The organism is Bradyrhizobium tropiciagri, assembly GCF_018130505.1.
Classification (GTDB): domain Bacteria; phylum Pseudomonadota; class Alphaproteobacteria; order Rhizobiales; family Xanthobacteraceae; genus Bradyrhizobium; species Bradyrhizobium tropiciagri_B.
In genome coordinates this window covers 57672-109046 of sequence record NZ_JAFCKH010000018.1, presented here as the reverse complement: position 1 = coordinate 109046, position 51375 = coordinate 57672, and the positions used below count along the sequence as shown (strand labels likewise).

At 63.2% G+C, this 51375-nt stretch carries 53 protein-coding genes (1 of these 53 cut by a window edge); 25 read left to right on the top strand and 28 right to left on the bottom strand.

Going from position 1 to position 51375, the window contains the following annotated elements:
* The 4 genes from JQ633_RS33915 to JQ633_RS33900 form a co-directional block, all read left to right on the top strand.
* A partial coding sequence (locus JQ633_RS33915; protein ID WP_211990171.1) for a chemotaxis protein CheW occupies positions 1-226 on the top strand: 226 nt, incomplete at its 5' end.
* 63 nt (positions 227-289) lie between these two features.
* Positions 290-655 carry a response regulator gene (locus tag JQ633_RS33910; RefSeq protein ID WP_211990170.1) on the top strand — a complete coding sequence of 122 codons (366 nt, stop codon included), beginning with the start codon at positions 290-292 and terminating at the stop codon, positions 653-655.
* A 153-nt stretch (positions 656-808) separates the two neighbouring features.
* Positions 809-1984, top strand: a complete 1176-nt coding sequence (locus tag JQ633_RS33905; RefSeq protein WP_211990169.1) for a protein-glutamate methylesterase/protein-glutamine glutaminase — start codon at positions 809-811, stop codon at positions 1982-1984.
* On the top strand, positions 1981-2853 hold the full coding sequence (locus JQ633_RS33900) for a CheR family methyltransferase (protein ID WP_211990168.1): 873 nt from the start codon (positions 1981-1983) through the stop codon (positions 2851-2853). The genes JQ633_RS33905 and JQ633_RS33900 overlap by 4 nt, the downstream gene beginning before the upstream one ends.
* A 163-nt stretch (positions 2854-3016) precedes the next feature.
* Here the strand turns inward: JQ633_RS33900 and JQ633_RS33895 are convergent, their stop codons facing one another.
* The 5 genes from JQ633_RS33895 to ctrA all read right to left on the bottom strand — a co-directional run bounded on the left by JQ633_RS33895 (position 3017) and on the right by ctrA (position 6237).
* Positions 3017-4174 (bottom strand): glutathionylspermidine synthase family protein, encoded by a 1158-nt coding sequence (locus JQ633_RS33895; protein WP_211990167.1) that lies wholly within the window; start codon positions 4172-4174, stop codon positions 3017-3019.
* Between the two features lie 38 nt (positions 4175-4212).
* Positions 4213-4449, bottom strand: a complete 237-nt coding sequence (locus JQ633_RS33890) for a hypothetical protein (RefSeq protein WP_211990166.1) — start codon at positions 4447-4449, stop codon at positions 4213-4215.
* 103 nt (positions 4450-4552) lie between these two features.
* Positions 4553-4966, bottom strand: coding sequence for a hypothetical protein (locus JQ633_RS33885; RefSeq protein WP_211990165.1), 414 nt, complete (start codon positions 4964-4966; stop codon positions 4553-4555).
* Position 4967: 1 nt separating this feature from the next.
* On the bottom strand, positions 4968-5372 hold the full coding sequence (locus tag JQ633_RS33880) for a DUF350 domain-containing protein (protein WP_211990164.1): 405 nt from the start codon (positions 5370-5372) through the stop codon (positions 4968-4970).
* Positions 5373-5535: 163 nt separating this feature from the next.
* On the bottom strand, positions 5536-6237 hold the full coding sequence (gene ctrA / locus JQ633_RS33875) for a response regulator transcription factor CtrA (RefSeq protein ID WP_016848562.1): 702 nt from the start codon (positions 6235-6237) through the stop codon (positions 5536-5538).
* 366 nt (positions 6238-6603) lie between these two features.
* Between ctrA and fliI the strand changes: the two genes are divergently transcribed.
* From fliI to JQ633_RS33855, 4 genes are all read left to right on the top strand, one after another.
* Positions 6604-7929 carry a flagellar protein export ATPase FliI gene (gene fliI, locus JQ633_RS33870; RefSeq protein ID WP_211990163.1) on the top strand — a complete coding sequence of 442 codons (1326 nt, stop codon included), beginning with the start codon at positions 6604-6606 and terminating at the stop codon, positions 7927-7929.
* A gap of 109 nt (positions 7930-8038) precedes the next feature.
* Entirely contained in the window at positions 8039-8458 is a 420-nt protein-coding gene (gene fliJ, locus JQ633_RS33865) for a flagellar export protein FliJ (protein ID WP_211990162.1), read from the top strand.
* A 199-nt stretch (positions 8459-8657) separates the two neighbouring features.
* Positions 8658-9203: a sigma-70 family RNA polymerase sigma factor gene (locus JQ633_RS33860; protein WP_211990161.1), complete on the top strand. Its 546-nt coding sequence runs from the start codon at positions 8658-8660 to the stop codon at positions 9201-9203.
* An 18-nt stretch (positions 9204-9221) separates the two neighbouring features.
* Positions 9222-10154: an anti-sigma factor gene (locus JQ633_RS33855; RefSeq protein WP_211990160.1), complete on the top strand. Its 933-nt coding sequence runs from the start codon at positions 9222-9224 to the stop codon at positions 10152-10154.
* 305 nt (positions 10155-10459) lie between these two features.
* On the opposite strand, the gene JQ633_RS33850 is transcribed toward JQ633_RS33855, so the two are convergent.
* Both JQ633_RS33850 and flhA read right to left on the bottom strand, forming a co-directional pair.
* Positions 10460-10660 (bottom strand): hypothetical protein, encoded by a 201-nt coding sequence (locus JQ633_RS33850; RefSeq protein WP_211990159.1) that lies wholly within the window; start codon positions 10658-10660, stop codon positions 10460-10462.
* A gap of 322 nt (positions 10661-10982) precedes the next feature.
* Complete coding sequence (gene flhA / locus JQ633_RS33845; protein WP_211990158.1) at positions 10983-13214, bottom strand: flagellar biosynthesis protein FlhA; 2232 nt, start codon at positions 13212-13214, stop codon at positions 10983-10985.
* A gap of 716 nt (positions 13215-13930) precedes the next feature.
* Between flhA and JQ633_RS33840 the strand changes: the two genes are divergently transcribed.
* Positions 13931-14362 (top strand): hypothetical protein, encoded by a 432-nt coding sequence (locus JQ633_RS33840; protein ID WP_211990157.1) that lies wholly within the window; start codon positions 13931-13933, stop codon positions 14360-14362.
* 108 nt (positions 14363-14470) lie between these two features.
* Positions 14471-15718 carry an MFS transporter gene (locus JQ633_RS33835; protein ID WP_211990179.1) on the top strand — a complete coding sequence of 416 codons (1248 nt, stop codon included), beginning with the start codon at positions 14471-14473 and terminating at the stop codon, positions 15716-15718.
* A 209-nt stretch (positions 15719-15927) separates the two neighbouring features.
* Here JQ633_RS33835 and JQ633_RS33830 read toward each other — a convergent pair whose 3' ends face one another.
* The 4 genes from JQ633_RS33830 to JQ633_RS33820 form a co-directional block, all read right to left on the bottom strand.
* Positions 15928-16332, bottom strand: coding sequence for a DUF4864 domain-containing protein (locus JQ633_RS33830; protein WP_211990156.1), 405 nt, complete (start codon positions 16330-16332; stop codon positions 15928-15930).
* 292 nt (positions 16333-16624) lie between these two features.
* Positions 16625-17275: a hypothetical protein gene (locus JQ633_RS33825; RefSeq protein WP_433995719.1), complete on the bottom strand. Its 651-nt coding sequence runs from the start codon at positions 17273-17275 to the stop codon at positions 16625-16627.
* A complete protein-coding gene (locus tag JQ633_RS35320) occupies positions 17251-18159 on the bottom strand; it encodes a hypothetical protein (protein ID WP_249159849.1) in 909 nt (302 codons plus the stop codon). Before JQ633_RS35320 ends, JQ633_RS33825 begins: the two co-directional genes overlap by 25 nt.
* Positions 18160-18225: 66 nt before the next feature.
* Positions 18226-18774: a cupin domain-containing protein gene (locus JQ633_RS33820; RefSeq protein WP_211990154.1), complete on the bottom strand. Its 549-nt coding sequence runs from the start codon at positions 18772-18774 to the stop codon at positions 18226-18228.
* A gap of 160 nt (positions 18775-18934) precedes the next feature.
* Here JQ633_RS33820 and JQ633_RS33815 point away from each other — a divergent pair, with 160 nt between their 5' ends.
* The 4 genes from JQ633_RS33815 to JQ633_RS33800 all read left to right on the top strand — a co-directional run bounded on the left by JQ633_RS33815 (position 18935) and on the right by JQ633_RS33800 (position 22564).
* Positions 18935-20263 (top strand): aspartate aminotransferase family protein, encoded by a 1329-nt coding sequence (locus JQ633_RS33815; protein ID WP_349631666.1) that lies wholly within the window; start codon positions 18935-18937, stop codon positions 20261-20263.
* A 106-nt stretch (positions 20264-20369) separates the two neighbouring features.
* Positions 20370-21635 carry a D-amino acid dehydrogenase gene (locus tag JQ633_RS33810; RefSeq protein WP_211990153.1) on the top strand — a complete coding sequence of 422 codons (1266 nt, stop codon included), beginning with the start codon at positions 20370-20372 and terminating at the stop codon, positions 21633-21635.
* Between the two features lie 279 nt (positions 21636-21914).
* Complete coding sequence (locus JQ633_RS33805; RefSeq protein ID WP_211990152.1) at positions 21915-22358, top strand: hypothetical protein; 444 nt, start codon at positions 21915-21917, stop codon at positions 22356-22358.
* Between the two features lie 20 nt (positions 22359-22378).
* Entirely contained in the window at positions 22379-22564 is a 186-nt protein-coding gene (locus JQ633_RS33800) for a hypothetical protein (protein ID WP_211990151.1), read from the top strand.
* Positions 22565-22766: 202 nt separating this feature from the next.
* Here JQ633_RS33800 and JQ633_RS33795 read toward each other — a convergent pair whose 3' ends face one another.
* Positions 22767-23405 carry a TetR/AcrR family transcriptional regulator gene (locus JQ633_RS33795; protein WP_211990150.1) on the bottom strand — a complete coding sequence of 213 codons (639 nt, stop codon included), beginning with the start codon at positions 23403-23405 and terminating at the stop codon, positions 22767-22769.
* Positions 23406-23559: 154 nt separating this feature from the next.
* On the opposite strand from JQ633_RS33795, the gene JQ633_RS33790 reads away from it, so the two are divergent.
* From JQ633_RS33790 to JQ633_RS33780, 3 genes are read left to right on the top strand one after another with little or no spacing between them, the layout of a single operon-like run.
* Positions 23560-24057: a (2Fe-2S)-binding protein gene (locus JQ633_RS33790; protein ID WP_211990149.1), complete on the top strand. Its 498-nt coding sequence runs from the start codon at positions 23560-23562 to the stop codon at positions 24055-24057.
* A complete protein-coding gene (locus tag JQ633_RS33785; protein ID WP_211990148.1) occupies positions 24054-25100 on the top strand; it encodes an FAD binding domain-containing protein in 1047 nt (348 codons plus the stop codon). Before JQ633_RS33790 ends, JQ633_RS33785 begins: the two co-directional genes overlap by 4 nt.
* A 3-nt stretch (positions 25101-25103) precedes the next feature.
* A complete protein-coding gene (locus tag JQ633_RS33780; RefSeq protein ID WP_211990147.1) occupies positions 25104-27374 on the top strand; it encodes a xanthine dehydrogenase family protein molybdopterin-binding subunit in 2271 nt (756 codons plus the stop codon).
* A gap of 345 nt (positions 27375-27719) precedes the next feature.
* Here JQ633_RS33780 and JQ633_RS33775 read toward each other — a convergent pair whose 3' ends face one another.
* Positions 27720-28574 (bottom strand): enoyl-CoA hydratase-related protein, encoded by an 855-nt coding sequence (locus JQ633_RS33775; RefSeq protein WP_211990146.1) that lies wholly within the window; start codon positions 28572-28574, stop codon positions 27720-27722.
* A gap of 43 nt (positions 28575-28617) precedes the next feature.
* Complete coding sequence (locus JQ633_RS33770; RefSeq protein WP_211990145.1) at positions 28618-30210, bottom strand: gamma-glutamyltransferase family protein; 1593 nt, start codon at positions 30208-30210, stop codon at positions 28618-28620.
* Positions 30211-30324: 114 nt separating this feature from the next.
* Between JQ633_RS33770 and JQ633_RS33765 the strand changes: the two genes are divergently transcribed.
* Positions 30325-31098 (top strand): enoyl-CoA hydratase-related protein, encoded by a 774-nt coding sequence (locus tag JQ633_RS33765; protein WP_211990144.1) that lies wholly within the window; start codon positions 30325-30327, stop codon positions 31096-31098.
* A gap of 18 nt (positions 31099-31116) precedes the next feature.
* Here the strand turns inward: JQ633_RS33765 and JQ633_RS33760 are convergent, their stop codons facing one another.
* Positions 31117-32130 (bottom strand): zinc-dependent alcohol dehydrogenase family protein, encoded by a 1014-nt coding sequence (locus JQ633_RS33760; RefSeq protein WP_211990143.1) that lies wholly within the window; start codon positions 32128-32130, stop codon positions 31117-31119.
* Between the two features lie 161 nt (positions 32131-32291).
* Here JQ633_RS33760 and JQ633_RS33755 point away from each other — a divergent pair, with 161 nt between their 5' ends.
* Positions 32292-33161, top strand: a complete 870-nt coding sequence (locus JQ633_RS33755) for a DUF2066 domain-containing protein (protein ID WP_211990142.1) — start codon at positions 32292-32294, stop codon at positions 33159-33161.
* A 147-nt stretch (positions 33162-33308) separates the two neighbouring features.
* On the opposite strand, the gene JQ633_RS33750 is transcribed toward JQ633_RS33755, so the two are convergent.
* A complete protein-coding gene (locus JQ633_RS33750) occupies positions 33309-34508 on the bottom strand; it encodes a site-specific integrase (protein ID WP_211990141.1) in 1200 nt (399 codons plus the stop codon).
* A gap of 1303 nt (positions 34509-35811) precedes the next feature.
* On the opposite strand from JQ633_RS33750, the gene JQ633_RS33745 reads away from it, so the two are divergent.
* The 3 genes from JQ633_RS33745 to JQ633_RS33735 all read left to right on the top strand — a co-directional run bounded on the left by JQ633_RS33745 (position 35812) and on the right by JQ633_RS33735 (position 39137).
* Positions 35812-36549 carry a hypothetical protein gene (locus JQ633_RS33745; protein WP_211990140.1) on the top strand — a complete coding sequence of 246 codons (738 nt, stop codon included), beginning with the start codon at positions 35812-35814 and terminating at the stop codon, positions 36547-36549.
* A gap of 309 nt (positions 36550-36858) precedes the next feature.
* The gene (locus JQ633_RS33740; protein ID WP_211990139.1) at positions 36859-37809 is read left to right on the top strand and encodes a hypothetical protein; all 951 of its coding nucleotides are present in this window, start codon (positions 36859-36861) and stop codon (positions 37807-37809) included.
* Positions 37810-38279: 470 nt separating this feature from the next.
* The gene (locus tag JQ633_RS33735) at positions 38280-39137 is read left to right on the top strand and encodes a DUF5131 family protein (protein WP_211990138.1); all 858 of its coding nucleotides are present in this window, start codon (positions 38280-38282) and stop codon (positions 39135-39137) included.
* Positions 39138-39434: 297 nt separating this feature from the next.
* Here the strand turns inward: JQ633_RS33735 and JQ633_RS33730 are convergent, their stop codons facing one another.
* From JQ633_RS33730 to JQ633_RS33720, 3 genes are all read right to left on the bottom strand, one after another.
* On the bottom strand, positions 39435-39776 hold the full coding sequence (locus tag JQ633_RS33730; protein ID WP_211990137.1) for a hypothetical protein: 342 nt from the start codon (positions 39774-39776) through the stop codon (positions 39435-39437).
* A gap of 26 nt (positions 39777-39802) precedes the next feature.
* Entirely contained in the window at positions 39803-40699 is an 897-nt protein-coding gene (locus tag JQ633_RS33725; protein ID WP_211990136.1) for a dienelactone hydrolase family protein, read from the bottom strand.
* Positions 40700-40824: 125 nt separating this feature from the next.
* Positions 40825-41457: a DUF4339 domain-containing protein gene (locus JQ633_RS33720; protein WP_283812849.1), complete on the bottom strand. Its 633-nt coding sequence runs from the start codon at positions 41455-41457 to the stop codon at positions 40825-40827.
* A 100-nt stretch (positions 41458-41557) separates the two neighbouring features.
* Between JQ633_RS33720 and JQ633_RS33715 the strand changes: the two genes are divergently transcribed.
* A complete protein-coding gene (locus JQ633_RS33715) occupies positions 41558-41794 on the top strand; it encodes a helix-turn-helix domain-containing protein (RefSeq protein ID WP_211990134.1) in 237 nt (78 codons plus the stop codon).
* Between the two features lie 21 nt (positions 41795-41815).
* Here JQ633_RS33715 and JQ633_RS33710 read toward each other — a convergent pair whose 3' ends face one another.
* The 4 genes from JQ633_RS33710 to JQ633_RS33695 form a co-directional block, all read right to left on the bottom strand.
* The gene (locus JQ633_RS33710; protein ID WP_211990133.1) at positions 41816-42151 is read right to left on the bottom strand and encodes a DUF3768 domain-containing protein; all 336 of its coding nucleotides are present in this window, start codon (positions 42149-42151) and stop codon (positions 41816-41818) included.
* A gap of 116 nt (positions 42152-42267) precedes the next feature.
* Positions 42268-42840 (bottom strand): hypothetical protein, encoded by a 573-nt coding sequence (locus tag JQ633_RS33705; RefSeq protein WP_211990132.1) that lies wholly within the window; start codon positions 42838-42840, stop codon positions 42268-42270.
* 221 nt (positions 42841-43061) lie between these two features.
* Complete coding sequence (locus JQ633_RS33700) at positions 43062-44087, bottom strand: hypothetical protein (protein WP_349631664.1); 1026 nt, start codon at positions 44085-44087, stop codon at positions 43062-43064.
* A gap of 56 nt (positions 44088-44143) precedes the next feature.
* Positions 44144-44719, bottom strand: a complete 576-nt coding sequence (locus tag JQ633_RS33695; RefSeq protein ID WP_211990131.1) for a tyrosine-type recombinase/integrase — start codon at positions 44717-44719, stop codon at positions 44144-44146.
* 342 nt (positions 44720-45061) lie between these two features.
* Here JQ633_RS33695 and JQ633_RS33690 point away from each other — a divergent pair, with 342 nt between their 5' ends.
* Both JQ633_RS33690 and JQ633_RS33685 read left to right on the top strand, forming a co-directional pair.
* The gene (locus tag JQ633_RS33690; RefSeq protein WP_211990130.1) at positions 45062-47038 is read left to right on the top strand and encodes an ATP-dependent helicase; all 1977 of its coding nucleotides are present in this window, start codon (positions 45062-45064) and stop codon (positions 47036-47038) included.
* A 405-nt stretch (positions 47039-47443) separates the two neighbouring features.
* Positions 47444-47821 carry a hypothetical protein gene (locus tag JQ633_RS33685; RefSeq protein WP_211990129.1) on the top strand — a complete coding sequence of 126 codons (378 nt, stop codon included), beginning with the start codon at positions 47444-47446 and terminating at the stop codon, positions 47819-47821.
* A gap of 563 nt (positions 47822-48384) precedes the next feature.
* Here the strand turns inward: JQ633_RS33685 and JQ633_RS33680 are convergent.
* The 5 genes from JQ633_RS33680 to JQ633_RS33660 form a co-directional block, all read right to left on the bottom strand.
* Positions 48385-49071, bottom strand: a complete 687-nt coding sequence (locus JQ633_RS33680; RefSeq protein ID WP_211990128.1) for a YihY/virulence factor BrkB family protein — start codon at positions 49069-49071, stop codon at positions 48385-48387.
* Positions 49072-49400: 329 nt separating this feature from the next.
* Positions 49401-49904 carry a ferritin-like domain-containing protein gene (locus JQ633_RS33675; RefSeq protein ID WP_211990127.1) on the bottom strand — a complete coding sequence of 168 codons (504 nt, stop codon included), beginning with the start codon at positions 49902-49904 and terminating at the stop codon, positions 49401-49403.
* Positions 49905-50250: 346 nt separating this feature from the next.
* Positions 50251-50880, bottom strand: a complete 630-nt coding sequence (locus tag JQ633_RS33670; RefSeq protein WP_211990126.1) for a cysteine hydrolase family protein — start codon at positions 50878-50880, stop codon at positions 50251-50253.
* A complete protein-coding gene (locus JQ633_RS33665) occupies positions 50864-51076 on the bottom strand; it encodes a hypothetical protein (RefSeq protein WP_211990125.1) in 213 nt (70 codons plus the stop codon). The genes JQ633_RS33670 and JQ633_RS33665 overlap by 17 nt, the downstream gene beginning before the upstream one ends.
* A 148-nt stretch (positions 51077-51224) precedes the next feature.
* On the bottom strand, positions 51225-51375 hold the end of the coding sequence (locus JQ633_RS33660; protein WP_211990124.1) for a low affinity iron permease family protein. The gene runs 248 nt beyond the window's last position; 151 of the gene's 399 nt are visible here — the last part of the coding sequence; the start codon falls outside the window, past its right edge — the gene reads right to left on this strand; the stop codon is at positions 51225-51227.

The following is a 51375-nucleotide window of genomic DNA, read 5'->3' as shown; positions in this document are numbered from 1 at the left end:
GATGGCGGTCGGCGTCGACCAGCGCGGCGAATCCTATGGCCTGCTGATCGACCAGATCGGCGAGGTGCTGCGGCTAGACGATGCCAGCCGCGAGGACAATCCGGTCAACCTCGATCCGCGCATGGCCAAGCTCGCCGGCGGCGTCCACCGCCTCGACGGCCAACTCATGGTCGTGCTCGACGTCGATCGCGTGCTCGAATTGATGCCCGACGCCAAAGCTGCCTGAGCAGGCGGACGGAATTGAAGAACGAAAGCATCCCCCCGGGGGATGAGGAAGCAGAGGTCGCAAATGAGAACGTGTCTTGTTGTCGATGACTCAAGCGTCATTCGCAAGGTCGCTCGCCGCATCCTGGAAGGTCTCGACTTCCAGATCACCGAGGCCGAGGACGGCGCCAAGGCGCTCGAGGCCTGCAAGCGGACGATGCCCGATGCGGTGCTGCTCGACTGGAACATGCCGGTCATGGACGGCTACGAGTTCCTCGGCAATCTCCGCCGCATGCCCGGCGGCGACCAGCCGAAGGTGGTGTTCTGCACCACCGAGAACGACGTCGCGCATATCGCGCGGGCGCTGCATGCCGGCGCCAACGAATACATCATGAAGCCGTTCGACCGGGACATCGTCACCGCGAAGTTCCAGGAAGTCGGGTTGATCTGAGTTAAGGCATGATCCGGACCGGAACGGCCGCGCTAGCGCAAGGTGTGAAGCGGTTTTCCGATCAGATCATGCTTCTCTAGAGTGTTTCGATCCGGCGGGGGAAACCTCCGGCTCAGCAAATGTTGTGCGTAGCGTTGCGTCGCTGGTGAAGTCATGAGTGTTGCGTTGACAAATGCTGCGGCCCCGACGTCGCCCCGTACCGACAAGGTGCGGGTGATGGTGGTCGACGACTCCGTGGTGATCCGCGGCATGATCTCGCGCTGGATCGCGGCTGAGCCCGACATGGAAGTCGTGGCCTCGCTGCGCACCGGGCTCGACGCCGTCAATCAGCTCGATCGCATCAACCCCGATGTCGCGGTGCTCGACATCGAGATGCCCGACCTCGACGGCATCTCGGCGCTGCCGCAGCTGCTCGCCAAGAAGCGCGACCTCGTCATCATCATGGCGTCGACGCTGACCCGCCGCAACGCGGAGATCAGCCTGAAGGCGCTGTCACTCGGCGCGTCCGATTACATTCCGAAGCCGGAGAGCACGCGCGAGCCGACAGCCGCGGAAACCTTCCGCCACGACCTGATCCAGAAGATCCGCCATCTCGGCGCCAGGGCGCGGCGCAGTGTCGTGCATACGACGGCGAGTCCGCCGCTCGCCCCGAGCCATGACAGGCCGCGCGTGGCGGCACCGGGCGCAGCACCTGCGCCCGCCGCCGCACCAGTCCAGTTGACTCGCCGTCCGTTCGGCCTGCTGCCGCCCAAGGTGCTGCTGATCGGTTCCTCGACCGGCGGCCCGCAGGCGTTGATGACATTGGTCGCCGAGATCGGACCGGTGATCGACCGTTTCCCGGTGCTGATCACCCAGCACATGCCGCCGACCTTCACCACCATTCTCGCCGAGCATCTCGCCCGCACCAGCAAGCGTCCGGCGCATGAGGCCGTCGACGGCGAGGCCATCAAGGCGGGGCAGATTTATCTCGCGCCGGGCGGCCGCCACATGCGTGTCGCCCGCCACGGCATCGACGCCGTGATCGCGCTCGACGACGGACCGCCGGTCAATTTCTGCAAGCCCGCGGTCGATCCGCTGTTCTCGTCGGCGATCGACGTCTGGCAGGGCAGCATTATGTCGGTGATCCTGACCGGCATGGGCTCGGACGGCATGCGCGGCGGCAAGGACATCGTCGCTGCCGGCGGCAGCGTGATCGCGCAGGACGAGGCGACCAGCGTGGTGTGGGGCATGCCCGGCGCGGCCGCCAATGCCGGGATCTGCGCCGCCGTGCTGCCGCTCAATCAGATCGCACCGAAACTTGTTCGCGTGTTTTCGGGAGACCGTTCGTGACGCCGCTGGACTACGAGTATCTGCGCAAGCTGCTGAAGGAACGTTCCGGTCTCGATCTGTCGGCTGACAAGCAGTACCTCGTCGAGAGCCGCCTCGTGCCGCTGGCGCGAAGGTCGAACCTCGCCGGCATCCCCGAACTGGTTCAGCGGATCAAGGGCGGCGCCGAGGCGCTGACATCGGAAGTGGTCGAGGCGATGACCACCAACGAGACCTTCTTCTTCCGCGACAAGATCCCGTTCGATCATCTGAAGGACACGGTGCTGCCCGGCCTCGCGCAAGCGCGCGCCGGCCGCCGTGCCTTGCGAATCTGGTGCGCTGCCGGCTCGACGGGGCAGGAGCCCTATTCGATCGCGATGCTGGTCAAGGAGATGACCGCGCTGTTCACGGGTTGGCGCATCGAGATCGTCGCCACCGATCTGTCGCAGGCGGTGCTGGAGAAGGCCAGGGCCGGCCTGTTCAGCCAGTTCGAGGTGCAGCGCGGGCTGCCGATCCAGATGCTGGTGAAATACTTCGCACAGCAGGGCGAACTCTGGCAGCTCAACGCCGACATCCGCGGCATGGTGCAGCACCGCCAGCTCAACCTGCTGCAGGATTTCGCGCATCTCGGCACCTTCGACGTGATCTTCTGCCGCAATGTGCTGATCTATTTCGACCAGCCGACCAAGGCGGCGATCTTCGGCAAGCTGGCGCGCGTGCTCGAGCCCGATGGCGTGCTGGCACTGGGCGCGGCGGAGTCGGTGGTCGGGATCACCAGTGTGTTCCGGCCTTATCCCGATCGCCGCGGCCTCTATCAGCCGAGCACCGCCCCGGTTGCGCGCGCCGGTGCGGCGCCGCATGTGCTGAAGGCTGTGGCTTCGGCCGCGCGTTAGTCGGACCACGAAAGCGAAATTGCCGGTTCCGTCACCCTGAGGAGCGCGCAGCGCGTCTCGAAGGGTCGACGGCCACCAGCCGGGCCGCGCATCCTTCGAGGCTCGCAAGGGCTCGCACCTCAGGATGACGGGGAAGGAGCGCCAAGCGCGTTGGAATTGCTAGTCACAATATCGCATGCGGCAGGAAGCGGGACGTGTTGCCGGTGATCGGGTTCTCGTCTTCGCGGATCGACAGGCCGCACGGCGTGTGGTCGACCAGCCAGCTGCCGAGCACCGGGTACTGGCCGGAGAAATTCGGCAGCGGCGCCAGCGCCTGGCGGACGAAGCCTTCGGCGCCGTAGGGGCCTTGCTGTTCGACCAGTGTCGTGCCGGCACTGACGAGCGCGACATTGGCGCCCTCGCGTGAATAGATCGGCTTGCGCACGAACGAGCTGCCAAGGCTCGCGGCCTGCGGGTCGTCCTCGAAATAGGCCGGCAGCAGATTGGGGTGGTTCGGAAACATCTCCCACAGCAGCGGCAGGATGCCCTTGTTGGACAGGATCGCCTTCCACGGCGGCTCGATCCAGCGCGTCGGCGCCGCCGCGAGGTTCTTGCCGAACGCGTCGTGGAACATCCACTCCCAGGGATAGAGCTTGAAGGCGAGCGCGATCGGCTCATCGTCGAGGTCGACGAACGCGCCGTCGTCGCGCAGCCCGATCTCCTCGATGTCGAGGGTCGTGGTCTTCAGGCCGGCCTGCACCGCGGTGTCCTCGAGATAGGCCAGCGTGCCGGCGTCCTCGGCATTGCCGGTCATGCCGGTGAGATGCAGCGGATAGCGGCTGCCGAGCTTCTTCCAGGCTTCGATCAGCCTGTCATGGATCGAGTTGAACTGGTCGGCGCGCTTCGGGATGATGTTGCGCTCGATCGCCTGTTCGAGCCAGGTCCATTGAAACACCGCCGCCTCGAAGATCGAAGTCGGCGTGTCGGCATTGTATTCGAGCAGCTTGGCCGGGCCGCTGCCGTCGAATTTGAGATCGAACCGGCCGTAGAGGCTCGGCTCCTTGCGCCGCCAGCTCGTGGCGATGAGATCCCAGAACGCTTCGGGTATCTTCAGCCGGCGCAGACTGCGTTCATCCTTGACGGCGCGGGCGGCCAGTTCGAGGCACATCGCGTCGAGCTCGCCGGTCGGCGTCTCGATCGCGCGCTCGATCTCATCCAGCGTGAACGCGTAATAGGCGCGCTCGTCCCAATAGCGTTCGCCGTCGATGGTGTGGAAGGTGAAGCCGGCGCTCTCGGCCGTGGCCCGCCAATCGTCACGCTCGGGGCAGGTGATGCGTTGCATGAGCCGGACCGTGGCCGCCGGGTTGATGTCAGGTTGGTTTAGCTGCCGCCGTGCGAAGGATCGTCATCGCCGAAGCGGGCGATCTTGCGCGGTGCAGCGCCAAATCCGCCGGATGTGGATTGGCGCGGGGCATTGCCTTTGGTCCCCGCTGCGGCGTGGTGGCGCCGGCTGCGGGCATCGGCCGGCGTGATGCCGATCGCCATCGTCCCCATCGATACGGTACCGACCGCGACGCTTCCCATCAGTTTCAGCCAGACGCGGCGCGAGCGTTTCATGGCTCCGATTCCTCTTATCGACCAGCGCCATCGATTTTCCATCAGCGTCATCCTCCGGGCAAGCGAAAGCGGGACCATGACACGCCAACGTGCACGGCATGTGTCAGCCGCTGCTGAAGCCGAAGGCATGGGCGAACGAGCCGAAGCCGCCGCGGCTCACCGAGGAGCTGGAGGAAGACGAACTGGAGGACGACGAGGAACTGCTCGATGAGGAATCGAAGAAGCTGCTGCGTGACGAGCGGCCGCCGCTGCCGCCGGAAGACGAACTGCGCGAGGTGCAGTCGGCGCCGGGCTGCGGGGTGACCGGCGCGGTCACGCCGGGCGGCGGCGGTGGCGGCGGCACGCAGTTCTGGCGCGGCATCAGCGCGTAGGCGCTGCCGCCGACCGCGAGCGTGCCCATCACCAGCAGCGCGACATGGTTGGAGCGCTTGACGGGCGGACCCGGCGGGCGCGGCGGCGCCACCTTGGGCACCAGCGGCTGCCGCTTGCCGAACTGCGGATCCGGTTTGCGCGTCATGTCAGTAGATCATGCAGGCCGCGTTCAGCGCGCCTGCGGCCAGCGAGGACAGCCCGAGCCAGATCGCCGGCGCCAGCTCGCCGTCCGCGATCCGCGCCGACAGGTTCGGCACCGGGACCTTGACGATGTAGAACACGATGATCTGCACGATCAGCGCGATCATGCTCCAGATCAGGCAGTCGATCACGTTGGAGGAGTGGGCGATGGCGCTGACCACCGGCAGCACGAAACCGAGCAGGCTGAGGCCGAGCGCGATCGCAGCCGCCGGGTGGTTGTCGCGGATCAACTGGAATTCGTCATGCGGCGTGACGCGCGTGTAGACGAAGAGGTAGACGACCACGGCGATCAGCGCCGTGCAGAAATAGACCAGGAACGCCGGCAGGCCGGCGAGGGATTGCAGGATCATTATCGTGCCGGTTTCCGGAAATTCGTCGGGAATCGCGCGAAGTGTTGCACGTTCCGTTGGTCTGCGCAGCGCACCGGCGGGTTCAAGCCAAACAAAAACCCCGCCGGGTGCGGCGGGGTTGAGGTCGGGAGGAGTGAACCTTGCGGCTCGTCACCCTGGAGGATCAGGCGGGAATGCGCTCGTCGGCCTCGTGCGGCTCGCGCAGCACGTAGCCGCGGCCCCACACAGTCTCGATGAAGTTGCGGCCCTCGGAGGCGTTGGCGAGCTTCTTGCGCAGCTTGCAGATGAAGACGTCGATGATCTTCAGCTCGGGCTCGTCCATGCCGCCGTAGAGATGGTTGAGGAACATTTCCTTGGTCAGCGTGGTGCCCTTGCGGAGCGAGAGCAGCTCCAGCATCTGGTATTCCTTGCCGGTCAGATGCACGCGCTGGCCGCCGACCTCGACCGTCTTGGTGTCGAGATTGACCACGAGATCGCCGGTCTGGATGACGGACTGGGCGTGGCCCTTGGAGCGGCGAACGATCGCGTGGATGCGGGCGACCAGTTCGTCCTTGTGGAAGGGCTTGGTCATGTAGTCGTCGGCGCCGACGCCGAGACCCTTGACCTTGTCCTCGATGCCGGCGAGGCCGGAGAGGATCAGAATGGGAGTCTTGATCTTCGACACCCGGAGCTGCTTGAGCACGTCGTAACCGGACATGTCGGGCAGGTTGAGGTCGAGAAGGATGATGTCGTAGTCGTAAAGTTTGCCGAGATCGACGCCTTCTTCACCGAGATCCGTCGTGTAGACGTTGAAACTCTCGGATTTGAGCATCAGCTCGATAGACTGCGCGACGGCGCTGTCATCTTCAATCAGCAAAACGCGCATGCCAGTCCCCTTTAGTCGCCGCTCCGGGCGTCAGGTCGGCCGCACTTGCGGCACTCACAAAACGCCTTTGACAACTGATTCGGATCCTGACGAGCTATGGTTAACAAAAACTGATTCTTCCGCGCAAGGTCTAATCGTGCAATTTTTGTCGAATCGCCCTAAGATATTGCGTAGAAGAAGCTTTTCCTATCCGCGCTCGTTCATACTCCACATTAAGAGCCGGGCCTAACCGACTCTCGCGACTCGCCCTTCTTCTGATGGGCAAGCGACCTCAGTCACCAAAGACAGTGACGCAATGATTAATGATGCGGGTAAACACGAAGTTAAGCGGCCGGGCCAAAAGCGTGGAAACTTAAGGTTTTCGCAATGAAGGCCCTCGCGGAGCAGATCGGCGACATCGACGGCGTCAATATTTATGGCCGTGTGGTCGGCGTTCGCGGCCTCATGGTGGAGATCGCGGGTCCCATCCACGCAATGTCGGTCGGCGCCCGCATCGTGATCGATGTCGGCAGCGGGCGCTTCATCCCGGCCGAGGTGATCGGCTTCTCCGGCGAAAACGCGGTGGTGATGCCGTTCGGTGGACTCGAAGGCGTGCGGCGCGGCTGCCGCGCCGTGATCGCCAATGCGGCGAGCCAGGTGCGACCGTCGCCGGCCTGGCTCGGCCGCGTCGTCAATGCGATGGGCGAGCCGATCGACGGCAAGGGTCCGCTGCAGCAGGGCGCATCGCCGATGCCCTATCGCAACCTGCCGCCGCCGGCGCATTCGCGCAGACGCGTGGGGCCGCCGCTCGATCTCGGCGTGCGCGGGCTCAACACCTTCCTGACTTGCTGCCGCGGCCAGCGGCTCGGCATCTTCGCCGGCTCCGGCGTCGGCAAGTCGGTGCTGCTGTCGATGCTGGCGCGCAATGTCGATGCCGCGATCTCGGTGATCGGGCTGATCGGCGAGCGCGGCCGCGAGGTGCAGGAATTCTTGCAGGAGGACCTCGGCGAGGAGGGGCTGGCCCGCTCGGTCGTGGTGGTCGCGACCTCGGACGAGCCGGCGCTGATGCGGCGCCAGGCGGCCTACCTGACCCTGTCGATCGCCGAGTATTTTCGCGACGAGGACCAGGACGTGCTGTGCCTGATGGACTCGGTGACGCGCTTTGCGATGGCGCAGCGCGAAATCGGCCTGTCCGCCGGCGAGCCGCCGACCGCCAAGGGCTACACGCCGACCGTGTTCACCGAACTGCCGAAGTTGCTGGAGCGGGCCGGGCCGGGCACCGGCGCCGGCGCCATCACGGCGATCTTCACGGTGCTGGTCGACGGCGACGATCACAACGAGCCGATCGCGGACGCGGTCCGCGGTATCCTCGACGGCCATATCGTGATGCAGCGCTCGATCGCCGAGCGCGGCCGCTATCCGGCGATCAACATCCTCAAATCGGTCTCGCGCACCATGCCGAAGTCGGCCGATCCCGCCTTCCTGCCCTTCATCACCAAGGCGCGCCAGGTGATGGCGACCTATGCCGACATGGAGGAATTGATCCGGCTCGGCGCCTACCGGCCGGGTTCCAGCGCCGAGGTCGACGAGGCGATTCGGCTGCACGAGCCGCTGGAAACTTTCCTGCGCCAGGCCAAGGACGAGGCCACCAGCCTTGGTGATGGCTACCGGCAACTCGCTCAAATCCTGTCGAGTTTGGAAACGGAACGCTAACTTTGTCAGGCCATCATCTCCGGCACACGATTAGCCATGCCGGCGGGGCCCAGCGGGAAGCCGGCACTGTCCCGCGTTCAAGCCCGGGACTTCTGGGGAGTATGAGTCGATGAAGTCACGTGAAACGCTGATCCGCCTGAAGAAGTTTCAGGTCGATGAAAAGCGCCGTCGGGTTACCCAGATCGAAGGCATGATCGCCGACTTCCAGCGCATGTCGGTGGAGCTCGAGCGCGAGATCCAGACCGAGCAGGAGCGCGCCGGGATCAACGATCCCTCCCATTTCGCCTATCCGACCTACGCCAAGGCCGCGATCCAGCGCCGCGAGAACCTGACCCGCTCGGCCGAAGAGCTGCGGGTCCAGCTCGAGGACGCCAAGGCGCTGCTGGCGGAAGCCTTCGAGGAGCTCAAGAAGGTCGAGCTGCTCGACGAGCGCGACCAGGCCCGCGAGCGTGCCGAAGAGAATGCCCGCGAGCAGGCCGACATGGATTCGATCGGGCTGATGCGCGCCCGGCTCGGCGTCATCGCCTGACGCTTCTGCCTCTATCGCCGATCCCATCGCAACCCGGGCCGTAAGGTCCGGGTTTTCGTTTGAGGATGTCCACAGCCTGCGGCGCTGGTGGACCTCGCTGCGCCAAACTATGCTACCGTCCGGACACAATTGGTCACGAGACGGTCGGTCATACGATTGGCGATGAGGCGAGGGGGACGCGGGCTTTGGGGGGCGCTGAATGCTGACGCCAGCTGAGCTGGTCTGGCTGATCGCCGCCGTTGCGAAGGGGGACGAGGCCGCCTTTGAGCGCCTCTACGCCGCGACCCGGGCGAAACTCTTTGGCGTCGTGCTCCGTATCTTGCGTCGTCAGGATCTCGCCGAGGAGGTCCTGCAGGAGACATACGTCAAGATCTGGAACAGCGCCGGCCAGTTCAATCCGGCCCTGGCTTCCCCGATCACCTGGATGACCTCGATCGCGCGCAACCGCGCCATCGATGTCGTGCGCAAGCGCGGCGAGGTCTCGATGGAGGAGGAGCCGGCCGCGATGGAGGTGGCCGCCGACCAGCCCGATCCGCTGGCACGACGGGAAATGACGGAAGAATTGAAGCGGCTGCTGGAATGCGTCGGCCGGCTGGAGCCCGATCGTCAGAAGCTCGTGCTGCTCGCCTATTACAACGGCTGGAGCCGCGAGCAGCTCGCCGCAAAGTTCGAGACGCCGGTCAATACGGTGAAGACCTGGCTGCGCCGCAGCCTGATGGAAATCCGCGAGTGTCTCGGGCTGTGAGTTCTTGGACTGTGATTGATGGCCTATAGCGAAGACCATATCGCGCTCGCGGCGGAATACGCGCTCGGCACGCTCGACGCCGAGGAGCGCACGCAGGTCGAGACCATGATGGCCGTCGATACGGAGTTCGTCGGCGTCGTGCAGGCATGGGAGCTCAGGCTCGCCTCGCTGAACCAGATGGTCGGCGCCGTCGAGCCGCGCGCGGTGGTCTGGGACAACATCAAGGCCGCGGTCTTCCGTGCCAGCGAGCCGCAATTGCCGCTGGTGCTGCCCGAGCCGCCACCACCGCCCCCGCCACCTCCGTCGTCGCTGCTGGCGGATGAACCCGAGTTCGGTGCGGAGGCCGCGCCTGCCGAGATCGTGCCGCCGCCGGTCGCCGACGACGGCAACGTCATCGCGCTCGCGAGCCGCGTCAAGCGCTGGCGCGGCATCGCCTCGGCGGCGAGCGCGATCGCGGCCGCGCTGCTCCTGATGCTGGGCTTGCAGATCTTCCAGCCCGACGCCTTGCCGGAAGCGATCCGGCCCAAGCCGCGGATTCAGACGGTGGAAGTGAAGGTGCCGGCACCGGCGCTCGCGCCGTCGGCGCAATATGTCGCGCTGCTGCAAGGGCCGAGCGGCGGGCCGGCGTTCATCATGACCATCGACGGCGCGACGAAGAATTTTACGGTGCGCAAAGTCGGCGCCACCGCCGAGCCCGGCAAGAGTTTTGAGCTGTGGCTGATCTCCGACAAGCTGCCGCAGCCGCGCTCGCTCGGCGTGATCGGCGCCGGCGACTTCACAGCGGCGCCGCTGCTGTCGGGCTACGACCCTGACGTGATCAACGGCGCCACCTACGCCGTGACCGTCGAGCAGGCCGGCGGCTCGCCGAGCGGCCAACCGACCTCGGCGCCGATTTTCACCGGCAAGCTGATCGAAACGGTGCAGGGCTCGCCGACCGCGCCGCCGCGGTAACCCGTCTCAGGCGTCATGGCGAGGAGCGACGGCGACGAAGCAATCCATCGCTCCGTGTACTCGGTGGCAATGGATCGCTTCGCTGCGCTCGCAATGACGGGGGATAGAGCTGTGTGCAGTTCTGCCGTCGCATCCGCAGATGCGACGCGCTACCCGTAAAAAAAGAAAACGCCCGTGGGGAGCGGGCGTTTTCGATAGTCAACTTGGGGGTAGTTGGGGGTCTTAAATATCCACGTAGCGACTTTGGGGGGCTGTAAAGAGACTACGTGAATTCCGTGAAACTCTCCTGTTTGCGAGCCTGCCGATCAGCGGACCAGCGAGTTGCTCGAGCTTGTGATCGCGACCGGCTTTCCGGCCTTCATCACACGCGCCGTCTGGGCGTAACCCTCGTCCGACGGGTTGTGCATCGTGATTCCAAAACCTGCGACCAGGATACCGGCGACCAATGCAACCACGACGATCTTCAGATGCGTCGTGCGATCTGCGCTATAGATCGAGTGGTTCATGGAAGTCTCCTGCCGCCTTCCCAGTCCTGTCGAGAATTGGTCGGCCTGCTCAGCTGCCGGGTTCAACGTCTCGCGCCCCACTAACGTAGGATTCGCCGATTCCGTTCCCAAGGGGTGTTCACAAGGCAGTGATCAGACGTGATCCGCCGCGATCAAAATCGCCGTCCGCGAGCGTCTCGTCAGCTTAATATTTTGTAATATCAGTAGCTTGTATTCCAAGCGCGTTGCTGCGCTGCAAATAGGGCCGTTCTGGCCGGTTCCACACAAATCGGTTGCCTGTGACGTGAAAACACAGGGTGAGCGGCGACTGATTTGCCGCCACTCAGACGCTGCCGACGGTCTTCAGCCGGGCGCGCGGATGGATCTCGGCCTGCGACAGCACCGTGGTCTGCGAGCGGAACCGTTCCACCAGCGAGCGCACGAAGGGGCGGATCGCAGCCGATGTCACCAGCACCGGCGCCTCGCCTTCGCGTGCCGCCTGCTCGAACGAATTGCGTACGGCGGTCATGAATTCGGAGAGCTTGGAAGGCTGCATCGCCAGGCTACGGTCGTCGCCCTGGCCGACGATCGATTCCGCGAACGCCTGCTCCCAGCGCGCCGACAGCGCGATCAGCGGCAGGTAGCCGTTCGGCGAGGTGTTCTGCGCGCAGATCTGCCGCGCCAGGCGAGCGCGGACGTGCTCGACCATGGTGGCCGGATTGCGCGAGAACGCCAGCGCGTCGGCGATGCCTTCGAGGATGGTCGAGAGGTCGCGGATCGAGATACGCTCGGCAAGCAGCAGTTGGAGCACGCGCTGGATGCCCGAGATCGTGACCTGGGCCGGCACGATGTCCTTGATCAACTCGCCCTGCTCCTTCGGCAGATCCTTCAGCAGCTTCTGCACCTCGCCATAGGACAGCAGGTCGGACATGTTGGTCTTGAGCAGCTCGGTCAGATGCGTCGACAGCACGGTCGCGGCGTCGACCACGGTGTAGCCCTTGAGCGCAGCCTCTTCCTTCAGGCCGGCATCGACCCAGGTCGCGGGCAGGCCGAAGGTCGGCTCGATGGTGTTGACGCCGGGCAGGTGGACCTGGTTGCCGGCGGGGTCCATGACCATGAACTGGCTCGGCCAGATCCGCCCGGTGCCGGCGTCGACTTCCTTGATCTTGATGACGTAGCTGTTGGCTTCGAGCTGGACGTTGTCGAGGATGCGCACCGCCGGCATCACGAAGCCCATCTCGATCGCCAGCGAGCGGCGCAGCGCCTTGATCTGCTCGGTGAGGCGGTCGGTGCCGTCAGGGCCGTTGACCAGCGGCAGCAGCGCGTAGCCGAGCTCGATCTTGAGATCGTCGATCTTCAGCGCGGCGGTGATCGGCTCCTCTGCGGCGGCAGCGGCTGCGGCCGCGGCGGCCGGTGCGGCCGCGGCGGCGGCTTCGGCGGCCTTCGCCACCTTTTTCTTCTTGCGCGCGTTCCAGGCCAGCGCCGCGGCGCCGGAGCCGAGTGCGAGGAACGGCAGCGTCGGGATGCCCGGCAGCAGCGCCAGCACCAGCATGACGCCCGCCGACATGCCGAGCGCCTGCGGGTAGCCGGAGAGCTGGCCCATCAGCGCCTTGTCGGCGGCGCCGGTGATGCCGGCCTTGGAGACCAGCAGGCCCGCCGCGGTCGAGACGATCAGCGCCGGCACCTGGGTGACGAGGCCGTCGCCGACCGTCAGCACGGTGTAGGTGCGGGCGGCTTCGCTGAAGGAGAGGCCCTGCTGGGCGACGCCGATGATGATGCCGCCGACGATGTTGATGCCGACGATCAGAAGGCCGGCGATGGCATCGCCGCGGACGAATTTCGAGGCACCGTCCATCGCGCCGAAGAAGCCGCTCTCGTCCTCCAGCGCCTTGCGCCGTTCCTTGGCGGTCTTCTCGTCGATCAGGCCGGCCGAGAGGTCGGCGTCGATCGCCATCTGCTTGCCGGGCATCGAGTCCAATTGAAAGCGCGCCGCGACCTCGGCGATGCGGCCCGAACCCTTGGTGATGACCACGAAGTTCACGATCACCAGGATCGCGAACACGATGATACCGATCACGAAGTTGCCGCCCATCACGAAGTTGCCGAAGGCTTCGATGACGTGGCCGGCGGCCGCCGTGCCCTCATGGCCGTGGCTCAGGATCAGCCGGGTCGAGGCCATGTTGAGCGACAGCCGCAGCATGGTCGAGATCAGGAGGATGGTCGGAAACGACGAGAATTCCAGCGGCGCCTGGATGAACAGCGAGGTCATCAGGATCAGGATCGAGACCGTGATCGAGACTGCCAGGAACAGGTCGAGCACGATCGCGGGAAGCGGCAGGATCAGCACCACCAGGATGGTGAGGACGCCGACCGCGAGCGCGATGTCGCCGCGCTTGAGGATATCGCCGATCTCGCCGAGGCTCGGGAGGCTGCTCTTGCCCGCCGTGCCCTGACCTGCCGTGACGTCGACCATGCTTGCCGTTCCCCCTCGCGACTGGCGGCTGCGGGCGCCAAACGTCTGCGCGGCGGCCGAAGGGCCGCCGTTCCGAAAGTGAGGCACCGCGCTGGCGTCCACGGGGATTCTCCACCCGCTAGTCGCGACCGACGACACTCGACTTCACTCGGCAATTCTTGCCGGGTGTATGGTTAGCAAAGGGTTAATGGGGGTCCGCCAAGGGCCTGCGCGGGTCGTCGCAGGGCGAGGAATTGCGGCCGGGGAAGCGCGGCCGAGCGCCCGCGGCTTCAGCCGACGGCTATGTCAGCCGTCGCGCGCCGCCCGACGCGGCAGTGAAGCCGCGCGGGGATGCATGTTCGAGGCTGTCGGCGAGCAGTCGCCTAGTTGGCCGCTTGCATCCAGTTGCGCCAGTGGGTCGGCTGGATGTCGAGGGGCTTCCTGGTGGCCGGGTCGACCCAATCGGCGCCGTCCCTGTGACAGGGGCGGACGAGTGAGTGGACCATTCCATCGTAGTCGAGAACGCAGACTTCGAGCTCTCGGTCTGCTGGCGCGGTTGAAACGGGTAGCCATTCCGCTGACGAATGCATGATGACCCTCCGGCAGTATGCGCTTCGATCCCCTGATACGATGTGCGCGCCATCCCGACGCGATGAGATGATAGGTCCGGATGGCGGGCCGCCAGTGTGAACCGGCTCGCATTGTATCAGGTTTTCTTCGTCAGAGGGGATCACCGTTTGACGCAGGATATTCCTGGCCGCTGCAGTTGCGGATTTTGAACTTGCCGGGCCGGCGCCCGACGAAATGCCAGCAACCGGCGTTCACCGTCAGAGGCAACGATGTCGAACCATTCAACTCGGGCGGCGGCCATCCTGGTGCTCGCCGCAAGCACGCTCTTGCCGGCGTCCGCCTCGGCGGCGTCGCTGCCGGACGGCAAGCCCTGGTTTACCCGCATGCTGGTGTGCAACGCCGAGGGGATTCCGATCGAACTCTATGTTCCGGACGATGTCGTCTTCTCGGACGATGGCATGAAAGCGGGCCAGACGGTCGGCGGCTACTACACGCTGGATCTCAGCGACATCAACAAGGGCAAGGCGCTCGAGCCGGTGCGGATCACGATGAGCGCCGACAAGACATTCGTGACCGTCAATCAATATACGCGTGGCCTGCCGCCGACGCGCGTCCCGGTCGGCGGCGGCACCGTTGATTTCGATCATCGGTTCGCCCGCAACGCCAAATGCGGTCCATTCGGACATCGCAATCCCGACTAGGCGATTGATCCGGCTTGCGGTGAACCCGTTCACGGCGGCGTGTCCCGTCGCTGCTGCATGCCTAATCTCTCGGCAACGTGGCTTGACCCGTAGGCGAAAGCCGACGAAATTCGCCACGCCGTGGACGCTTTTTCTCAATCTGCCCCCCGATACGACCAGTTTATTCCCGACTCGCGCCGGGCCTGGCTGCGGCTTGCCGTTGCCGTGGTGATCGGTTCGCTCGGCAGCGTCGGCATGTGGTCGGTGGTGGTGGCGCTGCCGGTGGTGCAGACCGATTTCGGCGCGACCCGCGGCACTGCCTCGCTCGCCTTCACCATGGTGATGCTCGGTTTCGGGCTCGGCCAGGTCGTGACCGGCAAGATCAGCGACCGCTACGGCATCGTTGCCGCGATCGGCGCCGGGATCGGCATCCTCGGCCTCGGCTATGTCGGCGCCGGCTACGCGCCGTCGATCTGGGCCTTCAACCTGCTGCATTTTGCGATCGGCCTGTCGTCGGCGGCGACCTTCGGCCCGTTGATGGCGGAGGCCTCGCACTGGTTCGAGCGCTATCGCGGGCTCGCGGTCGCGATCGCCGCCAGCGGCAATTACATCGGCGGCACGATCTGGCCGCCGCTGGCCAATTTCGGCATGCAGACCTTCGGCTGGCGGACCACCCATATCGCGATCGGTATGTTCACCGCGGTCGCGATGACGCTCGCGCTCGGGGTGCTGCGCCTGCTGATGGGCGCCGCCGTCAGGCGCAGCCACGCCAACGCGCAGGCACCGAGGGTCGACTTGCGGCTTTCCACCAACGCGCTGACCGCGCTGCTGGCGCTGGCCTCGATCTCGTGCTGCGTGGCGATGTCGATGCCGCAGGTCCACATCGTCGCCTATTGCGGCGATCTCGGCTACGGCGTGGCGCGCGGCGCCGAGATGCTGTCGCTGATGCTCGGCTTCGGCATCATCAGCCGCATCGGCTCCGGCTTCCTCGCCGACAAGATCGGCGGCCTGCGCACGCTGCTGATCGGATCGATCGCGCAAGGCGCGGCGCTGCTGTTCTATCTGTTCTTCGACAGCCTGACCTCGCTCTACATCATCTCGGCGATGTTCGGCCTGTTCCAGGGCGGCATCGTGCCGAGCTACGCGATCATCGTGCGCGAGGCGATGCCGGCCTCGGAAGCGGCGACCCGGATCGGCATCGTGATCTTCGCCTCGGTGTTCGGCATGTCGTTCGGCGGCTGGATCTCCGGCGTGATTTTCGACGCCACCGGCTCCTACGCCGCCGCCTTCGCCAACGGCCTCGCCTGGAACCTGCTCAACGTCAGCATCGTGCTGCTGCTGTTGATGCGCGCCCGGCAGCGGCTGGCGATGGCTTGATCCGGGGCGGACGCCTTCACCTCGCAACGCGTGCGGGGAGAGGTCGGAACGCATCGCAAGATGCGTTCCGGGTGAGGGGGAGCCTCCGCGAATCCGGCTGTCATCATATGTGCGGAGGCAGCCCCTCACCCCAACCCTCTCCCCGTAAGAACGGGGCGAGGGAGCGCGCTGCCGTCGCGTCGTAATTCAACCGCCAATCATCACGCTATTCACACCGCCTGACCGGCCTTCAGCAGTGAGCACCCGGTGATCTTCAGGCTGCCGTCGGCCTGCCGCTCCAGCGTGTAGAGCGCCTCCCACGCCTCGCCATTGGCATCGACGATGTGGACGCGCTGCGCGATCCAGTCGCCTTCGCTGTGCGTCGCGCCGAACTCGAAGCTGCGGTGGCGATAGACCGGGGCGTAGCTCTGCTGCACCATCGACATGAAAATCTCGGGCTGCGGAAAGATCTGCCGGATTGCCGGCGCGGCATAGGAATAGGCTGCAGCGGCATCGTCGCGGCCAAAGGCCTGTTCTTGCGCCCGGATCACCTCTTGCGCGGCGGTCATGTCGGCGGCTGCCGCCGGCGAGGCGAGGGCGAAGAGAATGGCGGCTATGAGGGCGATCGCGCGCATGCGGGGCTCCATCTCGGACACCAGCAGATACGGACCATATCACAAGCCGGTTTCCGCGGCGGCCGGCCGCAACCAGGACAGCCCTAGAACTCCCAGCGGCAATGGATCGATGGCGGCCAGAACTCGGTCGAGCAGGCTTTGGGCGAGAGCCAATTCACGAAAGAGATGCAGCCGTACAGGATCGCCGACGATACGAAAATCGACGCGATGATCTGGCGCGTGGCACGGGCATCCTGCATGGCCCTGTTCGGTCGCGCAGACCGCGTGCCGGTTCGAATCTTGTCCTCGCTGCTCACCGGATCGAGCCCTTGAAACGGTCGATGTCGGGCGAGGGGCGGGCGGGGAACAGCCGCGCGGTGGAGGAGATATCGAGCCGGCGCCGGCACTTCTGCTCGTCGGCGTCCTTGTTTTCGGTGCCGTCCTTGTTGCTGTAGCGCTTCTTGGCAAACACGTCGTCCTGCCGGTTGACGATCAGCATGGTGCCGTCGCGCTCGAGCGTGTCCGGGTTCTTGCGCGCCTCGTCGGAGCGGAACGCGCCGCGGACGATCTTGCCGGTCATCTCGTAGTCGCAGCCGGCCTTCCAGTCGCCCTGGTCCCACTTCCAGCCGGCGGCCTTCACGGAGCCGTCGCTGTCGGTGGTGATCTTGATGACGGCATTGTAGGCGAGCCAGACCCCGGTGATGCCGGCGCGCTTGTCGTCAAAGCCCTCGAGCAGCGCCAGCCGCTCGCGTTGCAGCCCATTGACGTGGTCGCGCGCATCGACGGTGTAGTGCACCTGCGAGGTCTGCTTCTCCCACGCCGGATGCAGGAATTCCGGATACTGTTCGATCTGGCTCTTCACCCAGTGGCGCTGGTCGTCCATCAGCGCGCGCCGCGTTGTCTCGTCGAGCCGCGGCTGCAACGCCTTCCACGCCCGATTCAGCCGTTGGTCATTTTCGGCCAGTTCAGGGTCGGAGCAGATCTCTTCGTCGGTCGCGCTTTCAGGCCTGGCGCAGTCGAAGGTCGGGACGACGAACGCGGTGCCGGTCTTGTCGGAGGTCGTCTCGTTGCCGATCGCAAAATAGCTGCCGGCCACATGAACTGGCAGTCGGCGAGCCCGTCCCAATCGTCGTCGCCCGTGAGGCCAACGATGCGCAACGTCTCGCCCTGGCGGCGGAGTTTCAGCGACGGCGGCTTGAGCGGTTCGGTCGCTTTATCTGGTTTCGCAGTGTCGGCCGGCTTATCGGCGATCACAATGCCGGACAGCCAGCCATCCGCCGCCGGCTTCAACACTGCGGTGAGCTTGCAGGCCCGCCGCCGGTCGCCGCCATAGTCGCCGCGCAAATCAGCGGCGAGGCGATAGGCGCCGCTCTCGGCCGGCGTCAGCGTGATGCTGCCGAAGGCGTTGACCCAGTTCCCGGCCACGCCCGGCCGGGTGGGGCTTCTGGCAATATCGTCCAGCGCGGCCGTGCGGCGGCGCAAGGTTTCGACAACGGCGTCCTTGAGCTCGGGCTCGTCCATCTCGAACACCACGTTGACGGCGTCGATGATCATCTCGTTGAACCAGGCCTGATCGCGCTTCAACAGCGGCTTGACGTTGGCGGGCATTTTGGCGAGCGCGCCATCGAACGCCTTGTCGATCCCGGCGATCAACCTGTCGTAGCCCGCCTTGGCGCAATCCTCGGTCTTGATCCGGTAGTCGACGTCGCCGCACAGCTTGATCGCGGTCGGCGCGCTGCTCGACGCGCGCAGATATTCGTCCAGCGCCAGTGACGGGCGGGGCGCAAGGACCGCGATGGCCGTGGCGAGGGCGGCAAACCGCAGGGAGATCGGCAACAGGGTCGGCATCGGCAATATCCGCGGGCTGCGACATGCTGCCCTCGCGGCTTGGGTCGCGGGCCGGCTCCGCCGGGTTCAAAACGTCGGTGGCGTGCAGGCTGATATCACCTCGCAGGGCTTGGCGCCGATGCAGCGGAAGCGGTGCGGGCGGCGGCTTTCGAAATAATAGGCATCGCCGGCGTTGAGCACCCGCCGCTCGTCGTCGACGGTGACCTCGAGGCGGCCGGCGACCACGATGCCGCCTTCCTCGCCCTCGTGCTGCAGCAGCACCCGGCCGGTGTCGCTGCCGGGCTCGTAACGTTCTTTCAGGATCTGCAGCGCGCGGCCGAACAGATTGTCGCCGACCTGGCGGTAGGAGATCGGCTTCTTGCCGATCTCGGTCAGTTCCTCTGCACGATAGAATGCCTTGCGCGGCCGTTCGGGCTCGATCGCGAAGAATTCCGCCAATCCCATCGGAATGCCGTCGAGGATGCGCTTCAACGCGCCGACCGACGGGTTCATCTGGTTGGATTCGATCAGCGAGATCGTCGAATTGGTCACGCCGGAGCGCTTGGCGAGCTCACGCTGCGACAGTTTTGCGCGCGCGCGGATGAATCGCAGTCGTCCGCCGATATCGACGCTCATGGCAGCCCCTTTGCCAAATCCCTGTTGCAGGTGTTGCGGATCGAACAAATCATCGCAGACCGCCTCAATCAGATCAATGGCTTGCAGCGCGACAGAAAAGGACTTGTTGAGTGAGGGGAGGCGTGGTCCGACTATAGGAAATCCATAATGGAGCGCCCCCGTGACCGTTCATCAGATTCCGAACACCATCAAGACCGACTCGTTCTGGATGCCGTTCACGGCGAACCGGCAGTTCAAGAAGGCGCCGCGGCTGTTCTCCTCGGCCAAGGGCATGTACTACACCTCGGTCGATGGCCGGCAGGTGATCGACGGCTCCGCGGGTCTGTGGTGCGTCAATGCCGGCCATGGCCGTCCGCAGATCGCGGCTGCCGTCGAGCGCCAGCTCTCGACGCTGGATTTCGCGCCGTCCTTCAACATGGGCCACCCGCTGGCGTTCGATTTCGCCGAGCGGCTCGCCGAGATCGCGCCCAAGGGGCTCGACCGCATCTTCTTCACCAATTCCGGCTCTGAATCGGTCGACACCGCGCTGAAGATCGCGCTGGCGTATCATCGCGCCGCCGGCCAGCCGACCCGCACCCGCCTGATCGGCCGCGAGCGCGGCTATCATGGCGTCGGTTTCGGCGGCCTCTCGGTCGGCGGCATGGTCGCCAACCGTCGCCAGTTCGCGACCCATCTGCCCGGCGTCGACCATATCCGCCACACCCACGATCTCGCCCGCAACGCCTTCGCCAAGGACATGCCCGATTACGGCGCCGAGCTCGCCGACGACGTCGAGCGGATGGTGGCGCTGCATGGCGCCGACACCATCGCCGCCGTGATCGTTGAGCCGGTGCCGGGTTCGACCGCGGTGCTGCCGCCGCCGAAGGGCTATCTGCAGCGTCTGCGCGAGCTCTGCACCAAGCACGGCATCCTCCTGATCTTCGACGAGGTCATCACCGGCTTCGGCCGCCTCGGCACGCCGTTCGCCGCCAATTTCTTCGGCGTGACGCCCGACATGATGACGACCGCCAAGGGCATCACCAACGGCAGCGTGCCCTGCGGCGCGGTGTTCGCGACCCAGCAGATCTATGACGGACTGATGACCGGCCCCGAGGGCGCGATCGAGCTGTTCCACGGCTACACCTATTCGGCGCATCCGGTAGCCTGCGCCGCCGGCCTTGCGACGCTCGACATCTACAAGGACGAGAGCCTGCTGACCCGCGGCGCCCAGATGGCCGATTATTTCCGCGATGGACTGCACTCGCTGAAGGGTCTGCCGAACGTCACCGATATCCGCAATATCGGCCTGATGGGCGCGGTCGAGGTTGCGCCGCGCGGCGGTGTCGTCGCCGCACGCGGCTACGACATCATGGTCGACTGCTTCAACAACGGGCTGTACCTGCGCATGAGCGGCGACTCGCTCGCGGTGTCGCCGCCCCTGATCGTCGAGAAGAAGCATGTCGACGACATGGTCTCGATCCTCGGCGACGCGATCAAGCGCGTGGCCTGATAATTGCTAGCCCTGTAAGGGCTAGCTCTACACATTGCTGTCGCCGCTGCGAAGCAGAGTGGTTTCGCGGCGGCGAATGCGTTTTCGGCGCAGGATGTGAGGAAAAGTGAAGGTCCTTGTTCTCGGCAGTGGCGTGATCGGCGTCACCTCGGCCTATTATCTCGCGCGCGCCGGCCACGAGGTGACGGTGATCGACCGTCAGCCGAAGCCAGCGCTCGAAACCTCCTTTGCCAATGCCGGCGAGGTGTCGCCCGGCTACTCCTCGCCCTGGGCCGGTCCCGGCGTGCCGGTGAAGGCGGTGAAGTGGCTGTTGATGAAGCACGGCCCGCTGGTGATCCGCCCCAAGCTCGATCCGGTGATGTGGTGGTGGCTGCTCAAGATGCTGCGCAACTGCACCTCGGCGCGCTACGCGGTGAACAAGAGCCGGATGATCCCGATCGCGGAATACAGCCGCGACTGCCTGCGCGCGCTGCGCGCCGAGATCGGCATCCGCTACGACGAACGCGACCGCGGCACGCTGCAGCTGTTCCGCTACCAGGCCCAGCTCGACGGCACCGGCGAGGATATCGCCGTGCTCAAGCAGTACGGTGTGCCGTATGAAGTGCTCGATCGCGACGGCTGCATCGCGGCCGAGCCGGCGCTGGCACAGGTCAAGGACAAGATCGCCGGCGGGCTTCGTTTGCCGCAGGACGAGACCGGCGACTGCCACATGTTCACCCAGGCGCTGGCGCTGGAAGCCGAGAAGCTCGGCGTGCGTTTCAACTTCAATGTCGGCATCGATGGATTGAACGCGGACGCGACACGCATTACCGGCGTCGCGACCAGCGCCGGCGTGATGACCGCCGATGCGTATGTGCTGGCGCTCGGCAGCTTCTCGCCGATCCTCGCGCGGCCGCTCGGCATCTCGCTGCCGGTCTATCCGGTGAAGGGCTATTCGATCACGGTGCCGATCACGGACGCGTCCAGCGCGCCGGAATCCACCGTGATGGACGAGAGCTACAAGGTCGCGATCACGCGGTTAGGGGACCGCATCCGGGTCGGCGGCACCGCGGAGATCTCCGGCTATTCGAAGGAGCTCTATCCGGCGCGGCGCGCCACGCTGGATCATTCGCTGACCGAGCTGTTTCCGCGCGGCGGCGATCTCGCCCGGGCGACCTTCTGGTGCGGCCTGCGCCCGATGACGCCGGATGGTCCGCCGGTGATCGGCAAGACGCGCTTCGCCAATCTGCACCTCAACACCGGCCACGGCACGCTCGGCTGGACCATGGCCTGCGGCTCGGGCCGCGTGCTGGCCGACATGCTGTCGGGCAAGACGCCGGAGATCGATACCAAGGACCTGTCGATCAGCCGCTACGATCAAAGGTTTGGCTAGCTTTCAGGTAGCCCGGATGAGCGAAGCGACATCCGGGTCTCGAATGCGACCCCGCATGTCGCTCCGCTCATGCGGGCTACGGACTCTGCGAGCGATCGTTCAAAGATCGCTCCAATCAGAGTTGTTGCCGCCGCGATCCTATGCGCCGCATATGCCGCGGCGCATGCAGCGCTCTCGAATTCATATCCCGCACTGAAGATATTGATCCCGAATTCACGCGCTCCTGCGCATTACCGGCCGCTCGGCCGGGCACGCGAGCGAACGAGAACGGGTGACATCATGTCTTCGCTTCAATTTGCTACCGGCGACAGGATTATCGAGCCGATGATCGCGCTGGCCGGCTGCTCGCCGCAGCAGCGCATCGTCGTGGCCGGCTCGAAGAGCATGGAGCTGATGCTCGAGATGCACCGGCGCGGCTTCTCGCGCGCGGCGTCGACCGGCAATTGCGGCCGACCCGCCGGCCAGTACGACGTCGCGCTGGTCGACTGGCGGCGGCGCACGCTGCTCGCGCTCGAGCCGACGCTCGACTGGCTGACCAATTTCCTCAGCGCCCGCGCCGTGCTGGTGGTCTGGGTCGACGCGCAGAAGGAGGCGGCGAGCCAGGGCCTGCGCGCCTCGCTGGAACGGCGCGGCTTCGTCGTCGAGCAGGGCATCGTGCATCAATGTGGCTCTGCGCTGTCGGCGCGGCGGTCGCAGGCCCACCCGATGCAAATGGCGGCGTGATCAGATCAAGGGAATTTCAGATGTCCAGGATACGACGCGACGTCATTCGCGAGTGGATGTCACTGGCGCGCGACAAGCGCCAGTCCGGCGCGCAGGCATCGGCCTTCGCAAAAGCCGCGCTGCAACGGCACCACCTGCCGCGCAGCCGGCGAACGCCGCTTGCGATCATCATGAGATGGCTGCGGCCACGCACCGGACGCCCCTGAACTCAGCGCGCCGCCGGCGACATGGCAACGAAAAGCCCGGCACGATGGCCGGGCTGATCGAAAGTATATCCTAGTCTGGCAATTCCCGCGCTTTATCAAAGGCCGAACCGGCCGTCTGTGCACTTTTGAACATCGTCGCGTTTGTCACCGGCGAACGCGGCAAGCCCGGCGCGGATGTCGCGGCGCTCATGCGGGCTAGCGGTTAGCTCGCTGTCTTTCGACCGGCGTTCTTCGCAGGCTTGGCGCCGGCGGTGCGATCCGCCGGCCGCAGGCGCAGGCCATCCACGAACACATCCAGCAGCCGCAGCGTCGTGGCCTGCCAGCCGGGCTGGTCGTGCATGTAGCACATGCCGATCAGCGCGCGCAGCACGTCCTCGGCGCTGATGTCCTCGCGGATTGCGCCGGCTGTGACCGCGCGCGCGAGCAGGGTGTCGATCGCCTTGGTGAGGCGCTCGAACGAATAGGCGTGCAGCTCGCTCGAGCCGTGTGCGACCAGCGCCAGCGCCGAGATCATGCCCTTCTTGGTCGCGACGAACTGGACATTGGCGCGCAGCCAGCGCCGCAGCGCCTCGACCGGCTCGGGCGCGTCCTCCAGTTGCTCGGCCAGATCGCCGAGTTGCTCGACCTCGCGGCGATAGACCGCTTCATAGAGCGCCTCGCGGGTCGGGAAGTGGCGATAGAGCGTGCCGATGCCGACGCCGGCGTGCCGCGCCACCGCCTCGAGACTCGCCTCGCTGCCGCCGGCCGAGAACACGGCCTTGGCGGATTCGAGCACGCGCTCGCGGTTGCGCACTGCATCCGCGCGCGGCTTGCGGACAATTTCTGTTGATCGACCGGCCATTCCTTTTTCTTCTCACCCTCCCTTGTTAACCGGAGGATGCCTCCGTATATGGCGACCAGCATCCGGCCTGACAAGGCGCGCCGATCCTAACGATCGGCGGCCACGGGATCGCGTTGCCTCGATTCAACCGACCATACACGGATCGGAGCCCTGCATGAATCTCCCAATTACCCTCACCATCAACGGCGTCCGGCGGGACATTGCGCTCGACGACCCCCGCGTCACGCTGCTCGACCTCTTGCGCGAGCGGCTCGACCTCACCGGCACCAAGAAGGGCTGCGACCGCGGCCAATGCGGCGCCTGCACCATCCTGGTCGACGGTCGCCGCATCAATTCCTGCCTCGCGCTCGCCGTCAGCCATGACGGTGCCGAGATCCTGACCATCGAAGGCGTCGCGCAGGGCGACGAGCTGCATCCGGTGCAGGCCGCCTTCATCGCCCATGACGGCTTCCAGTGCGGCTTCTGCACCCCGGGCCAGGTGATGAGCGCGATCGGCCTGATCGAGGAAGGCCAGGCCGGCAACGATCCCGAGCGGGTGCGCGAATGCATGAGCGGCAATCTCTGCCGCTGCGGCGCGTACGCCGGGATCACCAAGGCCGTGCTCGAGGCGCAAGACAACATGACTGCTACTAGCCGGAGGCGCTCCGCATGATGAACTTCGATTATGTCAGGCCGGCCAGCGTCGCGGATGCGATCGCGGCGGCCTCCGAAAAGGGCGCGGCCTATCTTGCGTCCGGCACTAACCTGCTCGATTTGATGAAGGGGGGCGTCAGCCGGCCGAGCCGTCTCGTCGACGTCACGCACCTGCCCGGGCTCGACCGCGTCGAGCGGCTCGCCGACGGCGGGTTGCGGATCGGCGCGCTGGTGCGCAACGCCGACCTCGCACATGACCCCGAGTTTGCCTACGCCTATCCGGCGGTCGCCGAGGCGCTGCTGTCGGGCGCATCAGCGCAGCTGCGCAATGCCGCGACCGTCGGCGGCAATCTGATGCAGCGGACGCGCTGCGCGTACTTCTACGACGCCGGCAGTGCCTGCAACAAGCGCTGGCCGGGCGCCGGCTGCGACGCGCTGCAGGGCGAGAACCGCCTGCATGCCGTGCTCGGCTGGAGCGACGGTTGCATCGCGACCCATCCGTCCGACTTCTGCGTGCCGCTGGTTGCGCTTGATGCCGTGGTCGAGATCGAGGGCAAGGGCGGCCGGCGCGAGTTGCCGCTGGAGGCGCTGCATCGCCTGCCGGGCGAGACGCCGGAGCGCGAGACCGAGCTGGAACGAGGCGACCTGATCGTCGCGCTGCGCCTGCCGGCCGCGGCGCAAAGCTTCGCCGCGCATGCGCGCTACATCAAGGTGCGCGAGCGCACGTCCTATGCGTTTGCGGTGGTCTCCGCCGCGGCTCACCTGCGCATCGAGGACGGCACCATCCGCGAGGCGCGGCTGGCGCTCGGCGGCGTCGCGGCCAAACCGTGGCGGGCGCGCGAGGCCGAGCAAATGCTGGCGGGCGCGCCGCTCGATGCGTTGATCTATCGCGACGCGGCGCGCGCCGCGCTCGCCGGCGCAAAGCCCTCCGGCGACAACGCCTTCAAGATCGAGCTCGCGCAGCGCATCGTCGCGCGCGCGCTCAGCCTTGCCGCGCAAGGCACGCCGGCGCGCATTGCCGCGCTGCCGGCCTCTCCCTTCTCTTCGCCAGCAGGAGCGTGACGTATGACGCTTGAGATCAGTCTATCCCGCGACCCCGCCCATCTCCGGCACGGCTCGAATATCGGCCAGCCGCGCACCCGCACCGACGGCGTGCTGAAGGTGACCGGCAAGGCGCGCTATGCCGCCGACAACCATCCGCCCGGCATGCTCTATGCCGTGATCGCGACCAGCTGCGTCGCGCGCGGCCGCGTCAAGTCGCTCGACGTCGCCGCCGCAAAGCGCCATCCCGGTGTCGTCGACGTGATGACGCCGGCGCATAAGCCGGAATTGGCGGAGGATCCGGACGCCAAGGGCAATCCGTTCGCCTTCAAGATGGAGCTGCTGCAGAGCGACGAGGTGCGCTACGCCAACCAGGCGATCGCGGTCGTGATCGCCGAGACGCTGGAGGCGGCGACCGAAGGCGCGGCGCTGCTGTCGCCGCGCTACCAGGTCGAGATCGCGCGCGTCGGCCTTGACGCCGGCGAGCCCTATGCGCCGCCGGTGGTCGGGATCGGCAACCCGGCCGAAGTCCGGCACGGCGACATCGATGCCGGCCTTGCCGCGGCGTCGAAGCTGACCGATGCGACCTACGAGACCCCGGCGCAGTATCACAATGCGATGGAGCCGCACGCGATCGTCGCGGTGTGGGACGGCGACCGTCTGTTCATCGACACGCCGAGCCAGGGCATGGCGATGGCACAGATGCGGATCGCCGGGCTGTTCGGCATTCCGCCCGGCAACATCCACATCAACAGCCCGTTCCTCGGCGGCGGTTTCGGCTCCAAGGGACTGGTGTCGGGCCCGCAGGTGCTCGGTGTCATGGCAGCGAGACTGGTCGGGCGTCCGGTCAAGCTGGTGCTGCGCCGCAGCCAGATGTATGGCCCGGTCGGCCATCGTCCGCAGACCCGGCAGCGCATCCGCATCGGCACTGACGAGGCCGGCATGCTGACCGCGATCGATCACGAGGCGCGCGTCACGACGTCGAGCTTCGACGATTTCTACGAGCCCGCCGCCGACGCCTCGCACACGCTCTACGCATCGCCCGCGATCCGCACCGCGCATGAGGCGGTGCGCGTCGACACCGGCACGCCGCTGTTCATGCGTGCGCCGGGTGAGGCCACCGGCTCGATCGCGCTGGAGAGCGCGATCGACGAGGCCGCGTTCGCCTGCGGCATCGATCCGCTCGAGTTCCGGCTGAAGAACTACGCCGAGGTCGAGCCGACCACCGGCAAGCCGTTCTCATCGAAGGCGCTGCGGCAGTGCTACGCCAGGGCCGCCGAACGCTTCGGCTGGGCGCGGCGTCCGCTGGCGCCGAAGCAGATGCGCGACGAGAACGGCTTTCTGGTCGGCTGGGGCATGGGCACCGCGACCTTCCCGGCGCTGATGTTCCAGGGCAATGCGCGTGCGGTGATCCGTGTCGACGGCTCCGGCGCGATGGAGACCGGCGCGCATGACATGGGGCAGGGTGCCTGGACCGCGCTGGCGCAGATCTCGGCCGACGCCCTTGGCCTCGATCTCGACCAGGTCGCGTTCCGGTCCGGCACCTCGGACCTGCCCGATGCCGGCATAGCCGGCGGCTCGGCGCACACCGCGACCGTCGGCGCCGCGATCCACAACGCCGGCGCGGCGGTGATCGCGAAGCTCGCCGAGTTCGCGACCTCCAATGAGCGCTCGCCGCTCTACGGCGCCGGCAATGCCGGCGTGATCGCGCGGGCCGGCCGGCTGCATCGCCGCGACGACGATGCGCGCAGCGAGAGCTACGCCGACATCCTGGCGCGCGCCGGCGTGGCCGAGATCGATGCCACCGGCACCGGCGCGGCCGATCCCGCGGCGCAATCGCAATACGCGATGCATTCGCACGGCGCGGTGTTCGCCGAAGTGAAGGTCGATCCGGAACTCGGCCAGATCCGTGTCACGCGGATGGTCGGCGCGTTCGCCGCGGGCCGCATCATCAACCCGCTGCTGGTGCAGAGCCAGCTCTATGGCGGCATGATCTGGGGCATCTCGTTCGCGCTGCACGAGGAGGCGGTGATGGACCATCGTTCAGGCCGCATCCTGAACGCCAACCTCGCCGAGTACCATGTGCCGGTGAATGCTGACGTGCCGCCGATGGACGTCATCACCGTCGACGAGCACGATCCGCACGTCAATCCACTCGGCATCAAGGGCGTCGGCGAGATCGGCATCACCGGCAGCGCCGGCGCCGTCGCCAACGCCGTCTGGCACGCAACGGGCGTCCGGGTGCGCCGGTTTCCGATCCGGATCGAGGAAGTGGTGATGGGGTTGTCAGTTTGATGCGATAGCGGACCAGCAACTAGTGTCGTCCCGGCGAAGGCCGGGACCCATAACCACGAATGTAAGTTATGGCGCGACGCTGGGGCCTCGGCCTTCCTCAACAACGCAACGCTGTGGTTATGGGTCCCGGCCTTCGCCGGGACGACGGCGGTGCGTGTGGCGTGTCATTGCGTCTAATTACCTCATTTTCGCTGTCGTCCTGGCGAAAGCCAGGACCCATTACCCCGGCTGTTCGTGATTGCGCAGCGCTGCGGCGATAATCCCGTCTACAATCAAACGCGGTAGTTATCGGTCCTGGCTTTCGCCAGGACGACGATGGATGGACCTCACCCCGCCGCCGTCACGCTATTCCGCCGGTCGCCACCACGGATACTGGCTCGGCATGTCCTGCGACACCTTGCCGGGAAAGGCCGGCTTGCGCTTTTCGATGAAGGACTGCACGCCTTCGCGGACATCCGCGTGGCCGCCGCGCTCGATCGACATCGGCTTGTCGATCGCGAGCAGTTCGAACGGATCCGGCGCGCCGGCAAAGCGCCACAGTAGCTGGCGCGTCAACGCGACCGACACCGCGGAGGTCTCCGCGGTCATCTCCTCGGCGATCTGCCGCGCGCGATCGAGCAGGTCGGCAGGCTCGACCACGTCGGCGACGAGACCGCCCTTGAGCGCCTCGTCGGCATCGAAGGTGCGGCCGGAGAGGGACCAGCGCAGCGCCTGCGGCAGCCCGACGAGTTTTGGCAGGAACCAGGCGCTGCCGGCTTCCGGCACCAGGCCGCGGCGCGCAAAGATAAAGCCGATCTTGGCGCCCCTTGCCGCGATGCGCACGTCCATCGGCAGCGTCATGGTGATGCCGACACCGACCGCGGCGCCGTTGATCGCCGCGATCGAAGGCTTCCGGCAATTGAAGATCGCCTCGACGAAGCGGCCGCTGCGCTGGCCGGCGCTTGCAAACACACCGGCGCCATGACTGCCGGATGTATCAAAACTCTTGGCGCCGCCGGAAACGTCGGCGCCGGCGCAGAACGCGCGCCCCGCGCCGGTGACGATCACGGCGCGGACATTGTCGTCGGTATCGGCGCGCTGGAAAGCGTCGGCGATCTCCGCGCCCATCGTGCCGGTATAGGCATTGAGCTTGTCCGGACGGTTGAGCGTCAGGATCATCAGGGAGCCGTCAACGTCGCATGTGATGTGGTCGTAGCTCATGACGTCTCCCCGGAGATGTTGTTGTTATGCCTGAAGTGACCGCTTACGCCTCGGCCACCGCATCGCTCCACGGCTGGAACGGCTCGGTGGCGCCGCTGTTGGTGTCGCCGCTGCGCAGCACGACGCTCGGGCAGGCGAACTTCATCGGCAGGTTCTGGATCCGCGCCTCCTCATAGTCGTAGCGCCCGCGCAGTGCGTCGCGCGCCGCGGCGGGAAGGCGAACGTCACCGATCACGACGGCGCCCTCGCTGGCGTCGATCCGCGGCTGATGGATCGCGGCGTCGAGGTCCATGCCGAAATCCATCACGAAGGAGAGCAACTGCGACACCGCGGGCAGGATGCGGCGGCCGCCCGATGCTCCGACTGCCACCCGGCGGCCATCGGCGGCCTGCGCCACCACCGGCGTGTAGTTGGTCAGGCAGCGCTTGCCGGCGGCGAGCGAGTTCGGATTGCCCTGCGTCGGGTCGAACCACATGATGCCGTTGTTCATGGTGAGCCCGGTGCTCGGCGTCACGAATTTCGAGCCGAAGGTCGACAGCAGCGTCTGCGTCACCGCGGCCATGTTGCCGTCGCGGTCGACTGCGGAGAAATGCGTGGTGCAGGCGGGCGCGATCGCTTCCGCGCCGAGCGAACGGCGGCCGTCGGCATCGCCCATGCCCTGCAGCCGCTCGCGATAAGCCGCCTGCAGCGCCTCGACATAGGCGGTATAGGCGGCTGCGTCCGGGCCGCCGCGCGCGGGCGCGAACGCCTTCTGCAGCAGGCCGAGCGTGCGCGCCATGGTCGGGCCCGCGGTCAGTTCCGGCGTCGCATAGACGGTGCCGCCACGATAGGGGATCGCCAGCGGCTCGCGCAGATGGGCGCGGAACGCGGCGAGATCACGCACCGACAGCGCGCCGCCCGCGGCCTGGATATCGTCGGCGATGCTGCGGGCGAGGTCACCCTCATAGAAGTCGCGCGCGCCCGCCGCGGCGAGCTGCGCCATCGTCTCCTTGAGCTTGTCCTGCGGCATGCGCACGACCGACTTGACGCCCCATTGCGCATTCGGCGGCAGGCCGTCCTGCAAATACGCCGCGGCGCTCGCGGGATAGCGCCGCAGATCGGCCGCGGAGCTCGAGATCATCGCGGTGGTCCACCAGTCGACCAACAGACCTTCGCCGGCGAGCTTGACGCTCGGCGCCAGCAACTCCTTCCACGGCAGTTTGGCGTGGCGGCGATGCGCCTCCTCCATGCCGGCGACCACGCCGGGCACTGCGATCGAGCCGGGGCCGTGCAGATTGCGGTCGTCCTTGACCCGCGCCCACGGGAAGATGTCGGAGGCAACGCCGCTCGGGCTCAGCGGGTAGTCCTCGACGCGCAGGCTGTCCGGCGCGCGCATGCCGTAGTCGATCACCTCGACGCGGTTCTCGCGGGCGCGATACAGCACCATGGCGCCGCCGCCGCCGGCGCCGCTCATCCACGGTTCCACCACGCCGAGTGCAAAGGTGGTTGCGATCACGGCGTCGACGCAATCGCCGCCGGCGGCCAGCACTTCCGCGCCGACCTCGGCCGCCTTGCGCGACTGCGCGGCGACGATGCCGCCCTTGGAACTGACGGCCGGCTTGCGGATCACTTGCGAGTTGGAGAACTGGTCGGACATGGACTGCTTTCTGGCGTTGCTTTCGCCGTTGTTGTTGCGGGTGGGGAACGTTGGCGTAGCATGCCAAGCATGGCACAGTCAGTGCAACAACAAGCCTATTCCGGGGAGAGGAAAATGACCGGAGTGAAGCGTGAACGTGACGGCAAGGTCGGCATCCTCAGCCTCAACGATCCGGCCAGCCTGAACGCGATGACACCGGAGTTGCTCGGCGATCTCGCGCTGGCGATCGGCGAGATGACCAATGACCCCGGCATCCGCGCGCTGGTCCTGACCGGGGAGGGCCGCGGCTTCTGCTCGGGGCAGAATCTCAAGGCGGCTGGCGCGCTCGGCGACAATCTCTATGCCGGTGTCATGCAGCATTATTGGCCTGCCATGCAGGCGCTGCGGGAGTGCCGCGTGCCGGTCGTCGTTGCCGTTAACGGCGTCGCGGCCGGTGGCGGCTTCAGTCTCGCGATATCAGGCGACATCATCCTCGCTGCGCGCTCGGCGAGCTTCGTCCAGGTGTTCAGCCGGATCGCGCTGGTGCCCGATCTCGGCTCGACCTGGCTGCTGCCGCGCCTGATCGGCCGCCAGCGTGCGCTCGAGCTGATGCTGCTGAACGAGCCGCTGTCGGCCGAGCGGGCCAAAGAGTGGGGGCTGGTGCGCGATGTCGTCGACGACGCGAGGCTGCTCGACGAGGCCAGGGCGCTGGCACATCGCCTCGGCGACGGCCCGACCCGGGCGCTGGTCGCGACACGGCAACTGCTCGAAGAAAGCGAGCATGCCAGCTATGAAGCCCAGTTCCGCCGCGAGCTCGAGGTGCAGTCGGTGATCCGCACCAGCGCGGACGCGCAGGAAGGCCGCAAGGCCTTCGTCGAGAAGCGCAAGGCGCAGTTCACGGGACTGTAAGTATTGATGTCAGGCACGTCATCCGATCGCGATGGCCACCTTGCCGAAATGCGCGCCGCTCGCCATGTGCGCGAACGCGTCCTTGACCTCGCCGAACGCGAACACCTTGTCGATCACCGGCTTGACGCCGTGCATGGCGATGCCGTCGCACAGCGCCTGCAGATCCTCGATCGAACCGACGGTGACGCCCTGCAGCCGCTGCTGCTGCATCACCATCAGCGGCAGCCGCGTGTCGGATGCAGCGGGACCGGCGAGCACGCCGATGAAGGCGATGGTGCCGCCAATTCTCGTCGCGCGGATCGACTCGTTCAGCGTGCCGACGCCGCCGACCTCGACGACCAGATCGACGCCGCGCCCGGTCAGTTCGCGCGCCTTCTTGCCCCAGTCGGGCGTGGTCTTGTAGTTCAGCGTCACGTCGGCGCCGAGCTGCTTCAGCCGCGCGATCTTGGCGTCGCTCGACGATGTCGCGATGACGCGCGCGCCGCACATCTTCGCGAATTGCAGCGCGAACAGCGAGACGCCGCCGGTGCCCTGCGTCAGCACCGTCTGGCCCGGCCTCACATTGCCGAGCTTGACCACCGCGCTCCAGGCGGTGACGCCGGCGCAAGGCAGCGCGGCCGCCTCGATGTCGGTCAGATGGCCGGGCGTGCGCACCAGCGCGTGGGCGGGAAACACCCGGTACTCCGACAGCACGCCGTCGACACTGCCGCCGAGCGCGGCGCGCATCCGCGTCTCGCTCGGCTCGCCGCCGATCCAGCTCTCGAAGAAGCTGCCGATCACGCGATCACCGGCGGCGAAATTCCTCACGCCGGCACCGACCGCCTCGACCACGCCGGCGCCGTCGGACACCGGCACCAGCGGAAACTTCTGGCGCGAGCCGTAGCCGCCCTTGACGGTGAGCAAATCGCGATAGTTCAGCGTCGCCGCCGTCAGCCGCACCAGCACCTCGCCGGGGCCGGCCTGCGGCACCGGCTTGTCGACCAGCGCCAGTGCGTCAACGCCTTCAGGACCCTGCAACTCATAGCACTTCAAGGGACGTCTCCTGCGAACGGCTGTTGTCACGAGCGGCGCATCCCGCGCCGCTGGGGATGTCCTGAGCATATGCCAGGCGGGCCGCCGGTGACCACAAATGATGATGCGGCCCGCGGGATGGCGCCCATGCCGGAACAAGGCGCGGCAGCGCGGAGGTAATCATGGCGGAATTGCTGGAGACGAGACGAACGCTGATCGGCGGCCTCGCGCGCGGCGCCTTCAGGGCGCTGCTTGCCGCAACGCTGGTGTGTTGCAGCGGCGCGATGGCAGCCGCGGCCGATGACCTCTACCGCGCGCAGACCGTCGTCACCGGTCAGGGCGAGCCCAATCGCCTGATCGGCTTCGGCGCCTGCCTGGAGGACGTGCTGATCAAGGTCTCCGGCCAGCCGGCCCTCGCGAGCGACAAACGACTGGCGACGTACAAATCGAAGGCGAAAGAGCTCGTCGGTAATTTCAGTTATCACGACCAGTTCGCCGGCAAGCCGCATCGCGACGAGCAGGGCACCCGCGACCGGCCCTACGACCTGACGGTGGATTTCGACGCCAGCAAGATCGACCGCGTCCTCGGCGAACTCGGCCTCAAGCCGTGGCGCGCGCAGCGGCCGGTGCTTGGCGTCTTCATCGAGATGCAGCAGGGGAACAAGGATTTCATCGTCACGGCGGATGGCGCGCAGTCGGACCTGCAACGCGATGCGCTCGCGGCCGCGGCCCACAAGCGCGGCATGCGCGTCGTGCTGCCGAGCGCGGCGGCGCTGACGACCGCGCATCTCACCGCGGCCGAACTCGGCAAGGCATCACCCGCAAAACTGGCACCGCTTGTCGCGCCTGAGGGCGGCGAGGTCGCGCTGCTCGGCCGTCTCGTCTGGAACGACGACGATCTCGGCTGGACCACGCAGTACCGGATGGCGTGGCACGGCAAGGACTACAAATGGCAGTTTCGCGGCGTAACCTTCGATGAAGCCTTCCGCCGCGGCGTCGGTGGCGCCGCGCAGGTGTTGTCGGGTAACGGCGATCCGGGACGATCGAAGTGAAAGTGAGGAACCGTCATGCGGCTGGTGGGCCCGGCAGGACTCGAACCTGCAACCAGACCGTTATGAGCGGTCTGGTTGCGCTTGACGGGTTTGATTTATCGATACTTTTCGAGAGCGTTCATTCGCAAAATTCGCGTTTGTTCACGGTCAACCGGTCCGCGAGCGGTCCGCGGACCGGAGAACGAGAACAGAAGGCGTTCGGCCTTTTCTGGTGATTGCATCGGCAGCGCCACGCATATGGTTAGGATGGTGGTGGCCATAGGTTTCGATCAGCACCTTGACTGACATGCCCAAATATCCTGCGGCCTCCCACGGATCTACGCCGCGCTGCATTAGCCAAGTTGCGGCTGTGTGACGCAAAGTATGTGCTGTCACGTTGCCGTCGGTGAGGTCTAGCCCGGCGACCTCCACCGCCCGGGCAAAGGCGTTTTTCACCGACTTGATGGGCTTCCCGTTCCACTCCACGAAGCACGTCGTGATGATCTTCTTGTCCACCCATCGGCGCATGTGAGCCAGGAGGCGATCAGGAAGTGGGGCAGGCGGCTGCCGCTTGGTAGTGGCGCGCTTCCCGCGGGCAAGCCTGTAGTAGATCCCGGCTCTCAGATCGACGTATGCGCGACCTTCCTCGCGTTTCGGCGAGGCAGCCGCAATTGCGGCAGCGCGCGTGCCGGTATACAGGCCGATCAGAACAAAGCGAGCAAGATGGCGAAGCGTGTGCTTGCCGGTCTTGATCTTGATTCCTTTGTTTTTGCCACGATGGATGGTCTGCTCCTCGCGGTGCCGCCAGGCTGCCCACAGTAATCTAGCCGCCTCACTCCGCTCCAGCCATCTATCTCGCGCCTGACCCTTGGGCGGAAGCGACACCGTGACGACCGCGCGGTGAAGATTTTGCTTAGCATGATGATTGATTGCGGCCCTCAGATTCTCAAGGTCTCGGCGCGCTCCGCCAGGACCACCTCGATGCTTCACATAGCCGTCCGTTAGAGCTTGAGACATCTCGCTAAGCTTGTAGTTGCCGAGGTATTCGTTGAGGCGGCCGATGGAGGCATCAAAACGACGTTGCTGGAGCTTCTCTTCGAATTGATCTCGGCGATCGGTGTGATAGATCAACAAAACATCGGCCAGAAGAATACGATCCACGTCCTTCAACTTACGCTCAGGAGCGTACTTTGCCGCAATGTAGTTGGCGAGAAATTGCTCTGCCGCTTCTGGCGGATGGGCCTCAGATGGTTTGGCAGCGCATCCCGTGGAGATGCGCTTACCTTTGTCTTTGACGACCCATAGCGCTTGGCGTCCCGGCTCGGCGGGGCGCTTCCAGAGGCGAGGTCCCTTGCTGATGTTTGACATCTTTTCCAGTTCTTGTTGATAGACGAAAAATGGATCTCTCAGATCGCTAGGACTTCTTTTGGTCTTGTAAGAGGCTTTGTCGCAGACGAGCCCGGAGAGCATCCTGTGGCGACATGGCTGTCGCCATCAATGTTTCAGAACGCTTATGCGGCACCTCTGCTGCCTCGATGTCTCCCCTTCGGTTACCACAAGCGACCTCCGTCGCTGGCTCGCGACACAGTTCGATCATTCTCTTTATCGCTTCCAAGGAGGTGTACTGTTTGCCAGCAACGCGCACAATCTCCAGTCGACCGCGCTTGCCCTCACGCCGCAAGCCCGATGCCGTCATCGAACCGTCGGGAAAGGCCAATTTGGCTGCAATCGATAGGCGGAGAGGCGCGTCTGACGGTATGTTCTCGAAACTCGACTCCATCTTACGTGCTCAGTCGCCATTACCAGCGGCGATTGTTTCACGTGACTCGTCCGAAGACTGAGTGGGAGAAGAACCTACGTAACACCGGATAACCGTGTGTTGGAAAAGTATAGGTCAAGTACGCGCTTGGTTCAATCTATTTGGCGCGCCATCACGTATGCTGGATCAGTCGCTATCATAGATATCCGTGTCACTCACAAGGAGTCGCGCGTGCTTGGCAAAATCAAAATCTCCGTTCTGAATAAACCTGAGGTCGTCAACGCCGACCTCCTCAAATAGTCTCTTTGAGGATAGGCGGGACCAATTTAACACCGCGGAGGTCTTGATGGCTGCATACGTGGAGCCCGCAAAGAAGATCGTCCACCCGCCACGAAACAACCACTCCTGAACTTCCTCGACGAATTCTCTGTCCAAGCGATGACGCCCCCATAGTCTACGCAACGAGAGATCTGAAAGACGTATGCGGCTAGTCGGCGTACTTTCCTGATTTCTCAACTCTATGAGACGCAACAACAGGATTGCGCACTCCTGTGCGGTCAAAAGACGCGGCGGGTTCGCAGTTCTCATACCCCAGCATACCCCATAAAATTGTGATTGACGCACGATCTTGGGGGGTCTATATCAAAAAAGCCGATGCCGGGCTTTGCCCTCGCATCGAAATTGCTCAATGGTCGGAAATCGGACGAAGCAGGGGTACCGGTCCAATCCCGGACTCCTTGTTAGACCTTTGATGCGCCTATTGCTCCATTCGTGGCAGCGCGATCATGCGCTAGGCGCGTCAAAAAGCGATTCCGATCTGGGATTCAAATCAATCGAGTAGCATCTCAGCTGCGCGAACGACGAAAGTGCCGGCCGGCGTTTTGCTTACACCAAGTAAGGAGACGTGAGCCTATGGGCCAACACCTAGCAATAAAACCACGTTCAGACAGCGATCTTCTTGGCACTCTCGATCAGCTGCAGGAGCGGTACCGAACGATAAAAGACGGATATCGCGAGTCCCTGCACCAATTGATGGCCGGAGCAATGGCGATCGCATTGGCTGTGGAAGCTGACGAGATCCTCAAGACTCGTTTTCAAGAAAAGGTTGGTCGAACAAATGACACCGTCTACGCCGCTCTAATCTTCATCACCGACGCGAAGTCCGAAGCAGCTAGGAAGAAGGCTTGGAAGAGGGCTCGCGCCCTGCGGTTTCTCGTGGAAGAGCTCGGCGCGACCCTGGAGGATATTCCTGACACTATCCGAGAGCACGGCGGTGTCGAAAAGCTCGCGAGACTCGCTGCTCAAGACCAGCCACGAAGAGGCAAGCGAGCTAAGAAACTTGGGGAAGAAGATCAAGCATCGAGCGAGCGTGACGCCGACGACGAACCGGATGAGGCCGACGAGAGAGTAGATGCTAGTAAGTCCGAGAGGAAGGCGGTCAACTTCGGCAGGCGAATTCAAGTTGGTTTTTCGCCGAAATTGGGATCGAAGTTGGATCGCCTTGCTGACAGGAGCAGGATAAAGCTCATTGGCTATTTTCGAACAAGAGCTGGCGAGCCACCAACAATCGAAATCAAAAAGATCATTAAACTGAAGAGGTCCGTGTCCGACGAGAAGCCTTCCGAAGCGGCGAGCGACTGGGAAGACTGAAAACAAGAGACGGGTTCGCTCTAAGCGAACCCGTCTCACGTTTCATGGTTGTGTTTTGACGCACTCAATACAAGTGGAGCGGATTGCCTGGCCTAGCCGGGAAAGTCTCGCCTTTTTGGTCCTAGGACAAAACAGTGCAGGCTTAACAATGGCATCCTATAGCTTCCCGCTTGTGCATTGCTGCTTGAACACACCAATGAACCAACAGACGTTCTACAGCCTCCAACTGGGTTATTTAGACCGCCTACGGCCAAATCTGCGTGACGCGCCAACTTGTAAAACGTCTCCGGCACCGCACCGGAGTTGGGCATGACGTTCTATGATAATACCAGGATCGAGTATTGGCAGTCACGGGAGCAACTAGCTCTGCGCCGTGCTTTTCAGGAATCTCGCAAAAGTCACACCCTATCGCGTGGTGATCGAGAACTGCCAACGGGAAGATTTCGATATGATCTGCTGGCCGTAAATTCCTTCTCTCGTCGGATCTGGGGGCGGGCCATCAGCAACGAACTGTCGCGCTTCCTATGTGACGGTGGGGACGGGACTGCGCACAACCGTAATGTCTATTTCGTGTCTCTCATGGATGTCACCTGCGCCCGGTCGCCGGGGCACCATCTGACAGAAGCTGACCTGCAATTCGTAAAGAACCGGCTCAGATATGGCCTACGGGAATTCTCTTATTTCGGCATGGTCGAGCCAGCCTACTACGTTAATCTGCAGCAAGGGGTTCGGTATAACGGGAAGCGCTGCTTGTTCTGGCACCTGCATGCTCTGGTATGGGGTGTCACGAGCAAGGAGTTGAAAAAGCGCCTCCGAAAACTCACGAAGGCGGGCCGCTATACCGCGATAGCCGATGGTTTGGATGCCACCCACACGCGCAAAATTAAGCAAGGGCGGCTGCCGCGACATTTGGGCTACGTTTTAAAATCCCCCTGCAGGACCTATCGGGTATCGGTCCGAGATCGGGAAGATAAACGAGGTCGGCCGATTACCGACGCGGACGGCGTAGTCCTCCGACGGTTTAAGCACGGTAAATCGGCCCTCCGGCACGGGGATCGGATCGTCCTTTTCCACGCGATGAAGCACCTTCATCTGGACCGGCTCGCGGTAGCTGGTGGTGATGGTGCAAAGCTGCTCAGAGCTGCCAAGCGCGCGGCCTTGAGTGTGCATGACACGTTGGGGCCCCAAAGGAGGACAAGTAGCTTCCGTCGTATTGCCGAGCGCCGACGAAGAAAGCTGCGTGGCATGAAGGCGGCTTAACAACGGCTCAGCCAGCAACGCTGCGCCATCGCTGATCACAGAACTCGTAAAATCCGCGCAGCGTGTGACGCGGTGGGCCCTGGATACTCTGCCGTCTGCCAGAAATGGGGTAGGGGATGCCAGCGCCGCCACGGTGATCGCGGTTCTCGATGGAAATTTGTCTCAGGCGATAATCGAGCCGCAGCTATCGTTGAGTGGCTAGCAGAAAGCCGGCTTTCGAATTCCCGGCCCGTAAATCACGGTCGGTTCACGGGAAGGTCACGATTCTCGTGACCTTTGAGTGAGAACGGCAAGGCTGGCCAAAGTGATCTCTGCAACGCCACCATGGGATGCCGTCCGAGAGGCCGTGGTCGGCTCGCGGCATCAGGTGCGTTTAGCCATCGCCAATAGTGGAAACACAAACTTGTAAAGGATTCCACCGGGACCGTTGTTTCGGGCAGAGCGATGCTCTGAACCTTTGGAGATTCCTGATGGGTGAAAACTCTAGAATAGAATGGTGCGACCATACGTTCAATCCGTGGATCGGCTGTCAAAAAGTGTCGCCGGGCTGTGACAATTGCTATGCCGAGGCCATGATGGATCACCGCTATAAAAAGGTGCAGTGGGGCGCACACGGCGAGCGCAAACGAACGTCAGAACAAAATTGGAGAAAGCCTATCCAATGGAACGTGCAAGCCCGCACATTTCGAAAGGAAAACGGCCGCCGACCTCGGGTGTTTTGCGCTTCACTCGCCGACGTCTTTGACAACCAGGTCGATTCATCGTGGCGCAGTGACTTGTTCGCGTTAATCCGCAGATGCGCAGCATTGGATTGGCTGGTGCTCACGAAAAGACCGGAGAATATAGTAAAGATGCTCCCTGCCGATTGGAGCGATGGGTATTCTAACGTGTGGCTCGGAACCACGGCCGAAGACCAGGCGCGGTTTGATTTCCGGTGGAAGCGCCTAAAGAAAGTGCCCGCGGTCGTGCGGTTCATATCTTACGAGCCGGCTCTTGGACCGGTGCGGTTGCCGCCCGACGGACTTTTGCCGGATTGGTTGATATCTGGGGGCGAAAGCGGTGTGGGTGCTCGTACGATGAGGCCGCAATGGGTCCGCGATGTTATCGCCGACTGCCGCCGCTATGGTGTCGCACCATTTCACAAGCAATGGGGATCTTACAACAGCAACCCGCTTGTGGTGGAGCAAGGTATGACGGCTCGCGAAGCGCGAGTAATCGATGCAGAAGGAAAAGGTGGCGGGTTGGTCGATGGTAAACTCGTTCGTGAATTCCCACGCCGGAAATCAGCGGTCCTTGGAGCTCTGCCTTCAATCGGCGGGTTAGGCTAAAAGGCGGTTTCGCTGTGGCGTTTTCAGTGGGACGACAACAAAAGAGAGCCCGCTCCGATGCTAGGAGCGGGCAGTCTAGCCGCCGCGCTATTAGTCCAAGCCGAAAAGGCGCGCAGCTTGGGGCAATCTGCGGGCATCGCCAAGGAGCGGATGACTTACATTTCAGCGAGCTATCAACGATCAGACCCATCGCCGTCGCTCGTACGCCTGCTAATACTTGTCGCAGCATTAGCAATCGGTTGTAGCTGCTGGGGCCCTACCAAATCAGATTTTCTGCCGATTGTCGGTCGAAAAAACTCAATGCACGGTCTTCAAAATAGCAGCCGCGAATCTAGCTTCTTCGTGAATTCTAGCAATCCGCGCGGCTTCCAAAACCTGACGGTAAAGACTGGATTCAATTCTCGGGATGAATAACGTCACCACTTTTCCGGTACCGAGCACGTGCCCGAGAGGCAGTTTGCTGGCTACCGCGCTCACCTCAGCGGGCTGTCGGATCAGGACACGACAATTCATGTCCATGGCCGCGGAGACGATGTTGTCTTTCAGGACGTTGAATCGAGCGCCGCGCGGTGTCCCATCGGGTTCTAGACCGAGGACAAAGATTTGATCAAAGCCGGTGGGGTCTGATTTTTGTCCCATGTGGAGATTGCCATTGGATCACGACCTCATCTCAGTTCGACGCCCTTGGCAAATTTCTTTGTCTTTATCGCGGAGATGATGGTCGTCATCATGTCCTTCTCCGCCGTGGCGTTGTAAGTCAGCGACCAACCATGCACGCCGACCTTTGCCGGTTGGTTGAGAATGAACCCGTGGTCTACGCCCTGGTATTCGATCAACCGCATCGGCATAGCCCGTTTCTTCTTCATCATTTCGTGGCAAGGGGCTGATGGGTTCGCGTTGTCCTTGTCACCGGTGAACACAATCACCGGGGCGTAGTAGTCACCGTATTTCGTGATCACGCTGTAGCAGTTCGGCGCAATCGAGAATCCCGCGGCGAAGCGATGAGGATGGTCGTCCTCCTTCTTGGTCATCGCCATTAGGCTCGCCAGCGCTCCGTTGCTGTAACCCATGACGTAAACTTCGGTTGCGAGCCTCTTTTCAACAATGTAGTCCAGCGCCGAGTAGGCGTCGTCGGCCCGGCGACGGCCCCAGTGCTGGTCCGGTGGCCCGCAGCTTTCATCCACGTAGCGCGTGGTATAGCTGTCCAACACGAGTGCGCCGATGCCTTCCTTGTTTAGCAGGTCTACGACATGCGCCGTCCATTCTTTCTCAGAGGTGGTCATACCGTCGCAGCCGTGCATGACGACGACGAATGGAACCGGACCCTTCACGTCCTTCGGCGAGTGGATGTAACCGTTCAACTCGCCGTCCTTCTTCACTTCGCCGAACTCCTGCGGCGTGCCGTTCTTAAAGTTCTTGCTGAAGCCGCTGTCGTAGGGATTGTCCTTTGACCAGTGCTTGTCCGAGTTATGAGCGTAGTCGCCTTTCCACTTGATCTTGACTTCTTCGGCGGACGTACCGCATGAGAGCAAAAGCAACATCAACGGGAATATCGATTTCATATGTGTTTGACCTATGGGTTGGCCTTCGTCGGCGAAGTCTCGACGGCGGCTCGCTGATTGGGGCTGGAGCAATTATTGGGAGAGAGGATGCCGGGTTCGAAACGAAGCCCGGCATCGGCCGCGGATTAGCTTTCGACCGACGCAAAGATCACGAAGCCGACGATCAGGCTGACGATCCAGGCGATCGCGTAGTAGGGGCGCTGCTCCAGGCGCTTGGCCCTCAGGAACAGGTAGATCGGAGTGAGCAACACAGCAGCGACGCGGGTTAACCGTGAGCCATAGCCCGCTTGCTGCAATTTGCGGTCATCGAGCCAGCCAAGCAGGCCGTTAATGACAACGGGCACCTGAAACGGGAGCCCCTTGCTTGCGTGATACTGTATGCCGAAAGCTAGGGCGCGGGCCGCTGCATCCTGGTTGCTGGCGCTCACGATGGCCTCGATTACCCCGATCACAAGAGGCAGGAGGGCGAGTGTCCAGACGTAGCCATTGCTGATGTGCTTCGATGAAATTGGAGGAGGCTCGGCTGCGACCAGATCACGAAGGTCACTCTCTCGGAGGGGCTTCCATTCCGGCATTCCCTTTCTCCAGACCTGGGTGCCCGTCTCGATCTCCTTTTTGTTCAAGAGGTCGTTGATGGTGTCAGCGGTCATGGGGCCTCGCCGACCTCCGTTCACGACGTAGTACCACTCGTTCGGTGCAGGCGGGTTCGCGCCCCCGAGATCCGGCAGGGGCGGTGGTGCGGAACGTTCTTCAGTCATTTTGGCTTTCCTTTTTCTAGAGACGGTTTTTTGAAGTCGCCCTCGCTTGGATCCAGATTTTCGCAAATAGGGAATATAGTCCCTAGAGACTATATGCCCGATGGTGCTCCATCCGGCAATGCAGGATTGGCGCGTCATCGTTGGCAAGAATGTCCGGCGTATGCGCCAGCAGCGTCGGCTAACCCAAGAAAAGTTAGCGTTCGAAGCTGACCTGGACTTGACCTACATCGGCGGGATCGAGCGAGGGCGGCGCAACCCCAGCCTCTTAGCAATGGCTCGCATTGCTGAGGCGTTGTCGGTGCCGCTCGTCAAACTCTTGAGCGAACAGGGAGGGTAGGCTTGGTCGATTGTGAAGGCGCTAGTATTCGTCCGCCTTCATGATCGTGATGATCCGCTCAGTGACGGCGGGATCTGCCGGGTTGGGTGAGCGGAAGTTGAGCGACTTGTCAAAGTAGTCGATCTTGAACATCACGGAGATGCCGTCGAAATCGAAGACGCCGAAATCGTGCTCTTCGTGGGGGTCGTTGGCGTGGCAAAAGTCATCGAATACTGCGATGGTTTGGACCAAACGTTTAACTGCGTCGGGTCCTAGCTCGGCGATGCCTGCGGTAATAACCGCTCCGCCGCCGAGAAGATGTTGCCGCAGCTCATCGTTGAGCGCACGTATCCGGTCCTTGTCCGTGTGCAGGGACATGGTTGTTCTCCATGATGTCTGTTGATTAAAGGGCCTGGGCTCGCGTCCGCTAAGCACCAAGCATGGTCAGAGGGTCGAAGCCCGGGCCGTGGTCCGGGCTAAGCACTAGGCGTGTGTTATTCTGGACCAGGGTTTACGAGACCCACCTGGGCGATATGCCGGACGTAGGTGCCCTTGTCCGGGTAGTCGCGAAGCCGAAGGGTCAAAACCTGGTCCTCCCGCTTGGTTACTAGGCACGGCCACCACCCAAACCCGGGGTCGTCGTCCTCGGCGAGCACCAGTTGGCCGACGGTGATGCTTTCCCACGTGCGCGGCAGGCCAGCAGCAATAGTGCCGGTGGTCGCCTTGACCTTTCCAGGGGACGGCGCTGGGGCAGGCTGTTGAAGCTGGCTTCCGTCGCCAGGCATATCGAGCGCGGCCTTGAGCTTGCTCAGGAGGTCCCGCCGGATCGGTGGCACAAATGCCTTGCCGCTGGCGTAGAGTCTCCCCACGGGCAGCTTCATGCCGAGCTCGGTGACTGCTGGCGAAGCCGGGTGCACGGAGGCGAGCTTCATCTGCGCCGCAGCGTTCGCGACTTTCTCGTTGTACTCCGGAAACCGAGCGCCCCGTGGCTTTCCTTCTTCATCAAGACCGAAGACGAAGAGCCTGTCTGGTGTGGTGGCGGCTTTCTTCTCTGGCTGCTTTCCCATGTTTTTCCTCCTCAAAAGCAGACGGGGCCCAACAGGGCCCCGTGTTCTGTGGTTCTAGCGATGTCGTGGCTTGGCCACGGTGGCGGGCCAGGCGGCCGCCGATGCAAATAAATCACGGCATTGTCTCCACTATAAATTGCAAAGTCATTGCTAGACCTTGTACAGCGAGTATATGCCGGCCATCGTGCTGTCTCAAGTGAAATCTGCACCGAAAATGCGCTCTAACTCGCTGTTTTTGCGTCGATTTTTGAGGTTTTTAGCGGTATTCGGCCGCACCTTTGGTGCAGGTGGCAGTAATTGATTTGACAGGCTAGCCGATCGTCAATTCGGTTGCCATTGCAGAGGTTTAGGCAGTCGCCTGCGCAAAACCGCCAGATGGCGTTCTGTACAAACCTCGCGAACCTTCGCGGGAACGCTGGGTTCAGGGTGCGCGTATCGATACGGCCAGCCACGGTCCTAATGATCTCGGCGCAGCCACCGGGGCCGTAACAAGCGGCGCCATAAGCATGAGAGCTACCGCAGTCCTGTAAAATGCCCGTGCGATGCAGAAAGTTATGGACCAGCGTGTCTACCGCAATCATTGCGGTACCAGTTTCAAGCCAGGTCGGCCGTTGCTCGCGGGCGCCGATCAGCAGCGTGGAGAGCGTCATCATCAATATCTTGTCGGAGACGCCGTAGACATTTCGCAGAGGTCCGATCAAAGCCTCCTGACGTGCCGCTTCCAACTCGGCCATTGTCGCGCCTTTCGCGCCGTCCAGTTGGGCGTCGATCCAACCCACCAAGTCGCCGTTGGCGAGGTCGCGGACAAACAAGAAGAGCGAGTACGCGGTTTGGTTCAATCGGCCATTGCGAAGCCGCGGCAAGGGAAGGGGGCACGCATCGATGTGGTCGGGCTCAGCGCAGGTGAAGCTGGTCTTGTCGTATCGGCAGCCTTCGAAATGCCAGTAGCTGCGCAGCTTCGGGCAAGATGGCGCATTCTTCTCGTTCGCCGTAATCGCTGACCAGGATGCCGTGCCATGCTTGTGGATGTAGTTGCGTGCGACGCGGTCGGAGATTCCTTGGAAGCTAAATGTCGTGGCGAGCCAGTCAAAGATCGGCGGCGTGTCTGCGAGTGCAACAGCTCGAACCAAACCCGCGTCTCGAGCCTCGTCGTCGATCTCGTCGAGGAATGACATCGAGCCGGCGACCGCGCAAACAGTCCTGATCAAGCTCTCAGCCCGGCCCAGCGGATCGGTGCGTTTCGTCACGGCCGGCTTGTTGCCGACAGCTAGTTTTGCCGAGCGCCTGCCCGGAACGCTGGTGGCTAGATGAGGGATACCAGCCTCCGTTGAGCGTCGCTATCGCCGTCGATATAACGCTGCGTCGTCTGAATGGATCGGTGACCAGCCAGCAATTGGACGTCGCGCAGCGAACCGCCTGCTTTGTGAACCGAGCGAGCCGCTCGCGTAATGAAAGTTCGACGCCCCGAGTGCGACGAACATCCGGCGAACCCGAGTTCCTCATAAGCGCGGCTAAACCAGACCACGATACTCATCGGTGTCATTGCGCCGCCGCGCTCGGATCGAATGAGGGGCCCGTATCCCTTAGACCGCTGTCGTGCTTCGACGAGGGCCTGTCGAAGTTCAGGATGAATTGGAATTGAGCGGCCGCTGCGCTTCTTTGCGATCTCGTCGCGAACTTCAAGCGTGCTACCGACTTCGCCGCTCGGGTCGAGCAGCATGGCCCACGTTAATTTGGCGATCTCTGCGGCGCGAAGACCTGCTTTCACCGAGAGTAAGACGATGAGACGGTTACGAAGTGGGTGGCGAGAGCGCTCTGCAAAAAACAAGAGATCGTCGATATGATCAGTCGAAAGCGTCTTCGCTTGCTTGCCAGCCATCTCACTCAAACCAGTTTTGAGAACAAATATAGAACATTTGGCTAAGTAGGCAACAGAAACTTTTGCATCGATACGCGTCTGACACTGCGTGCGACCGCAAGATCCGCCCTCAACGTGCACTGATGCTTGCTTATTCTAAGGCTTACTCAGCAGCCTGCTTGTTGTGTTGCTCTGCGTCTGTCGACACCTCGCACCCCGCATCTATGGCTAGTTCGGCGGCGGCACTGAACTCGTGTGGTTGAAAGGTGTCGCACGTTGGTGGCTCTCTTACCCGCCTATCAAGCTTCGCGAGAAAACGAACCTGTAAAGGGTCGGTAGTCGAATATCTCACGAAGGAAAACCATGACTCTCGACCATCTGAAACATATGAACAAAACGCAACGCGCTGCTGTTGTGCATGGATACAAGGCTGCCCCAGCAAAGCCCGGTCGGCCGCTACTGATCATCGCTGGAGCAGGCACTGGAAAAACGGAGACATTGTCGAACCGGGTTGTTCATTTTCTGGCAAGCGGAGTAAGCCCCGACAACATCTTGTTGCTCACGTTCACGCGGAAGGCGGCACAGGAAATGACCCGCCGCGCGATTGCCACGGCTGGCCGTGTCCTAGGCGCGAATGTTGGTGATATCCCGTACTCAGGCACATTCCACGCTGTCGGCGCGCGGCTCGTCCGAGAATTTGCCGAGCAACTCGGCTTGTCGCCCAATTTCACGATCAAGGACCGAGGCGATAGCGCCGACCTGCTCGACATGGTTAGGCACAAGCTCGGCTTCTCGACCCTGGATGTGAATTTTCCAGACAAGAACCAATGTCTCGAAATCTACTCATACAAAATCAATGCCTGCCTGCCTCTGAAGGAGGTTCTGAAAACGAAGTATCCGACGGGCAAGAAGTGGGCCAAGCAGCTTCGGCAACTTTTCGCTGAGTACCGGGTAGCAAAGCGCAAGCAAAACGTCTTCGACTACGACGACCTGCTGGTTTACTGGGTGAAGATGCTGAACCAGCCCGACATAGCCGGCCAGTTACGAACTCGTTTCAGCCACGTGCTAGTGGACGAATACCAAGACACCAACCGTCTTCAGGCCAAGATCCTCTTCGGCCTCAAACCTGATGGCCGAGGTGTCACCGTTGTCGGCGACGATGCTCAAGCGATCTATTCGTTCAGGGCGGCTACAGTCGAGAACATTCTGGACTTTCCTCGGGTGCTGCCGAAGGTCCGGGTTATCAACCTCGAACAAAACTACCGTTCGACAAACCAGATCCTCAAGGCATGCAATGCGGTCATAAACCTATCGACGCGCGCATTTGATAAGAACTTGTGGTCCGACCGGCCGAATTTAGGCAGGCCAAGGCTCGCCGTTGTCGAGAACGACACGGCACAAGCCACTTATATCGCCAACCAGATTCTTTGTGCGAAGGAGGAGGGCATTCCATTTCGAGCCCAAGCTGTCTTGATGCGGTCGTCTCACCACAGCCAGAAGCTCGAAATCGAGCTGGCGAAACGCAACATACCGTTCGAGAAATGGGGCGGCGTCAAGTTTCTTGAAGCAGCGCACATCAAGGACGTGCTCAGCCTGTTACGTTGGCTAGAAAATTCACGTGATGAGGTGGCTGCTATGAGAGCCTTGAAGCTGCTGCCGGGCGTCGGCCCGAGCGCGGCCATGAAGGTGATAGAGCGACTAGAAGGGCGGACGGGGCGGCTGGTGCTCAGAGACGCCGACCGGCCTCGCGGTTGCGGCGATCATTGGGGGCAATTCGTTCGGTTGATAAGGCGTCTGCAGAAGCGGCCCTGGAAGGCCAGTCTGCCGGAGGTGGTGAAATGGTATTTGCCGCTGATGAAGCACGACAATCCCGAGCTTCGTTCGGCAGACCTTGGCCAGCTCTGCATTGTCGCCAGCAGCTATAGCTCGCGTGAGCAGTTCCTTGTGGAAGTTACCCTGGAGCCGCCAGAAGGTGCCGTCGGCCCAAACAAGCCGGGCCGGTCGGATGATGATTGTCTGGTCCTCTCGACGATTCACTCTGCCAAAGGTCAGGAATGGGACCACGTTTACCTCTTGAACGCGGTGGATGGTTGCATCCCTTCGTCGAAGGCCAAGACGCCAGCAGAGGTCGAAGAAGAGCGGCGACTCCTATATGTCGCGATGACGAGGGCAAAGAACCGCCTATCGTTGATGGTGCCGCAGCGCGTCTTTTCGTGGCGGCAGAATTCTAGCGTCGTCGATCTGTTCAGGCGGCGTAGTCAATTCATACCAAGGTCGGCCGAGAAGCTGTTTGTCGTCCGTGCGGCGTCAGGCAAACCACAGACAAGACGAGCGTCGTGAGCTCTCATCGAGGGGCTGAGGGACGGGTGCGCAAGGGGCAGGGCCAGCGGACGAGAGGGCCGTGTTCGTCCGGACTATTCAGGCGACCTGCGCAAAAAAAACCGGCGGCGGCGAGAAAATCTCGTCTGCCGCCCGCCGCGGCCGCAACTGATAAGGAAATCAGAATTTCATTATCAGTGGCGACCGACTCCGTTGGTTGTGTTCATCAGTTGCGACTGAAGTACTGCCGTCTTCTATCTCCAAATGCGCTGGCGATCAGCGAATTCAGGTGTTTTGAGGAAGTGGCTTTCAGGATTGGGCCAAGGTTGTGCGGCACCGGCGCAATCGTACGTATTTGGATCCTGTAAAGTGGTAGGCGCAACCGTTATGCGCATCCCCCAATGATCTGGATAGGAAAACGCTATCATGAAAAACGACCGAACTAAGCTTTCTCAGCGGTCATCGATCTCAAACGAGGCTCTTGCGTTCGAAATCACAAATGCGAGGCTTCATTTCGAGATGAGTTCTAATTGGCTGTTTGGTCTGGCTGACCAAATCGCGGCTTTCCCTGATATGAGTATGGAAGCGACCAATCTCTTGAGAAAGTTGAGAAGGCGTGCGTTAAAAGGAAGGCTCGGCAAAACAGACAAAAAGAGCGTGTACGATGCTCTCCGAGCACTGCAGATGTATTCACGAATGGTGGCGAGTGAAGACGATCCGCTGAGCTGCCTCGATACGGTCGAAAGTGTTGCAGCTTTCGAAGACCATCTCGCAAAATTGCGGAGCATCGTTGATCGCCGCTAGCCGACTGATAAGAAAATGAGAGAAAGCTTATCAGTTCGCGTTTCGATCGCCGTAAGACAGAAATCCCAAAAGGCAGACCTGATGCGCTCACAAAGGCTTTTGCGGAAGATCCAGCCAAGCAAAAGCAATGGGCCGCCTTTCTGAAAGATGTTGCCATCGATCCCGGGACGCGTCCGGAAACGATCGAAGCCTTGGCAACGTTCCTCATGCCGTACGCCGACGCAGCCGCGAAGCTATGACGCCTCTGGAATCGTAGCCGTCGCTAGCTCGAATTGACGCTTAAACCATTCTCATTTTTCGCGGACGCGACCATTGTTTCGCGCAATTGCAAGATCGATGGTGGATATGTGAGCGTCTCGCCAGCGCTTCGCGTGCTCAGGCCCGATCGGACCATTTGTCGAGTGCTTGTATCATCGAGCTGAAATAGTTGAGGTACCAACGCCCATCTGTGTCCTGAAGAAGAAAATCTCGGTCACTCTCGGGAATTCCGTCAAGCCGCTTAAGAATACGATCTGAGACCACGATGCGAGGAAAGATCGCGAGGCGCCGAGCGATCCGTAGGTCTAATTGAACGTGCCGAAGTTGGCTGCGTACCACGAGAACATACCGGACGCCGCGAGCCAGAGAATCGTGGCGGGTGAGCTACCCCAAGTGATCCAGTGCCACCGCGGCGCCTCGCGGCTCGGCCCGAAGCGATAGATACAGGCGATCGCAATGGCCAGCGCCACGAACATCACGGGCCAGCGGACGATCCGGATCAGCAGGTCGGTGAAATTCGATAGATAGAGGTAATTGAGAACGATGGGTAAGGCGACTACCGCAGCGGGCGACAAAAGCACGAACCCGATCCCGGCCAGCGTGAATGAAAGAGAGATGACATTCAGCTTGAAGAAGCCGCGCTTCTCGTGCTCGCCGTAGACGATATTTAGGGTGTCGAAAAGCGCCTTCATCGCAGCGTTGGCGCTCCAGAGCGAGATCACGAGTCCTACGGCGAATGTCAGCCCGAGCGTACGATCCCCTTTGGAGCCCACGCGGACGAGCTGCTCGCGCGCCACGTCGATGGCGCCGCCCGGCACGAAGCTGGCGACATCGTCCAGATGCCTTGCGATGCTGCTGGGGTCGGTGAAGATCCCGTAGATAGCGACGAGGGCGGCCAGCGCCGGGAAGATCGCCAGGATGCTGTAGTAGGTCATGCCGGCGGCCAAAGCCAAAATGCGGTGATCGCTGATGTTGCCGTAGACCCGCCACATGATGTCCTTCCATCCCTTGGCGGGGATTTCGGCGGGCGAGGTGGCCTGGCGGCACGGTCTTGGCTTTCGACGGCGAGGCCGGCGGGAGAGGCATCCCGCTGCGTGTGAGACCGTGAAGGAAGAGCTTCGGAGGAGTCCGGTTGACCGCCATTTCGGTCGGCGGGTGCCAAGCGTTCAATCAGGAACGCTGCCGCCATCAGACCAAACGCCGTCGCGACGCTCCAGCCATCAAGGCGGGGAACGATCGGCGTCCGGTCTTCTTATCGTACATCTCTTCTCCGCCCGCGAGGGCCGTTTCGCGCTGGCGACCGCCCTCGCGCCATCAGGGCTCACGCAGCCTTCTTGTTGACGCTGCGCAGCGCCATCGTGTTGAGCTTCTCGTCGGTCGCTTTTTCCTCATCGAGAGTCTGCTGCAGTACCGATGCGCAGTCGTCGCGACCGAGCATCTTCGCCCAAGCGATGAGCGTCCCGTAGCGGGTAATCTCATAGTGTTCCACGGCTTGGGCGGCCGCGATCAGCGCCGCGTCGAGAACCTGCTTGTCGTCGACGTCGCCAGCGATATCGCTCGCTTCCTCCAGAATGCCGTCGATCGCGGGGCAATCGACCCCTTGGACTTCGACTCCATGCATCTGAAAGACCTTCTCGAGCCGAGTGATCTGGCCATTGGTCTCGGAGAGGTGGGTTTGGAAACCGTTCTTGAGATCCGAATCGGTCGCCTTCTCGATCATGTCAGGGAGATTTTTGGCGATCTGCTGCTCCGCGTAGTAGATGTCCTTGAGCGTATGCACGAACAGGTCGTTCAGCGTCTTGATGTCTTTGGTGAAGAATCCCATGGCGTCCTCCTGGGTTGGGTTCGCCCTGCAAACCGCCGACGTCCAGGACTGTTCCTAAGCGTCACAGCGATTCCCGAGCGCGATTGTCTCCCTGAGCGAGCTCGGTCTCCAGCCTCTCGCGCAGAGCGCGTCAGTCTTGGCGGGAGGTCCCGTCATGACCTCGACGGCCGTCGTCGTGTCGGCCTTAGCACCGCTGCCGCTCTTCCCAAATCTTGGACGCTTGTGCGAAGAGAGTTCATCGCGCCAAGCTCGTCAGTGAGTTCCTCAGCAGTTTCTTAAACCATCCCGCGGCACTCTTTTGCAGCGGCCGTCTCCTTGGGCCGGGGCCTGCATGGAATATGAGCGTTCATGTCGGAGGAATGCTACCGAGCCAGGCGGCGAGTAGCGTTTCCGTCGACACGCACTCCACCTGCTGGCCGAATCGGTTCATGTAGATGTTCATCATGGAATCGTGGGTCTCGTCGGCCGAACTGCAGACCGCATCGGTCACGAGAATGACCCGGAAGCCCCAATCGACGGCGCCCAGCACCGTGGCCAGAACGCAGACGTCGGTCTCGCCGCGGGTAATGACAACGGTATCGACAGACGAGCCCCGCAACACGGCGTGTAGATCGCTTCCGGTCCAGGGCGAATAGACGTGCTTGTCGTAGGTGCGGGCCGGTGGAACGAAGCGGGTAAGCTCTGGCACCAGATCGATCAAGTCAGGGCCCAGCTCATCGATGGTCATCGAGCTCCAACGCTCGTAGTAGCGTCGCCACATCCCGGTGCCCTCGCCGGCTTTTCTCGCCGGGATGAAACGGGTGAAGATGGTGCGTTCGGGGTGCGCTGCCGTGATCTCGACGACGTTCGGCAGGACCCGCGAAAGCCATGGCATCTTCCGTTCGGTCGGTTGCGCGAACATGCGCTGCATGTCGACGCAGATATGGACCGCACTGGCGCCGGGAGGCCCGTAGTTCAGCTCACCATCCTTCGACATGGCTCCTTCCTCGTGCGATAACCTCGACCGACGAGCGGTGCCGTTCCAGCGTCGGCGAGAGATCGCGGACCTTGCAACGAAGGACAACGCTGGCGAGTGTGGCGCCGACAAGGTTCGAGCCTACGATGACCCAGTCTCTCTGGATGACGCCGTAGACGATCCATAGCGAAAGGCCGAGCGTGAGCGCGGCCAGCATGCCTAGGTCCGCGTGGATCCGCGAGGCTAAGCCTTCCAGAACTTGGGCACGTAAGAGAGCGAAGCCAGAAAGGCGGCGACGCCGCCAATGTAATGGGTGAGGTTAGACACGGGGAAAATAACGGAAGGGCGGCGTCCCTGTTCCTATTCTAGCCGGCCCGCTTGAGAACCTCGACCTTGGCGCTCTCGATCTCCTCGTCCGGCGCCTCCTCGATACCAGCGATCTGGTTGCGCGCGTTCTTGGTGGCGAGGATGAGTTCGTCAAGCTTCACCTGCAGCGCCAGCGTGTCGCGGTTCTGT

Excerpts from the sequence above, each read along its gene's own strand:
- JQ633_RS33665 (WP_211990125.1), bottom strand. The coding sequence starts at position 51,076 with ATGCTGGCCGCGCTCACGCTCGGCCTTTCGCTATGGATCGTCTACGGC.
- JQ633_RS33770 (WP_211990145.1), bottom strand. The coding sequence starts at position 30,210 with ATGTCCGACCAGTTCTCCAACTCGCAAGTGATCCGCAAGCCGGCCGTC.
- JQ633_RS33670 (WP_211990126.1), bottom strand. The coding sequence starts at position 50,880 with ATGTCGAAGGATGGTGAGCTGAACTACGGGCCTCCCGGCGCCAGTGCG.
- ctrA (WP_016848562.1), bottom strand. The coding sequence starts at position 6,237 with ATGCGCGTTTTGCTGATTGAAGATGACAGCGCCGTCGCGCAGTCTATC.
- JQ633_RS33880 (WP_211990164.1), bottom strand. The coding sequence starts at position 5,372 with ATGATCCTGCAATCCCTCGCCGGCCTGCCGGCGTTCCTGGTCTATTTC.
- JQ633_RS33750 (WP_211990141.1), bottom strand. The coding sequence starts at position 34,508 with ATGTCAAACATCAGCAAGGGACCTCGCCTCTGGAAGCGCCCCGCCGAG.
- JQ633_RS33685 (WP_211990129.1), top strand. The coding sequence starts at position 47,444 with ATGAAAAACGACCGAACTAAGCTTTCTCAGCGGTCATCGATCTCAAAC.
- JQ633_RS33910 (WP_211990170.1), top strand. The coding sequence starts at position 290 with ATGAGAACGTGTCTTGTTGTCGATGACTCAAGCGTCATTCGCAAGGTC.
- JQ633_RS33680 (WP_211990128.1), bottom strand. The coding sequence starts at position 49,071 with ATGTGGCGGGTCTACGGCAACATCAGCGATCACCGCATTTTGGCTTTG.
- JQ633_RS33820 (WP_211990154.1), bottom strand. The coding sequence starts at position 18,774 with ATGAGCGTCGATATCGGCGGACGACTGCGATTCATCCGCGCGCGCGCA.
- JQ633_RS33720 (WP_283812849.1), bottom strand. The coding sequence starts at position 41,457 with ATGACTGAAGAACGTTCCGCACCACCGCCCCTGCCGGATCTCGGGGGC.
- fliJ (WP_211990162.1), top strand. The coding sequence starts at position 8,039 with ATGAAGTCACGTGAAACGCTGATCCGCCTGAAGAAGTTTCAGGTCGAT.
- JQ633_RS33695 (WP_211990131.1), bottom strand. The coding sequence starts at position 44,719 with ATGGCTGGCAAGCAAGCGAAGACGCTTTCGACTGATCATATCGACGAT.
- JQ633_RS35320 (WP_249159849.1), bottom strand. The coding sequence starts at position 18,159 with ATGCCGACCCTGTTGCCGATCTCCCTGCGGTTTGCCGCCCTCGCCACG.
- JQ633_RS33800 (WP_211990151.1), top strand. The coding sequence starts at position 22,379 with ATGTCCAGGATACGACGCGACGTCATTCGCGAGTGGATGTCACTGGCG.
- JQ633_RS33885 (WP_211990165.1), bottom strand. The coding sequence starts at position 4,966 with ATGACGCGCAAACCGGATCCGCAGTTCGGCAAGCGGCAGCCGCTGGTG.
- JQ633_RS33905 (WP_211990169.1), top strand. The coding sequence starts at position 809 with ATGAGTGTTGCGTTGACAAATGCTGCGGCCCCGACGTCGCCCCGTACC.
- JQ633_RS33735 (WP_211990138.1), top strand. The coding sequence starts at position 38,280 with ATGGGTGAAAACTCTAGAATAGAATGGTGCGACCATACGTTCAATCCG.
- JQ633_RS33725 (WP_211990136.1), bottom strand. The coding sequence starts at position 40,699 with ATGAAATCGATATTCCCGTTGATGTTGCTTTTGCTCTCATGCGGTACG.
- JQ633_RS33710 (WP_211990133.1), bottom strand. The coding sequence starts at position 42,151 with ATGTCCCTGCACACGGACAAGGACCGGATACGTGCGCTCAACGATGAG.
- JQ633_RS33790 (WP_211990149.1), top strand. The coding sequence starts at position 23,560 with ATGAATCTCCCAATTACCCTCACCATCAACGGCGTCCGGCGGGACATT.
- JQ633_RS33895 (WP_211990167.1), bottom strand. The coding sequence starts at position 4,174 with ATGCAACGCATCACCTGCCCCGAGCGTGACGATTGGCGGGCCACGGCC.
- JQ633_RS33745 (WP_211990140.1), top strand. The coding sequence starts at position 35,812 with ATGGGCCAACACCTAGCAATAAAACCACGTTCAGACAGCGATCTTCTT.
- JQ633_RS33775 (WP_211990146.1), bottom strand. The coding sequence starts at position 28,574 with ATGAGCTACGACCACATCACATGCGACGTTGACGGCTCCCTGATGATC.
- JQ633_RS33675 (WP_211990127.1), bottom strand. The coding sequence starts at position 49,904 with ATGGGATTCTTCACCAAAGACATCAAGACGCTGAACGACCTGTTCGTG.
- JQ633_RS33755 (WP_211990142.1), top strand. The coding sequence starts at position 32,292 with ATGGCGGAATTGCTGGAGACGAGACGAACGCTGATCGGCGGCCTCGCG.
- JQ633_RS33740 (WP_211990139.1), top strand. The coding sequence starts at position 36,859 with ATGACGTTCTATGATAATACCAGGATCGAGTATTGGCAGTCACGGGAG.
- JQ633_RS33795 (WP_211990150.1), bottom strand. The coding sequence starts at position 23,405 with ATGGCCGGTCGATCAACAGAAATTGTCCGCAAGCCGCGCGCGGATGCA.
- JQ633_RS33860 (WP_211990161.1), top strand. The coding sequence starts at position 8,658 with ATGCTGACGCCAGCTGAGCTGGTCTGGCTGATCGCCGCCGTTGCGAAG.
- fliI (WP_211990163.1), top strand. The coding sequence starts at position 6,604 with ATGAAGGCCCTCGCGGAGCAGATCGGCGACATCGACGGCGTCAATATT.
- JQ633_RS33730 (WP_211990137.1), bottom strand. The coding sequence starts at position 39,776 with ATGGGACAAAAATCAGACCCCACCGGCTTTGATCAAATCTTTGTCCTC.
- JQ633_RS33780 (WP_211990147.1), top strand. The coding sequence starts at position 25,104 with ATGACGCTTGAGATCAGTCTATCCCGCGACCCCGCCCATCTCCGGCAC.
- JQ633_RS33890 (WP_211990166.1), bottom strand. The coding sequence starts at position 4,449 with ATGAAACGCTCGCGCCGCGTCTGGCTGAAACTGATGGGAAGCGTCGCG.
- JQ633_RS33690 (WP_211990130.1), top strand. The coding sequence starts at position 45,062 with ATGACTCTCGACCATCTGAAACATATGAACAAAACGCAACGCGCTGCT.
- JQ633_RS33830 (WP_211990156.1), bottom strand. The coding sequence starts at position 16,332 with ATGCGCGCGATCGCCCTCATAGCCGCCATTCTCTTCGCCCTCGCCTCG.
- JQ633_RS33850 (WP_211990159.1), bottom strand. The coding sequence starts at position 10,660 with ATGAACCACTCGATCTATAGCGCAGATCGCACGACGCATCTGAAGATC.
- JQ633_RS33765 (WP_211990144.1), top strand. The coding sequence starts at position 30,325 with ATGACCGGAGTGAAGCGTGAACGTGACGGCAAGGTCGGCATCCTCAGC.
- JQ633_RS33855 (WP_211990160.1), top strand. The coding sequence starts at position 9,222 with ATGGCCTATAGCGAAGACCATATCGCGCTCGCGGCGGAATACGCGCTC.
- JQ633_RS33805 (WP_211990152.1), top strand. The coding sequence starts at position 21,915 with ATGTCTTCGCTTCAATTTGCTACCGGCGACAGGATTATCGAGCCGATG.
- JQ633_RS33785 (WP_211990148.1), top strand. The coding sequence starts at position 24,054 with ATGATGAACTTCGATTATGTCAGGCCGGCCAGCGTCGCGGATGCGATC.
- JQ633_RS33840 (WP_211990157.1), top strand. The coding sequence starts at position 13,931 with ATGTCGAACCATTCAACTCGGGCGGCGGCCATCCTGGTGCTCGCCGCA.
- JQ633_RS33705 (WP_211990132.1), bottom strand. The coding sequence starts at position 42,840 with ATGGGAAAGCAGCCAGAGAAGAAAGCCGCCACCACACCAGACAGGCTC.
- JQ633_RS33715 (WP_211990134.1), top strand. The coding sequence starts at position 41,558 with ATGGTGCTCCATCCGGCAATGCAGGATTGGCGCGTCATCGTTGGCAAG.